A 55,930-nucleotide genomic window follows, 5' to 3' on the forward strand; every position below is an offset into this window, starting at 1 on the left:
CCCCCGGCACCGTGCCAACGGTGCCGGGGGCGCTTCGGCGTAGGCCCCGTCCGACGACCCGGCCAGGGCAAAGGCAGGAGCCCCGTCGACTCCGCTCGCACGGAGAAGACAGGGCTCCTTGGGTACTGCATATCCAACCGCGATTGGTTGGCCCAGGCGACTAGGCCGGGGTGACGTTCTCCGCCTGCGGGCCCTTCGGACCCTGGGTGACGTCGAAGTTCACCAGCTGGTTCTCCTCAAGGGAGCGGAAACCAGCGGCGTTGATCGCGGAGTAGTGGACGAAGACATCCGGGCCGCCGCCGTCCTGGGCGATGAAGCCGAAGCCCTTTTCAGCGTTGAACCACTTGACGGTTCCGGTAGCCATGAGCCCTCCTATGGGCCAAAGGGTCGCCCTGCTCCAGAACCTGCTAAGAAGTCTGAAAACTACAAAAGCCTGCGGGTCACATTCTCCGCAGGCCTCGTACTGCAAGGGAAACCAAACTGCAACTTGCGACGAGCCTAGCACGCACCCTGCGGCCGAGACCAGAGGGAAAGATCACGTCACTCGGACGTTTGAGACCCGCCAGACGGCTGACGCCGACACGGGGGCTAGTCTCGCGATGTGGACGTCTATCGCAGCCGGCCCCGTGTCGGCCACATTCAGTTCCTGAACTGCCTGCCCCTCTACTGGGGGCTGGCCAGAACCGGCACTCTGCTGGACCTGGAGCTGACCAAGGACACCCCCGAGAACCTCAGCGCCAGCCTCGTCCGGGGCAGCCTCGACATCGGGCCGATCACCCTCGTGGAGTTCCTCCGCAACGCCGACGAGCTCGTCGCCTTCCCCGACCTCGCGGTCGGCTGCGACGGCCCCGTCATGTCCTGCGTGATCGTCTCGCAGGTCCCCCTGGACCAGCTGGACGGCGCCCGCGTCGCCCTCGGCTCGACCTCGCGCACGTCCGTACGCCTCGCCCAGCTGCTCCTGGCCGAGCAGTACGGAGTGCGGCCCGACTACTACACCTGCCCGCCCGACCTGGGGCTGATGATGCAGGAGGCGGACGCGGCGGTGCTGATCGGCGACGCCGCCCTGCGGGCCTCCCTGCACGACGCGCCCCGGCTCGGGCTGGCCGTCCACGATCTCGGGCTGATGTGGAAGGAGTGGACCGGACTGCCGTTCGTCTTCGCCGTCTGGGCCGCCCGCAAGGACTACCTGGAGCGCGAGCCGCTCGTCGTGAGCAAGGTCCACGAGGCCTTCCTCGCCTCCCGCGACGTGTCCTTGGAGGAAGTCACCAAGGTCGCCGAGCAGGCGGCCCGCTGGGAGGCCTTCGACGCGGAACTGCTGGAGCGGTACTTCACGACCCTCGACTTCCGCTTCGGCCCCGATCAGCTCGCCGGCGTACGTGAATTCGCGCGGCGGACGGGACCGACAACGGGGTATGCGCCGGACGTGGCCGTGGAGCTTCTCGCAGCCGCCCGCCCGGGGTATTGAAGCGTCTTATGGCATGCGCCTTTCGGTCCGGTAGAAAGGCTCATGCGGTGTTTACCGGGAATGCGTCCTCCTTTCACGTCCGGGTTCCCGGCCGGACCGCGTTCCCGCCCGTCCGCGAGGCGCCGGCCGGGTAATGCGGGCGTGCGGGCGGCCCCGGCCGAGAGCACGATGGAGGAGGAGGCGGGACGCCTCCGGCGACCGCGAGCGAGCTCACCCAGGGGGCCATCGGAGCTCCGTCATGACCACTCGCCGAGTCGGCCGGGACGTCAGCGTCCTGGGCGACGCCCTAGAAGTGCCCGGCGTCGGCTTCCTCCCGGTCAACGCGTTCGTCCTGCACGCGCGGGAGCCCGTCGTCGTCGACACCGGCCTGGGCCTGCCCGACCGGGACTTCCTCACGACGCTGGCCGAGGCCGTCGACCCCGCGGACGTGCGGTGGATCTGGCTGACCCACCCCGACCGCGACCACACCGGCGGGATCTTCGCCCTGCTGGAGGCCGCCCCGCAGGCGCGCGTGGTGACCACCTTCCTGGGCGTGGGCGTGATGTCCACGGAGCACCCGCTGCCGATGGACCGCGTCTTCCTGCTCAACCCCGGCCAGAGCCTGGACGTCGGGGACCGCTCGCTGACCGCCTTCCGGCCCCCGCTCTTCGACAACCCCGCGACCGTGGGCTTCTACGACGACCGCTCGCGGGCCTGTTTCAGTTCCGACTGCTTCGGCTCGCCCCTGCCGGACGCGGACCTCGCGGCGGGCGGGGACGCCGGCGCCGTCGGCCCCGAAGAGCTGCGCGCCGGACAGCTGTTCTGGGCGTCCGTGGACAGCCCCTGGGCGTGCCTCGCCGACCGGGAGAAGTTCCTCGCCACCGTCCGGCCGGTCAAGGAGATGGATCCCGAGTACGTCTTCTCCACGCACCTGCCGCCGGCTTCCGGGCTCGGACTCGTCGCCCGGATGATCGACACGGTGGGCCTCGCACCGGGACTCGACCCCTTCGTGGGCCCGGACCAACAGGCCCTCGAACAGATGCTCGCCGGCTTCGAACCCTCGACACCCGCCCCGGCGGCAGCGGCCTGACCCGGCGGCCCGACCCGGCGGGCGAGGGGCTGGCGGACCCGTGCCCGGCCGGGCCGGGACGGCTCAGCCCATGGGCGGCTGTTCCCGGCACATCACGCAGGTACTAGCCTCATTTGATCAGCGAGAACCGAGTGGGTGGGCGGCGCAGCACGCGCTGACGGTGAGGGGACGGGGCATGCGAGTCCGGGTGACGGTCGTACAGGGGGGAATACCCCCGCAGGACGTCGTGGTCGACGCCGACGAGTCGGCGACGGCCCACGACGTGGCGCAGACGCTGGCTTCGGCCTTCGGCGGCGGGCCCGGTCCGGGCGGCACGGCGCGCGAGGTGGTGGTGCAGCTGCACGGCGGTCACGCACGGCAGGCGCCGGCCGGGCCGACCCTGTGGGCCGACGGGCGGCGCTGCGAGCCCGCGGCCCCGGCCGCGGGGATCCTGCGCGACGGCATGCGGGTCTCCGTCGACGACGCGATCGGGCCGCTGCTGCGCCGGGGCGAACCCGCCGGCCGCTACGAACTGCGGATCGCCGCAGGCCCGGGCGCCGGACGCGTGGTCCGCCTCGGCGTCGGCACGGCCACCATCGGTTCCGCCCCCACCTGCACGGTGCCGGTGGCGGACGGTGCGCTCGCCCCCGTCGCCGCGCGCGTGACGATCGACGTCAAGGGCAGCGCCACCCTCCAGGCCCAGGAGGGCGCGGGGGTGCTGCTGGACGGCGAGGAGGCCGAGGGGGTCCGGGCCTGGCCGCCGGGGGTCTTCGTACGGGCCGGGGACTCGCTGTTCGTGCTGGACGCGGTCGGCGAGCCGGACGCGCACCTGTCCGCGACGGGCGAGGGCGGGCTCGCCTACAACCGTCCGCCCCGGCTGTCGCCGCTGCGGCCGCGGCCCCGGGTGGTCGTGCCCGTCCTGCCGTCCAAGTCGGAGAAGGCCCGCTTCCAGATGATCGCGGCCTTCACCCCGATGATCTTCGGCCTGGTCATGTTCGCCGTCACCAAGCAGATCTACATGCTCCTCTTCTGCGCGATGACCCCGGTGATGATGCTCGGCCAGTGGATCAGCGAGAACCGTGAGGGCAAGAAGAAGAACAAGACCTCGGTCAAGCAGTACAAGAAGGACGTCGCCGCCTACGAGGCCGAGCTGGCCCGCCTCGGCAAGCAGGACCAGGCCCACCGGCGGGCCGACAGCCCCGACCCCGCCGAGGTCCTGCTGTTCGCGACCGGACCGCGCCGCCGCCTCTGGGAGCGCAGGATCACCGACGTGGACGCCCTCCAGCTGCGGATCGGAGTCGGAGCCCTCCCCGCCGACGTCGACCTGGCCATGGCCCGCGGTGGGTACGCCGAGGACAAGCCGGAGCCCCCCCTGCTGGCCGACGTACCGGTCACCCTGCCGTTCGCCGAGCTCCGCGTCGTCGGAGTCGCCGGCGACCGCGCCCGCGCCCTGGCCACCGTGCGCTGGCTCGCCGTACAGGCCGCCGTGCTGCACAGCCCCCGCGACCTCTCGCTCGTCGTGCTGTCCTCCGTACGCGAGACCGGCGCCGACTGGGCCTGGGCCCACTGGCTCCCGCACACCTCGCCCCAGCTCGGGCAGGACTGCGTCGCCCTGGTCGGATCCGACTCCGAGGCCATCACCCGCCGCGTGAACGAGCTCCTGAACGAGCTGGGCCGGCGCAAGGCCGCCCGCGAGGACCACAGCTCGATGAGCGGCGGCATGGTCCCCGATCCCTTCGTCCTGCTCGTGCTCGACGGGGCGCGGCTCCTGCGCCGGGTCCCCGGAGTGCCGCAACTGCTCCAGGAGGGGCCCGGGTACGGGATCTTCGCGCTCTGCCTGGACGAGGACGAGCGGGTCCTCCCCGAGGAGTGCTCGGCGGTCGTCGCGTGGACCTACGAGTCACCGACCCGGGTGCGGCTGCGCGGCAGCGGGCTGGAGTCCGTCGGCGAAGTGCTGGCCGACCAGGTCGGACCCGAGTGGTGCGAGCTGCTCGCCCGCTCCCTCGCGCCGGTGCGCGACGTGAGCCGCGACGACGCGGGCGGCGCCCTGCCGACGGCGGCCCGGCTGCTGAACCTCCTCGGCATGCCCGACCCGACGGGCACCGACATCGAGAAGATCTGGCGGGCCGGAGGCTCGACGACCTCGGCGCCCATCGGCATCGCGGCCGACGGAACGTTCACCCTGGACATCCGGCGGGACGGACCGCACGCCCTCATCGCCGGTACGACCGGCGCGGGCAAGTCCGAGCTGCTCCAGACGATCATCGCCTCGCTGGCCGTGGCCAACCGGCCGGACGCCCTCAACTTCGTCCTCATCGACTACAAGGGCGGCAGCGCCTTCATGGACTGCGCCCGCCTCCCGCACACCGTCGGCATGGTCAGCGACCTCGACGCCCACCTGACCGAGCGGGCCCTGGCCTCGCTCGCCGCCGAACTCCACCACCGCGAGACGATCCTGTTCAACGCGGGCACGAAGGACATCGAGGACTACAACGACACCAGGAAGCTGCGCCCCGAGCTGGAGCCGATGCCCCGGCTGGTGCTGGTCATCGACGAGTTCGCCTCGCTGGTCGCCGAGCTCCCCGACTTCATCGCCGGACTCGTCGACATCGCGCGCCGCGGCCGTTCACTGGGCGTGCACCTGATCCTCGCGACGCAGCGCCCCGCCGGTGTGGTCAGCGCGGACATCCGGGCCAACACCAACCTCCGCATCGCGCTGCGCGTGACCGACGGCACCGAGTCGCAGGACGTCATCGACGCCCCCGACTCCGGCGCCATCGCCAAGTCGACCCCCGGACGTGCCTTCGTCCGCTCCGGGGCCCAGTCCCTCGTGGGCGTGCAGTCCGCACGGATCGGTGGCCGGCGCCCGGCCACCGGGAACAGCGGCCCGAAGGCCAACCTGGTCCCGCTCACCTGGCAGTCGTACAGCCGTCCGCTGCCCCGGGCGGCCGACGCGAGCGACGACGGCACGATGGTCACCGACCTCGCCGTGCTCGTCGACGCCGTCCGGGCGGGCTCGCAGTCGATGGGCTTCCCGGCTCCGCGCAGCCCGTGGCTGGATCCGCTGCCCGAACACGTCACGCTCGAGGACCTGCCGCAGGCGCCCGCCCGGCCCGCGCACGGGGACGTCCCGTCCATCGGGTTCGCGCTCACCGACCTCCCGGCGCAGCAGGCCCGAGCGGCGTTCGGACTCGACTTCGTGGGCGGCGAGCACACGATGCTGGCCGGCGGCGCGCGTTCGGGCCGCTCCACGGCCCTGCGCACGCTGGCCGGGGCGCTGGCACGCGCCACCGACCCGGGCGACGTCCACGTGTACGGCATCGACTGCGGGTCGAACGCCCTGCTGCCCCTCGTACGGCTGCCGCACGTCGGCGCCGTGGTCAACCGCGACGAGCCGGACCGGGTACGGCGGCTCATCGACCGCCTGCTGACGGAGATCAGCAGGCGCCAGCAGCTGCTCGCCATGGAAGGGGCGTCGAGCGCGGCCGAGCAGCGGGCGGCGGCCGCCCCCGAGGACCGCCTGCCGTGGATGGTCCTGCTGCTCGACAGCTGGGAGGGCTTCGTCTCGTCCTTCGAGGCCTACAACTACGGCCAGCTGATCGAGATGGTCCAGCGGATCTTCCGCGAGGGCTCGGCGGTGGGCCTCAAGGTGGTCATGACCGCCGACCGCAGCGGCCTCAGCGGCATGGTGGCCTCGGCCTTCCAGGACCGGCTGATCCTGCGCTTCGCCGACCCCAACGACTACGCCGTGGCCGGCATCCACCCCCGCGAGGTCCCGAAGAACATGGGCCCGGGGCGCGCGCTGCGCATCACCGACACCGGCATCGACGAGACGCAGATCGCCCTGCTCGACCCGGACCCCTCGGGCCAGGCCCAGGTACGGATGCTGCGGGAGATCACGGAGGCGGTGCAGACCCGGTACGGCCGGGTCCCGACGCACCGCCGCCCGATGCGGGTCGACGCCCTGCCCGCGCGGATCACGGCCCGTCAAGCGCTCGACCTGGACCCGGAGTTCACCGCGCCGTCGCCGCTGTGGGCGCTGCTCGCGGTGGGCGGGGACGAACTGGCCCCCCTCGGCGTCGACCTGGAGGAGTCCGGCCCGGGCTTCGTGATCGCCGGCCCCCCGAAGTCCGGCCGCTCCATGGCCCTGTTGTGCGCGGCGGAGTCGCTCCTGGCGGCGGGCACCCCGCTGGTCCTCATCACCCCGCGGCGCTCGCCGCTGCGGGAGCTCGAAGGCCGCCCCGGTGTCCTCGGCCTCCTGAACGCGGAGCACCGCGAGGACGACCTGGCCGAACTGACGGAGAAGGCGGAGGGACGCCCGTACGTGGTGGTCGCCGACGACGCCGAACTGCTCTACGACACCCGCCTGGACGAGGCCCTGGAAGCCCTGCTGCGCAAGGGGGCGGACGGCGGCCTCGGCCTCCTGACGGCCGGTACGACCGACGCCCTGTCGTCGCAGTACCGGGGTTTCGTGACGGCGGCGCGCAAGTCGCGCAACGGCCTGCTGCTGACACCGCAGAGCACGCAGGACGGCGAACTGTTCGGCATCCGCCTCCCGTCGAACACGGGCGGCGGCTCGGCGGGCAGCGGCCTACTCGCCTCCGGAGGCTCGTTCATGCCGGTCCAGGGCGTGATGCGGGACTGAGCGGGAGCCATTGAACGGCGGCGGGGCGTCCACCTCTTACAGGTGGGCGCCCCGCCGCCGCATGTGGTCCGTGGAGTTCGTTGCGGGAGAGGCTTGTTCGCATCTGGATGGCAAGCCGTAAGTGGATATGCTGATCTGACGGTACGACAGTTCTCTGCCGGCCACGGCGCGCTCCTCATGGACGCGCCGCGTACGCACGGCTCGGGAACCACGAAGTGCACACCCAGGACGCGGAAGACCTTCAGAACCCGAAGAAGTGAGCCGAAAGATGCCCTCGTACGACAGCTCCCGCGCCCGCTTCCGGCTGGCTGACCGCCACATCGGGGTCTTCGCCCACCTGCTGGACGGCGAGACCCCGCCCGACGAGCTGTGGGACTCGCTCGTGGAGCTCCAGCGGATCGGGCTGATCGGGGAGGAGGGTGAACTCGCTCCGCTCCTGAGGGACTTCCTGGGCGCGCTGGCGGCGCCGGCGCTCGTGATCCAGGTCGAAGTCACCGGCGAGCACGGCGCGGTCAACCACGGCATCATCGTGGGTGGCGACGCGGTCATCTCCCACGACGGCTGGCCCGGGGAGGAGGAGTCCGAGTACGTCCCCATCGAGCCGGCCACCCTGGTGTGGGACCTCGCCCGCAAGATCAACTTGCACCGCGGGGAGCCGGACCAGAAGGCGCCGGAGACCGCCCGCGTCGAGACCACCATGGCCACCCTGGACGCGGTGTTCGTGGCGATCGCGGAGGCGGCGGGCGACGAGGCCGCCGCGCGCGAGCTGACCCGCCAGGCGGCGGTGGCGGCAGACGCGAACCTGACCGGCGACGCCCTGGAGCAGTTCCTGGAACTGGTCCTCGCGCTGAACGCCACCTGGCGGGTCACGACCGCCTGGGACGGCACGTACGAAAACGAGCGCACGGCCATGGTCCGCGCCCTGGCGACCTGGGACTGCGGCCCGCTGGGCTACTGGGTCCGGGAGCAGCCAGAAGAGCCGATCATGCCGGGCCAGGTGACGCCGGCGAGCCCGCTCGTGGTGGCGTGGACCACCCCGGGCGACATCTGGGACAAGCTCACGGACCTGCTGCCGGACCGCGAGGACATGGTCGACGGGGCCGCCGGAATCTGACCGACGGCCGCGGGGAGCGGACGGTACGCAAGCGGACGGTACGCAACCGGGGGGAACCGCACATGAGGAACGTCAACCCGGACCAGCTCGACCAGCTGGCCAGACTGCTCGACGGGCGCGGGGGCGCCCAGGACAACATCGACGAAGCCTTCACGAGAGCTTCCAGCCTGGGCGTGAGCAGCAAGGTGGCGGCTCTGCGCCCGATGCGCACGTGGGCCTCCGAGAACGCCCCGGACCTGCGCAGGCGCGCGGTCATCGGACGCCTGGAGGACGGTGATCCCGAGGCGGGCGCGAAGTGGGCGGGCTTCGACGCGAAGGACGTGGCGAAGGCCGGGCTCATCTATGCCGCGCCGGACGTACTGCTGCTGGTGAACGCCATGGCGAGCAGTGACGGACCGGAGTCGGCGGTGTTCCGGCGCCAGTCGAACGAATCGCTGGCCGACTGGGTGGACCGGCTTCGGGCGCACGCCTTCGCCTCGATCCCCGCGCTCGCGCCGTACGAGAAGCAGATCGAGCAGTTCCTCGGAATCTACGGTGACGTGACGGGGGTCCTGGGGACCGGAGGCGTCGCCACCTTCCACGCCGGCAACGTCACCAGGGTGCTAGTGGGGAACTCCGTCGCCCAGGGCGGCTGGGCCAACAGCCTCAAATTATGGGCGAGCAGGCAGCTGCGGATCCTGGGCTCCCGGCCGTGGGCTCCGAACAAGTTCGGCGCTTGGGGGCGGAACCTGCGGGACTGGAGCCCGCCGATCCGTTCGCTCGCCGCGCCCGGCAGCTGGCTGCCGGGAAGCCTCAGCGCACTGGCCGCGGGCAACCCCCTCTACCAGAACGCCACCCAGGTCCCCGGTGTCGGCGGCTACGTCGCCGGCCACATCGGCACGGGCTTCAACTGGCTCCGCAACAGCGGCGTCATGAACAGCCCGATCCTGGGCACCACCCTCACCGCGAACAGGACGATCAACTTCCTCGTCGGCTCCGACCGGCTGGCCGCGATGTACGGCGGCCTCACGCACTCGGGCCAGGTCGTGGCCCGGTCCGGCAACGCCAGCCTGATCAAGGTGACGCGCAACATGGCTGCCGACATGAAGCTCTTCGGCAACGGCCGCCTCTCTTCGCTCGGCTCGGGGCTCAGGGTGGCGGGGAGGACGGCCGGATTCCTGCGCGGCGCGGGGATCGCGGGCAGTGCGTTCTCCACGGTCTACAGCGCGGCGAACGTCATCGCCCAGGGCGACCCGCGCAAGCACTTCGGGAGCCGGGAGTCGGGCGCCAAGTACGTCGCGGACATCGCCGAGGGCGGATTCAACGCCTCGATGACCGCGGCGATGGTCGCGCCGAACCCGTGGACACTGGGGGCGGTCGGCGTCACCGGGATCATCTACGGCGGTGCGAAGGTCGTGGAGCACTGGGACGACATCAAGAAGGGCGGGGGCAAGGCCAAGGACTGGGTGAAGGACAAGGGGAAGAGCGCGGTCAAGAAGCTCAACCCGCTCAAGTGGTGAGGACGCGTGGCCAGGACGGGACGAATGACGGCGAGTGGCGGCGGTATGAACGGCTTCGAATTCGAACTGGAACCGGTGGAGGAGGAGCACCTCTCGGCATACCGCGGGGTGACGGGCCGGTTCGGCCACGTCGAGGTGTACAGGGAGTTCCCCGGACCCGGACAGGCGCCCACCCGCGAGGCGCACCTGAGGGGAGACAGGTTCCCGGAGACGCTCTTCAGCGGAGGGACCAAGTCGACGCCCTCACTGGACGGCGGCTGGCTCAAGGTCGACGGCACCGTGGCCGGCCTGGAACTGGTAGTCAAAGGCCTGCGGAAGAAGTCCCGCCGGCTGGAGATCTCGTACCGCGACCGGCAGTACACGTACGTCACCGGCGGCGACTGCGTACTCGCCCGTGAGGGTGCCACCGTCTCGCTCCGCAACGGGCGCGTCGTGCGCGGGGTCGGCGGAACCAGGCTCGGCACGGCGGTCGGAGACGTGGACCCCACGGACCTCGCGGTCGCGATCGTGCTGGAGCTCGTCGACACGTCGGCGCTGTCCACCATCAGCGCGCTCCTCGCCATTCCGGAGAGCATCTTCACCACCCCGCGCCGGGACGAGGGCCCGATCGCGTGACACGTTTCGGGGTTTCGGCGCGGAGCGGATCGAGCGCCCCGGCCAGCCGCCCCCTCCCTGCGAGGAGGCCCGGGTGAACGCCTCGTCCCGTACCCCGCCCCGGCCGTCGATCAGCTTGGCCGGCTGATCCAGGTCGCCTTTCCGGCTTTGGACCGGCGGCTGGGCTTCGCCCTGGCGGTGCTGCGCGACGGGAACCGCAAGCCGGCGGAGGGGGCGGTCCCGGGCGCCCCGGCCACGTAGCACCGGGCGGGCGGGTTGCCGTCCGCCCACCCGCCCGGTGGCGCGGCCTCAGTAGGCGACGCCGGTGGCCCTGGCCAGGGCCGTCAGGAAGGACGTGCGGTCGTGGGTGGCGATCGTGAGGCCCTTGCCCTCGCGGGTGGTGAGCACCACGGTGTCCATCCCCATCGGGACGGCCCAGCCGCCCCCGACGAGCCGCGGGGTGTTCCACTCCGTTTCCCGCAGGCCGGGAATGCCGTCGATGTTCGCTGCCGACGAGGCGTAGCGGATGGCCATCCCGGGCACCGCCTGCTGGAGGGCCACCTGGACCGACCCCGGGTGGATGGCGGCGAGGGGGAACCGCTCGCGGCCCACGCGCAGGGTGCCCTGCGCGGGGTCGATGCGGATGCGGTTGTAGATGCGCTTCGAGATCGGCACGGCGAGGCAGGGCAGCAGGAACAGCAGGAAGAGGGCCGATACGGCGAGCCACGGACCCGTGTCCTCGGGGACCGAGTCCACGCCCATGGCCGCTACGCCGGCCAGGTAGAGGCCGACGCATATCGCGGACCAGGTCTTCGGGAGCTTCTCGACGTACATGCGGTCTCTCTCGGTCTCTCTCGGTCGATCTCGGGGCGGTCGGCGGGCGACTACCGGTTGACGGCCTGGATCTCCTGGACCGTGACGTCCTGGGACGTGCCGAAGGTTCCGCTGGGGAGGTCGTGTGGATTCGGGTCGCCGGTGCTGGTCCACGTCACCTTCCAGGTCACCGTCGCCCGCAGCTTGTGCGGGCCGGAGCCGGTGGTGGCGCGGAGGTAGGTGACACCGCAGGGCGGCGTCTGGTTCGCCTTGTCGGGGCTGAAGGGGGCTCCGATGCTGCCGTCCGGGCCGAAGGTGCAGACGCCGCCCGCCGGGTGGAGCTGCGCGTCGGCCGTGCCGGGGTCGATCTTGAGCGACACCGGAGTGGCGGTGGTGGTCGCCGACAGGCCGGAGTTCGGGATGCTCGCCGTCACGGAGACGGGCCTGAACGTCGACTTGTCGAGCCAGGCCCATGTGGGCAGGTTCACCGTGGACTTGTCGGCCGGCTTCATGGTGATCGTGGTGTCGGGCAGCCGCAGTTCGTCGTAGGCGTACTCGGCGAGGACCTCGGGGCTGACGGCGAGCGGCTCGCTCGGGGTGGCGCCGTTGTCGACCCAGAACGGCAGCTTGTCGCAGGCGGTGGCGCCGGGGTCGTCCTTGCGCTTGGGGTTCACCACGGACGCCCAGAACATGCCCTTGCCCTGCTTGTCCAGGTTGTAGTCCTTGTAGGGCGTTCCGTCCTTGTAGTACCCGTTGAGCATCTTCGCGAAGACGTCGCCGAAGATGGGCACGCCGTCGACGGCCTTGACCGTGGACTCGATCTCCTGGGGGGAGAACGCCGGCTCGTACCAGCACGGCGGGGGAGTCCAGTTGCTGTCCTCGGAGCTCAGCGTCCCGGTCTTGGCGGAGCCCGGGTTGCCGGGGACACTGACCTGGATCTTCGTCTCGGCGGTGATGTTCTGGCCGTTCGGGCCCTTCACCCCGCCTTTGCTGCCGCCACCCCGGTCCGCGTGGGCCGCGGGGACCGCTTGGGCCGTGGCGAGCGCGGCCAGGAGGACTATTGTCGCGGCTCGACCGCGCATCACGGCTGGCATGCTTGGAATCCTCGCTCCGAGATGGTCTTGGCCGTCTGCCAGACACCCTTGTCGTTCTGCTCGAGACGCTCGTTGTAGAAGACGTAGGAGTTCTTGGTGGCGGGTGTGACGTCGACCTTGCCCGTCTTCACGTCCTTCGTGAACCCCTTGCTCTCGTCGGCGCAGTAGGTGACTGCGGCGGCGCCGTCCTTGAGGAACGTGACCTTGCGGGCGAAATGCCGGACCGTGCCCGTTACGGTCTTGCCGTCCTTGATGAAGTCGTTGATCCACGTGCTGGTGTCCACCAGGGCGGTGTCCTTCGTGTAGAAGGCCACGGCCGCGGACTTGGGGTCCTTGCGCGCGATCGCGTCGTCGACCGCCCGTATGTGCTCGGCGTTGTCGCGGAGCACCGCGTCCGTCTTCGGGTCGCCGGTGTTCTCACCCTCGAAGACGAGAACGTCGTCCGCGGGCAAGGTGATCTTCGGGCGGTCGGCGTCGGCCGTTGCCGAGGAGCTGGGCGAGGCGGAAGGCGCGGCCGTGGCGCCGTCCACACCGGGAATCGACGGGTTCGCCGTCGGCTTGGCGTCTGCGCCACAGGCCGTCACCGCCAAGGAGAGTGTGGCGGCAAGTAGGGCGAGGCCGACCCGGGTTCGCGCGTGCATAGTCAACTTCCCTCACGTCTGTTGCGACTCGGTCATTCGCTGATCAGATGATGGCATCGTAGCCATGTGCGATGACAGTCGTAACGACCGGGAGGATGTTCGCGAAGCGCAACTCCCGGACCTGCGACGCGCGCTGCCGCCGGGCAATCGCCTCATCAGGCGACGGCGCGGACGCAGCGGCGCAGGTGGGGTGCACCCCCGCCCCTCGATATGCTGGCCCCGTTGTCGAGACAGCGGGGGAGGCTGCCATGGGTAACCCGGACATTCAAGAACTCAACCAGCGCGCTGGCGCTCTGAGGTCGCTCGCCGACCACATCGAGAAGATGATGGACGCGCCGCAGAAGTTCAGCATGGGCGAGATGAAGACCTGGGAGGGGCCGAACGCCACGGACGTGCGCGGGAAGCTCGGTACCTGGAAGACCACGTGCGGCACGGTTGCGAAGTCGCTGCGCGAAGAGGCCCAGCAGAGTGCGGACGCGGCCAAGGAGTTGCAGAAGCCCAAGACCTGACACTCGGGCCGGTTCACGACGACGGGGCGTCCACCTGGTTCAGGTGGACGCCCCGCTGTCGTGTGAGACTTCCGATCCGCAGGACGGATCAGGTGGCGCGCTCGATGTTGTCCGCGCTGGTGGACGCCGACTTGCTGGCGTCGTTGAGGGTGTCGACCCACTTGGTGAAGGTTCCGCGAGCGGTCTCCCACTCCTGGCGGAACTGGTCCGACTTCGGACCCTTCCAGTAGCCGGTGCTGCCGGAGGTCGACGTGTTGAGGTTGTTGATCAGCGTCTGCAGATCCCCGGCCTTGTTGTGAAACAGCTTGGCCAGATCCCTGAGCTGCTTGATATCTGCGCCACGATCCATGGCGGCCCTCCCCGTGTAACTGTGAACGACGGACGTTCCGTTCGCATCAACGGACGCTATCGCAACCCTAAGCGAAATGGATCCCTCTTCCGAACGCGCATCCGTGACTATGCTGAGCCCGTAGGGACCAGAGGGGCGGCCCCGCACCGCCTGGACCGGGTGTCGGTGACCGACGGAACCAGGGTGGTGACGAACAGTTGCGTACCGGAACCATTCGGAAGATCTCGTGCGCCGTCCTCGTGGCGGCGGCGGTCTCCAGTTGCTCGATGCTGCCCGGTTCCGGGTCGGGATCGCCGGAGAAGGGCGACGACGGGCGTACGTATCAGGACGCCCTGGACGCCATGCTCCCCGGTGTCCGGGACGCGATGAAGCCGGCGATGCCGGACATCGAGCCCGCGGAAGGCCTGCGCGACAACGCCGACTGCGGCGGTCCGGACCTGACCGACGGCAAGGACGCCAGCAAGGTGAAGTCCACGTTCGACGTCGACCTGACCGGAGTGGCCTCGGACGGCCGCACGCCGCAGGAGCTGGCGAGCGGCGTCGTGAGCCGTCTCACACGTCAGGGCGGGTGGACGGCGGGTGAGCGGCCGGACACCGCCCCGGTCGGCAAGCCCGACGGAGTGATCAAATACGTGGACAAGCCGGGCGCCGGCACCGTCATGGTCATCGCCTACCCGTTCAAGACGACTTCGGGTGCGGTCATTCCGAAACTCTCCGCCGTCATCGTGACGGACTGTCTTCGGAACCCGAAGTACATGAAGGAGTAAGGGGTGGCGCCGGACGCGCGTCCGAGTGGCTCAGTTGGGCTGGTTCCCGGACGTCTTGTCCTTCCGGTTGCCGGCCTCTTTGTCCAGTTCGTCGGCCATCGTTCCCAGGCGCGTCTTCCGTAGGGCGAGTTCCCCGCGAACGTGTGTCGCGGTAGGGCCCTGCCACTGCTCGTCCGCTTTGGCGTTGCGGTCCGCCGCGATCTCGATGGGCTCGTTGAGCAGGGCCCTGAGGTCGTCGGCCAACTTCCGCAAATCGGCTGCTTCGTTCGCCCCCATGCCAAATCGCCCCGTATCCCTGCTCAGTTGATCGCTACGCTGGTCATTCAACAGTCCGCAGTATTACGATACGCCGCCATGGCCATGGTTTTTGCGGATCCGGAGATGCTCGACCGACTGGCGAAATCGCTGGACAGCAAGGCCGGTGCGATTCCCCAGCTGAAGAGCAGGGCATCCGCACTAGAGGCAGGCGGACACGTGGCCGGTCTGCCCGCGATCGCCTCCTGGCTGGGCGACACGGCCAAGGACCTGCGGCGCCGCGCGGGCATCATGCGCTCCCCCTCCGAATCGCCCTTCGAGACGCTCGCGGCATTCGGACTGCCCCCGGGCGTTCCCGGTGAACCGGACGCGGGGAAGAAGCTCCAGGCCGACCTGAAGGCACTCCTCGCAGAGCAGAAGAACGGCACTCCGCAGCAGCGTGCCCAGGCGGTCAAGGACTACTTCGCCACGCTCTCTCCCGCACAGCAGGCGGCGCTCGCGACCGCGGATCCGTTGCTCGTCGGAAACCTGGACGGCGTCCCGGTCAATGTCCGCTTCGCGGCGAACCGGCTGACGATCCAGTCGGAGTACACCAAGGAAGCCGCATACCTGGCGACGCTCAAGCCCACCGACGCCGCGTACAAGCGCACCAAGGAGCGCGTGGACACGCTGCGGAGCTTCATGAACCCGCGGATCAAGACCGTTCTCGATCCGAACACGGGCGAGAAGATGAAGGTCGAGGTGCCCCGGCAGTTCCTCGTCTTCGATCCCCACTTCGGTTCGACCGCGGACGCCAAGGCGTCGCCCTTCCCGGACGGCCGGATCGCCGAAGTGGTGGGAGACCTGGAGAACGCGGACAATGTCGCGTTCCGGGTTCCGGGCATCACCAACCGGCTCGACAACTTCAACGGCTTCTCCAGCGGCGGATACCAGCTCGTCACCGATGAGAACGGAGTCGAGCAGCCGGGATCGGCCGTCGTCAGCTGGCTCGGCTACGACACCCCGGAGCTCGGCGACTCCGTGGACCCCGCCAAGGCCTTCGAGGGCGGGGCTTCCCTGAACGCGTTCCGCCAGGGCATATCCGTCAACCTGAAGCCGAACGCCGGGCTGGACATCTTCGCCCACAGCTACGGGACGCTGGTCACGAGCAAGGCGCTGCAGGCGGGCCTGACCAACGTCGACAACGTCACCTTCATGGGCAGTCCGGGCCTCGGCCCCAACATCAACTCCGTCGCCGACTTCAAGATGCCGAACACCAAGTTCTTCGCCATGCGGGCGCCCGGGGACTGGGTCTCGTACACGCAGGGGCACGGCAACGACCCGGCGGACTTCAAGGACATCACCCGTCTCGGCACCGACGGCGCGAGCGGCCACTCGCAGTACTACGACCCGAAGACCGGGTCCCTGGCCAACATGCAGCGGATCTTCTTCGGCGGCGACGCCAAGCCCATGACGTTCACGCACACCTCCCTCGACGACGAGCAGATCGGCGCGGCCGAGGCGCGCGAGATGGTCGGCTTCCTCCACGGGAAGATCCCGCCGGACGTCGTGGTGAAGATGGGCGGCGACCTCGACGCGGCCGTGCAGGCCCACTTCGCGGGGCGGATGGGGGTCAAGGAGCTCCTGCTGGAGGTCCACTCCGTGCTGGGCAAGCACAACATGTGGGACCGGGTCCCGCCGGACGAGCTGTTCGGGAAGATCAACGACCTCGCCGGCAACGTCGCGTACAAGGAGACGTACAAGGCGGCGAAGGACAAGGGAGCGCCGGACTTCGTCGCCGCCGCGGCGGGCAAGGCGGCGGAGATCGCCTCCGAGAAGCTGCTCCACGTGACCACGTGGCCGGTGGTCAAGCTCCTGGAGGTCGACCGGATCGCGAACGACGTGAACCAGTTCGGCGACATCATCGACAAGGGCGCCCACGAGGTCGGCGGGCACGTCAAGGAGCTGGGCACGGAGCTCGGCAAGGACGGCGCCCAGATCTACAACGACACCAAGGACCTGACCGGAGGGCTTTTCAAGGACGGCGGGAACGTGGTCCTGGAGCTCGGCGACACCTTCGTGCGGCCCTGGAACGCGGGCGAGAACGCCGGGGACATCTGGAAGATCGCGGACGGCGCGAAGGACAAGATCTACGACAAGGTCCCCGACATCGCCGGGGGTCTGAACGACGCGAAGAACACGATCGTGGACAAGGGCGGCGACATCGCCCGGTCCGCGGCCGAGACCGGTGGCAAGGCCGTCGACAAGGGCAAGGACATCGTGAAGGGCGTGGGCAAGTTCATCGGTCTATAGGCTCTTGACCGGGGTACGCGCAGGGAATCCAGACGGACCGGAGGGAGCAGGGATGGGACAGGACAGCGGACAGGCGGCGTCCGGGCGAGCGGCCTCCGGGCAGGCCAAGAGGGACCGCAAGCGGCTGGTGAAGGAGGCCGGGGCGGTTTTCGGCGCCGTCCTCGGGGACGCCACGCTGGTGGAGGTGCCCTCGCCCGTGGGGCCGGAGGCCGTGTCGGTCACCGCCTTCGACGAGTCCGAGACCCGCACGGCGGCGGAGCTGACGGCCGCGCTGGCCGAGGCGCTGGGCGAGGCCGGCTGGACGATCCAGGACACCGAGAGCACCGCTCCCGCGGCCGCCGGCCCCGCGCTGTACGCCGTACTGCCCGGCCTCGGCAGCGGCTCCTTCGCCGTGCAGCCCCCCGCGATCTCCTTCGCCGGCCTGCTGGAGGGCGACGCGTGAGCGGCACTCGGGACGAGGACGGCCGGGAGACCGGGCAGGAGAACGGGCCGGAGAACGGGCCGGAGACCGGGCCGGAGACCGGGCCGGAGACCGGGCAGGAGAACGGGCCGGAGACCGGGCCGGAGAACGGGCCGGAGACCGGGCAGGAGAACGGGCCGGAGACCGGGCCGGAGGCGGCCCTGTCCGCCGAGATCCGTGCGGCGATCAGGGCGGCCGCGCCGCGCGCCGTGTACCCGGACGACGAGTTCGAGGCCGGCTCCGCCCGCGTCGCGGGGTGGGACCCGCAGGAGACGGCGTCCAACGGCGCGCTGCTGCGGGCGAGTACGCAGTACCTGGCGGAACACGGCTGGCGGGTGGCCCCCGAGGCGACCGACAGCGACGACCGCTCCGCCCGGATCTCGAAGGACGGCGTGGGGAAGGGCCGGCTGTACGCCTCCAGCCGCGGGCTGACCTTCACGGGGAGCGTCGCCCCGCCGCGCTGACGCGAAGCGGACACCCCTCGTCCGCACGACTCAACCTCGGGGATATGCTGGGCAGTTTGTAGGACTGCACGGATGTTCGCACGGGGGAGTAGCTGATGAGGAAGGCCAATCCGGAGGACCTCGAGCAGCTCGCGAAGCTGCTGGACGGTAGGGGCGGATCGAAGGACCAGATAGCCGAGGCGTTCACGCGCGCCTCGTCGCTCGGCGTCACGGCGAAGCTCGGCCCTCTGAGGCCGGTCCAGACCTGGACAGCGGAAACCGCGCCGGACCTGCGCAAGCGGGCCGGCATCCTGAAGGCCGAGAACGGGGATCCGACGGGAGGATTCCTGTGGGCCGGCTTCTCGGCCGAAGACGCGGCGCTCCTGGCGCTGAACCCGCAGCTGGCGATCCTGGCGGGCGCGGCCTCCCTGGCCGACGACGGCAGTTTCGACTGGGTGAAGCGTCAGAAGAACGAGACGTACAGCGACTGGCAGAACCGCATGAAGAGCGATGCCGTCGCCAAGATCACCGGTGACAAGAAGATGGGCGAGGTCGTCGCCGATTACTACGACCTCGTCGAGTTCGTGCAATCGGCGCCCGGCGCCCTGTTCAAGGGGGGCAAGGGGGCGTGGGACCTCATCAAGCTGTGGAGAAAGGGCACTCCGCTCAAGGCGCCCGGGACCACGCTGGCCCAGCTCCTGAGAGGCAACGGATCGTCGCTGCTGCCGAGCGCGGTACGTCTCCAAGGCGCACGCCTCGGTGGGCTCATCCCCGCCCCACTGCTGAACGCCTTCGCGGGCAACGAGCGTCTCGCCCAGGTGTTCGGCGGCCGCCTGCACGCCTACGAGGCGAGTCTCATCAGGGTCGGGCTGAACGCGGGAAGCTCGGCGAACGGCGGGCTCATGTCCCGCTTTGCCGCAGGTGCCGGGGCATCCTTGCGTACGGCCGGGTTCTGGCGCGGGGCCGGAGTGGCGGGCAGTGTCGTCGCTACCGGTGTCGGGGCCTATGAGCTGTACCAGCAGGGCAACCCGGTCGAGGCGTTCAAGAGGGACAAGGCCGGATACGTGGCGGACGTGTCGGGCGTGGCCTTCAACGCATCCCTGACGGCGGCGATGATCGCGCCGAACCCGATCACGATCGGCGCCGTCGCGGTGACCGGCATCGTCTACGGCGTGGCCTCCATCGTCGACAACTGGGACACGGTGAAACAGTGGCCGGGCAAGGTGGCGGACGCGGCGGGCAAGGCGGGAGAGGCAATCTCGAAGGGTGCGGGCAAGCTGGCGGATGGAGCCAAGAAATTGGTGAGCAAATACAATCCGTTCGACTGAGGGGTGCCGGATGACGACGATCCATTTTGAGCTTTCCTACACCGGTGCTACCGAGGGGCTCGTCTACAAGACGTCCACACACGGGTGGTCCGGTTCCGTGCCCGGATTCGGTGCGGTCGAGTTGAAGTTCCCGCTGGAGTGTGTCGACCGCAACATCAACCTGCTTCTCGGTGCGGCCTGGGGGGAGAGCTTTCCTTCCGTCACCTTCATCGGCATCGGCTTCCGCGACTACCTGCGCATGGCCGAGATGCAGTTGAACGTGAACGAGTGGCCGGCGGTGTTCAAGCGGCGGCGCCTGGCCGTGACGAGGCGGGGACGCGCACTGCGCATCAACGTCTACGGGCGGGATTACCGCTACCAGGTGCTCGAGGGCAAGCGCCGGCACGCGCTCGTGCGGGACGGCGCCAGCGTCACCACGACCCGTTCGGAGTGGAGACACCCCCGGACCATCTCGGGCGTGGCGGAGGGGAACATCGACAACGTCGATGTCGCTCTGGCGATCGCTCTGCAGAGTATGTACACGCGCAATCTCACCTTCGGCGGCGCTTTGTACTCCCTCCCCGGCCGCATGCTGAGCCGCGCTGACCTGCCGGACTTCTGAGTTCGCGAAACAATTGATTCCAAAGGAATGTGACATGCCTTCGATTGACGCAGCCCGACGTCGACTGCGCCTCGCCGATTCCCACATCAGCGTGCTCGGCCTCCTCGTGGAAGAGGACGCGGTGCCCGACGAACTCGACGGGGCGCTGACGGAGCTCCGGGCAGCCGGAATCGTCGGAGACGGCGGATCCATCACCGGTGACCTCTACCCGCTCGTCTCCACGCTGATGGAGCCGCGCGTCATCGTCCGCACGGAGATAACCGGCCCCCAGGGCGTCCTGGAGAGCGGCGCGGTGATCGGCAACGACTTCGTCTTCGTGCACGAGGGCTGGCCGGGCGAGACCGAGTCCGAGTACCTCCCCGTGGAGGCGCCCCTGCTCGTACCGGCGCTCGCCCGGGGCGTCGACCTGCACGACGACATCCTGGAGGGCGCCGACCTCACCGAGGTGATCACCTCGACCACCGGTGAGCTCGACGCGCTGATGGTGCGCATGGAGTCCGGCCAGGACGACGCGGACGCCGAGACGGTCGCACGCGAGACCGGCGCCCCGGAGCGGCTCGTCGAGGTGCTCGCGCAGCTCAACTGCATGTGGCGGATGACCGTGGTGTGGAAGAACGCCCACGCCGAGAACCCCGAGCCGACCTTCACGGGTCTGGCGGTCTGGGACTGCGGGCTGGAGGGCTACTGGGTCCGGGAGCTGCCCGTGGAGCCCGTGCGCGAGGGTGACGTCACCCTGGAGAGCCCGCTGCGGGTCCGCCGCACCAACGCCAAGGAGCTGTGGCAGGCGATCGCCGACCTCCTGCCGGACGGCTCGGAGCTCGGCTGAGCGGCTGTGCTCATGCGACTGCCGCCGCCCGCCGGATGTCCCCGGCGGGCGGCGGCAGTCGTGTCGTCAGCGGTTGACGGCCTGGATCTCCTGGACCGTCACGTTCTGGGGTTCGCCCGCCATGGCGCCCGATTCGAGGGGGCCACTCTGGCCGTTGCTGCCGGTCCAAGCGGCCGTCCAGGTCACGGTGGCCTGGAGCGGGTACGTGCCGGTCCCGGAGGAACGCAGGTAGGTGATCCCGCACGGCGGGGTCTGGTTCTCGGAGCCAGGGGTGAACGGGGCGCCGGCCCCTCCGGCGGGGTCGAACGCGCACTCACCGGAAGCGGGGTGCAGCGTGGCGTCCTGCGTCCCGGGCTTCAGGCGGACCGACTGCGGCGTGGCGGTGGCGGTCGCCGAGATCGTCGTGCCGCCCGCATTGAGCGTGGCGGTGACGCTCTTCGGCTCGAAGACGCTTTTGTCCAGCCAGGCCCAGGTGCCGAGGTTGACCTTGGTGTTGTCGGCCGGTGCCAGGCTGACCTTGGTCGTCGGCAGGTCGATCGCGCCGTAGGCGACCTGCGCGAGCATCTCGGGCGTGATGGCCTGACGGAAGGGCGGCGGGGTGCCGTTCGGCACCCACTCGGGCAGATCGCTGCAACTCATGGCCCCGAGTTCGGTCGCGCGGTCGGGGTTGACGACGGCGACCCAGAAGGCGCCCTCGCTCGCCTTGTCGAGGTTGTAGTTCTTGTACTTGCCGTCCTTGTAGATCTCTCGGAACTGTCCGGCCGCGGTCTTGGCGTAGCTGTGCTGGCCGGGGTAGTTGACCGTTGAGGTGTAGAACCCCTCGACGTAGGTCTGGAACTCGGCGGCCGTGCGCGGTTCGTACCAGCAGGCCGGCGGCGTCCAGTTGTTCGCCGCGGTGAAGCTCTTGGACGTCGCGCCGGGCGGCTTCTTGTCCCCGGTCGTCTGGACGGTCGACGTGAGCTTGCCGTCGCTCAGGCCGCCGCCGGTCTGTGTGCCCTGGTCACCTCCGGGTCGCTCCGTGCCGGCCATCGCCGTACTCGGCACGAGGGCCACCGCCGCGGCCGCCATCCCCGCCATTACCCACCGTCCGGTAGTGGTCACGGTGCGCATGTCTTGTCCCCCCTCTTGGAATCGAGCTTCGTGGTCTGCCAGATCCCCTTGTCGTTCTTGTCCAGCCGGGTGCTGTACGCGACATAGGGGTTGCTCGATGAACTCATGTCCACCTTGCCCGTCTTGCGGTCCTTGTTGAATGCCTTGGTGTCGTCCGAGCAGTAGCTGACGGCAACGGACTTCTCGCCGAGGATCTCGATCTTCGGGGCGAAGAAGCGCATCGTCCCGGTGACGGTGAGGCCGTCCTTCTTGTAGTCGGCGATCCACTTGGACGCGCCGATCAGTGCGTCCCGCTGGTAGTAGAACGGGATGGCGGGCGAATCCGCTTCGTCGTTCGCGATGGCCGCGTCCGTCGCGTTGATGCGGTGGGTGATGTCGGTCAGCACCGCGTCCTTCACGGGATCCCCCGTGGTCCAGCCCTCGAACTCGTTCTTGAAGTCCGCCGGGAGCGTGATCTTCGGGCGTCCGGCCACGTCCGGCGGGCTCGCGCTCGCGGACGCCGGTGCCGACGCCGGCGCGCTCTGGTCCGAGCCGGCGATCTTGTCGTCGGCCTTGCCACCACCTCCGCCGCATGCGGTCAGGAGCAGGGCAGTTGCCGCGGCGGCGACTGCAACGGGCAAAGTGCGGCGGTTCACTGGGCGGCTCCTGGTGGGGCGAGGGTCATCTGAAGCGTTCAGACGCTACCCGCGCGGAGAATGGTTTCGCCAGGGCGAAGGTGACTGGATCCCGGTGGATCGGCTGCCGCGCCGCCGGGCGAGGAGGATTGCGGCGAATGTGACGGCTGCTCCGCATGCGCACACCGCTGCGGCGATGAACGGCCAGTGCGGCCAGGCTGGATCCTGGTAGCCCGGGTCGTACGGGGTCTTCGCGCAGTCGGTGGTGGCGTCGCACACGAAGTGCTTGCCCGCGGTGAGCAACAGGCCCGCGGCCACGCCGGTGCCCGTGAGGGCGAGGGCGGCGAACAGCAGGGCGGCCGGTGCGGCGTACCAGGCTCCGTGGAGGCGGGCGCGCGGCCGGGGTGCGGCGGGCGGTGGGGTGTGCATGACGGGTTCCCTCCGGCTCGCGGCCTGTTCAGGAGTCATCCTGCCCATACGGAGCGGGTGCCGTCTGAGTACGCGTACTCATCTTTGGCTCCTCGAGCCCCGCGGGGACGGACTCGCCTTGAGGTGCTTATGTGCTACTGCTACCGTGCGATCAGATTGCTTTTTCTATGGTTCGGTCAAGTCTCCAACGGGCCTGCTTCTGTTGGAGAATGACCGATTTTGTCTGTGGTGTGCGCGGGGGAGCGGTGGAGTGAAGGTCCAGGAACGTTCGGGTGGGGCGAGCCACAGGGGTTCCGGGTCAGCCCAGGGCGTGGGTGAGCGGCTGCCCTCCACGGGGCGGGAACGCAAGCCGGCGCTGGCCGCGTTGGCGGTTCTGCTCATCCTCGTCGGGGCCCTCGGGGCCACCGTGCTGGTGCTGCGGGCCGGTGAGCGGATCGAGGTCGTCCGGATCTCGGCGGACGTGGCGGCGGGGAAGTCCGTGACGGACGACACCATGTCGCCCGTGCTGGTGGCGGACGACCCGGCCGTGCACTACGTCCGGTGGGAGCAGCGGGAGGCGCTGAAGGCGCTCCAGGCCAAGAACTCGCTGGTCAAGGGCACCATCGCGATCGGCGAGATGTTCTCGGAGGGCAAGGGCCTGCCGGACGGGAAGGCTTTTGTCGGCCTGTCCCTCAAGGACGGCCAGTACCCCGCCGGGCTCAAGGCCGGCGACCACGTCGCCGCGTACCGCGTGAGCGCCGACGCCGCCAAGCCCGCGGGCAACGCCGCTGCCGAGGCCAACACGCTGCTCGTACGCGACGCCAAGGTCAACGACGTCTTCGTCAGCGACGGCAAGACCATCGGCAACGGCAACCTGCCCGTCACCGTCATGGTCAGCGCCAATGAGATCGCGCCACTGACCCAGGCGGCCGCGGCCGGCCAGGTCTCCTTGGTGCTGATCCCGTCGGCCTCCGGCTGATTCACGGGCGCACAGGAAAGCAGAAGACATGGCGCTCATCGCACTCGCCGCCGACAAGGGGTCACCCGGTGTGACCACCGCGGCGGTCGCGCTCGCGGCCGTCTGGCCGCGGCGCACGCTGCTCGCGGAGGCGGACCCCGCCGGCGGCGACCTCGTATACCGCGGCGCGGCCTCCCACGGGGGGCCGCTCAACCCCAACTCCGGCATGCTGTCGATCGCCGCGACCGCGCGTCGCGGCCTCGCCCCGGACCAGCTCTGGGACCACGCGCAGACGATGTCCGGGGGCCTCGACGTCCTCGTCGGCATCGGTTCGTCCGAGCAGTCCGCGGGCCTCGCCGGCCAGTGGCCGCTGCTCGGCCGGGCGTTCGCCTCGCTCGCCGAGTCCCCCCACGCGCCCGCCGACGTCATCGCCGACTGCGGTCGGATCGGCGGCGACGGCCCCGCGCTGGAGCTCTTCGCCCATGCCAGCCTGGTGCTGCTGGTCGGCCGTACGCAGCCCGAGAGCATCGCCCGGGTACGGGACAGGGCCCTCGCGCTGTCCGCCCGGCTGCACGGTTCCCAGCGCGGCGCCGGACAGCTGGGCACCCCGCTGATCGGCGTACTGCTGGTGTCCGACCCCAAGGACTCCGCCAGGGTGGTGGGCCAGGTCAACGACATGCTGGTCGCCTCGCACTCGGGCATCCGCGTGGTCGGCTCCCTCGCGTACGACCCGCAGGGAGCGGAGCAGTTGGCCGGGCGCAAGCGGGGCCGACTGGACAAATCACTGCTCATCCGCTCCGCCCGGCAGGTCTCCTTCGATCTGAACCAGCAGTACGGCGCCGTGTGGGCCGCTCCCACGGGCCCGTCCGGCCCGGCACCGGGCGCGGCCCGATGAGCGCGGTGGACCACCAGCTCGTCAAGCGCTTCCGGCAGGAGGCCGGCGACCGGATCGCCGAACAGCGGCGTGTGGACCAGCTGTCGGGCCTCATGCAGATGTCCGGGGAGGACGAGCGGCAGTACGCCCGCGCCGTCATCGCCCAGATCCTCGAGGACTACGCCCGCGGCGAGATCAACGCGGGCCGTACCCCCCTCGACGCGGAGACCGAGGAGCAGTTCGCGGCCGCCGTGCACGCCGCGCTCTTCGGGGTCGGCCGGCTCCAGCCGCTGCTCGACGACCCCGAAGTCGAGAACATCGACATCAACGGCTGCGACCAGGTGTTCGTCGGGTACGCGAACGGCAGCGAGGTCCGGGCCGACCCGGTGGCCGAGACCGACGAGGAACTCGTCGAGCTCATCCAGGTCCTCGGCGCCTACTCCGGCCTGTCCTCCCGCCCCTTCGACTCCGCCAACCCGCAGCTCGACCTGCGCCTGCCCGACGGCTCCCGCCTGTCGGCGGTCATGGACGTGACACGACGGCCGTCGCTGTCGATCCGCCGGTCCCGCATGGGCAAGGTCTTCATGTCGGACCTGGTGGGCAACGGAACCCTCACCCCGGAGCTCGGCCACTTCCTGTCCTGCGCGGTCCGCGCCCGCAAGAACATCATGATCGCCGGAGCGACCAACGCCGGCAAGACCACCCTGCTGCGCGCGCTCGCCAACGAGATCCCGCCGACCGAACGCCTGATCACGGTGGAGCGGGCCCTGGAGCTGGGCCTCGACACGTTCGCGGAGCTGCATCCCAACGTCGTCGCCTTCGAGGAGCGGCTGCCCAACTCCGAGGGCCAGGGCGCCATCATGATGTCCGAGCTCGTGCGCCGTTCGCTGCGCATGAACCCCTCGCGGGTCATCGTCGGCGAGGTGCTCGGCGACGAGATCGTCACCATGCTCAACGCGATGTCCCAGGGCAACGACGGCTCCCTCTCCACGATCCACGCCAACAGCTCCAGCGAGGTCTTCAGCCGTATCTCCACCTACGCGCTGCAAGCCGCCGAACGGCTGCCCATCGAGGCCAGCCAGATGCTGGTCGCCGGAGCCATCAACTTCGTGGTCTTCGTCGAGCGCCGCAACGCCTTCCAGAGCGGCGGCCGGCTCCGCCGCGTCGTCACCTCCGTGCGCGAGGTGAACGGCGTCGACGGCCGCGTGCTCTCCAGCGAGGTCTTCGCGGAGACCACCGACGGCCGCGTCGTCCCGCACGCCCCGATCTCCTGCATCGAGGAGCTCGTTCCCTACGGCTACCGACCCAGCGGATCCTGGGGGTGAGGCGGACATGAACGGCATCACCTCCATGGGCGGCATCTTCTCGCTGCCCGTCCTGTACGCGCTGGTGTGCGGCCTCGTGGTCGGCGGCGGGCTCGCCCTGCTCACGGCCGCGATCCGGGGACTGCCCGTCAAACCGGAGCACGAGCGGGCCAATTCGCGCGAGCGCCTCGCCGAGCTGGCACGCTTCGCCGGCCGTCGCGGCTCCATCGCGATCGGCATCGGCCTCGTCATCCTGCTGCTGACCCGGTGGGCCGTGGCCGGTATCGCCACCGGCGTGCTCGTCTTCTTCTGGGAGCGCCTCTTCGGCGGCGCCGCGGAGGAACGGGCCGCGATGCGCCGCGTCGAGGCCCTCGCGGCCTGGACCGAGTCTCTGCGCGACACCATCGCGGGCGCGGTCGGCCTGGAGCAGGCCATCCCCGCCTCCGCCCGCGCCGCGGCTCCGGCCCTGCGGCCCCACCTGGAGACGCTGGTCGACAGGCTGCGGGCCCGCATGCCGCTGCCGGACGCGCTGCAGCACCTCGCCGACGAGATCAACGACGCGTCCGCCGACATCATCGTCGCCGCGCTGATCCTCAACGCCCGGCTGCGCGGGCCCGGTCTGCGCCAGGTACTGGGCGCGCTGGCCAAGTCCGCGCGCGAGGAGGTCGACATGCGCCAGCGCGTGATGGCCCAGCGCTCCAGCACCCGGCGCAGCGTGCAGATCGTCGTCGGTGTCAGCGTGGCCTTCGTCCTCGGCCTGTCGATCTTCAATCCGGACTTCGTGTCCCCGTACAACTCGCCCCTCGGCCAGGTCGTCCTGGCCTGCGTGTGCGGCCTCTTCGCCCTGGGCTTCTGGTGGCTGCGCAAGCTGTCCACCATCGAGACGCCCGAGCGCTTCCTGGTCCGCGACGCCCAGCCGGTGCGCTTCGCGCAGCCCCCGTCCGAACGTGAGGAGGTCGGTCCGAGGTGAACCTCACCCTTCCGATCGTGATCGGGGCGATCCTCGGTCTCGGCGTCTACGCGCTCGTCCGGGCCCTGGTGCCCTCCAAGAGCGGTGCGGTGGCGACCGTGGCCCGGATCGACGCGATGCGGGCGCGCGGCGCCCTGTACGAGTCGCCCGGCCGCGGGGTCCCCCAGGAGGCGGACTCCGGCCGGTTCGGCAGCTTCCGCGCCGGCATCGGCGTCCGGGTCGCCGACCTCTACCGGGAGCAGGGCTGGGAGCAGCGCTCCCTGCGGGCCGACCTGAACGTCCTGGAGCGCAGCTGGGAGAACTTCCTGGCGACGAAGATGCTGCTCGGTGTGATGGGCCTGATCTTCGGCCCGTTCCTCTTCGCGATCGTCTGGCAACTCGGTCTCGGCAGCGGACCGGTCGTCCCCATGTGGATGGCACTGGTCTTCGCAGCGGTCTTCTTCTTCCTCCCCGACCTGGAGGTGCGGCGGGACGCGGCGAACAAGCGCCGTGACCTGCGACGCGTCATCGGCGCCTACCTCGACCTGGTCGCGATGAACCTCGCGGGCGGCCGCGGCCTGCCCGAGGCGCTCATGGCCGCTGCCGAGATCAGCGACAGCTGGGCGCTGCGACGCATCCAGAACACCCTCGCGGACGCCCGGATCACCGGCACCAGCCAGTGGCAGGCGCTCGGCATGCTCGGCCAGGAGCTGGGCGTGGAGGAACTGAAGGACCTGGCGAGCGCCCTCGGCCTCGTCGCGGAGGACGGCGCGAAGGTCCGCGAATCCCTGGCCTCCCGTGCCGAAACGATGCGGCACCGGGAAATGGCCGAGATCGAGGGCAGCGCCGGCGAGAAGTCGCAGTCGATGCTCGTGGCACAACTCCTGCTCTGTGCGGGCTTCCTGGTCTTCCTGATCTATCCGGCGGCGATGCGCGTGTTCCAGGGCGCTCTCTGACCTCTTGTCCTACTTCCGTTTCGCCAATCTTCTGAGAGGACAACCACCATGAACGGGTTCCGTTCCAGTCACCCCGCTGTCGACTTCCTGGTCACCTTCTTGCAGGGCCGGGTACAGCGCGCCCGCTCGGGGGAGCTGGACCGCGGCGCGTCGGCCGTCGAGTGGGTGATCATCTCCGCGGTCGTCGTGGCCATCGTGGGGGTCGTCGCAGCGATCCTCAACACCGCGCTCAACACGGGCGCCACGAAGGTCGGCACCTGCATCACGGGCGCCACCAACTCCAAGACCTGCTAGGAGCAGTTCTTTCCGTGACCGACGCCGTGAACCGCTGCGCCGCCCGACTGCGCGGCGCCGTACGCGCCAGGGTGGAGGCCGCCTCCGCCCGGGGCGACTCCGGCATGTCCGCGATCGAGTTCGTCTTCCTCACACCGCTGCTGTTCTTCATGATCTTCGCGGCGGTCCAGTTCGCCATGTACTCCTTCGCGGACCAGGTGGCGCAGGCAGCGGCCCAGGCGGGTGCCCGCGAGGGCCGGGCCACGGCGAACGCCAGCCCGGGCGGCTGGCAGGGCAAGGCGCGTGACACGGTGGACAGCTACATCCAGCAGCTCGGTCCACAGTTGGTGCTCAGGCCGGTCGTGGTGACCGACCAGCCGACGCCGAACACGGTGCGCGTCGAGATCACGGCCAAGGCCCCGAGTATCGTGCCCGGGCTGGAGCTGACCATCCACGCGCAGTCGAGCGGGCCGGTCGAGCGTTTCGTGCAGGACGGGGGGTGACGGTCCGTTGACCATGCGGACAGAGCAGGGGGCACGGGAGCGCGTGGCCGACGATCGGGGGATCTCCACCATCGAGGTGGTCATCATCGCCCCCGTCTTCTTCCTCTTCATCCTGGTCCTCGTCGCCTTCGGCCAGCTGGCGAACGGGCGGGGCGCGGTCGACGGCGCCGCGCGCGACGCGGCCCGGGCCGGCTCCATCCAGCGGAACCAGGACACCGCGATGGCCGAGGCCCGCCGGGCGGCGGAGGCCGATCTGAGCGATGTCTGCTCGGGCCCGGTGACGGTGACGAAGACCAGCCCGGGGTTCGAACCCGGCGGGTTCTTCAGGGTGGAGGTCGCCTGCGAGATCCGCGGCCTCGCCATGCTCGGCATCGACGTCCCGACCCGGGTCAGCGGCAAGGCCACCTCGCCGCTCGACCCCTACCGGAGGGCGGCATGAGCAACCTCCTCGACGGGCTCCGGTCCCGTCTCACGGCGCGCGGGGCGGACCTGGACGACCGCGGTTCCGGCGCGGGCGCCCTGATCATCTTCAGCATCCTCTTCCTGGCCCTGGCCGCCTTCGTCGTCGACGGCGGCATGGCGATCTCCCAGCGGGAGCGGGCGGCGGACGTCGCCGAGCAGGCCGCGCGGTACGCGGCGCAGGACATCGACCGCGCCGCCCTCTACGCCGGCACGGGCGGCGCCCCGATCAGGTTCCAGAATTGCGACGCCAGAGTGCGCGAATTCGCCGTGCAGGCGGAGATGTCGATCCCTGACCGGATGGCGTCCGGCTGCGTTGCGGCCAACGCCCAACAGGTCCAAGTCGAGATCCAGCTCACCTACCAACCCGTGCTCGGCCTCTACCACCGCGGGCCGGTCAAGGTGCGCGGCAGGGCGATCGCCGAGTCCCTGACCGGATAGTCCGGCTCCACCCCTCCGTCCCACCGCTCTCTCCACAGGAAGCCGCCATGGCACGCAGCACCCCCCGTACGAGCGCCGCACCGAGACCGCGGCGGACCTTCGGCGACTTCGTCAAGGCGTTCCTCGCGTTCCTCGCGCTGGCCGTGCTCGTGCTCGGCGTCCCGGTGGCGCTCGCGTCCCAGGTCGGCTGGCCGCTGCCGGACGAGGTGCCCTCGCTGGACATGCTCCGGCAGCAGATCACGGTCGAGACCTTCATCCACGTGCTGACCGTGGTCGTGTGGCTGGCATGGGCCCAGTTCACCGCGTGCGTCCTCGTCGAGGTCAAGGCCGCCGTCTCCGGCTTCGGGATGCCGACGCGCGTGCCCGCCGCCGGGGCGAGCCAGGCCCTGGCCCGGCAACTCGTCGCTGCCCTGCTGCTGGTGACCGCCGGAGCGGCGAGCTTCGCCCCCGGTCTCTCGCAGCTGGGCCAGTCGATCGAGGACCAGCACCGGCCGGGTGTGGCGGCCTCCGCCCAGCAGACCCCCGGACAGCAGGCGCAGCAGGCGGCCCAGGACCGGGCCGCGGAACAGGCGGAGTCCGACCGGCAGGCGGCCGAGCAGGCCAGGGAGGCCGGGACGAAGTTCTACCGGATCCAGCCGCCCGAAGGCCGTCACCACGACTCGCTGTGGGAGATCTCCGAGCGGCACCTGGGCGACGGCCGGCGCTACTCGGAGATCTACGAGCTCAACAAGGACCGCGTCCAGCCCGACGGCGAGAAGCTCTCGAAGGCCAGCCTGATCCGGCCCGGCTGGATCATGGAGATGCCCGCGGACGCGTACGGCGGTGACCTCGTGGCGATGCCGGACGAGGCGCCGAAGGTGTCCGAGAAGGTGCGCGAGCAGATGGTGGAGTACGCCAAGAGCGGCGACCACGCGCAGGCCGCGGGCAACACGGCCCAGGGTGGCGCCGCAGCCTCCACGGGCGCCGTGGACACCGACACCACGCAGTTCGTCCTCCCCCGGGACTGGGCCACCCAGGACCGGTCCGCGGCCGGCCACGCCGACGCCGCGAAGGATTCCACCACCGGAGCCGGCGACCAGGCGCGCGCGACGGACGCCGACGACTCCTCCTTCGGCCTTCCCGAGGCCCTCCTCGCGTCCCCGCTGCTGGCCGCGGGACTGCTGGCCGCCCTCGGCCGCCGTCGCCGCACCGCCCTGTGGCAGTCCGCGACGGGCACCCTGACGGGCCGCGGCGCCACGCCCCCGCCCGTCCCCACGGGTGAAGCGGCCAACGTGCAGGACGCGCTGTTCGTCGGCGCCGACCCCGACGCCGTACGCCGCCTCGATGCCTCCCTGCGCGGCCTGTCCGAGGCACTCACCGCCGCCTCGCGCCCGCTGCCGACCGTGTACGCGGCCTGGCTCGCCGGCGACGAGATCCACCTCCAGCTCGGCGACGGGGAGGGTGCCCCGCCCGCGCCGTGGCAGCACGGCCAGGACCAGACGGTCTGGCGCGTGGACCCGGCCGCCGCCGGGGCCGCCCCCACCGGCGACAGCGCGGCCCCCTACCCCGGACTCGTCAGCATCGGAACCCTGGGCGGGAACCGCCTGCTGCTGAACCTGGAAGCCGTACCGGGCGTGGTCGCCCTGACCGGCGCCCCGCACGACCGGTCGGCGGTCATGTCCTCGATCGCCGCGGAACTCGCGACCAACGGCTGGTCCGACCGCCTGACGATCACCCTCGTCGGCTTCGGGGAGGAGCTCACCGCACTCGCACCCTCCCGCCTGCGCCACCTGCCCGGGATCGACGACCTGCTGCCGGTCATGGAGGCCGAGACCCGGGAGCGGGCCGGCGCGCTGGGCGCGGCGGGCCACGACTCCGTCCTCACCGGGCGCACCGGCCGCGTGCAGGACAACCGCTGGGCGCCGCACTTCGTGCTGATCGCCGCCGAGCCGACCGAGGCCCAGGCCTCCGCGCTCGCCGCACTCGGCTCCGGCGCGGCCCGCCTCGGCATCGGATACCTCCTCGGTACGCCGACGCAGAACCTCCCCGGTGCGGTCTGGGAGCTGGAGGCCACCTCCGACGGCCGGCTGCTCGCCCCGGTGCTGGGCCTCGAACTCCAGGCCCAGACGCTGCCCCGGGCCCAGTACGAAGCCGTCGTACAGCTCTTCCGGGACGCCGACGGCGAGACCGGCCACGACCCGGACCCGGGCGCCCCGCCCTTCCTCGTCGACGTCACCGAGCAGGGCCGCCCCGCGGTCTACGCCCGGATCATCGGCCCGGTCGAGCTCATCGGCCTCGGCACCCCGGATCCCGACCGCGCCGCGATGATGACCGAGGCGCTCGCCATGTGCCTGCTGCACCGCGAGGGGGTCAACCCGAGGGTGCTCGCCGCCGCGCTGTGGCCGCGGGGCGTGACCGACGACGTCCGTGACGCGCTCATCGAGCGGCTGGGGGAGTGGCTCGGCAACGATCCGGACGGCACCCCGAGGCTGCGCGCGGGCGTGGCCGGCCGGCTCACCCTCGCCCCGTCCGTCGTCTCCGACCTCGACGTGCTGCGGTCGCTGCACTACGAGGCGACGCAGGGCCGCGGAGCCCGCAGCGCGAGCACCCGCGAGCGGCTGCTCACCGACGCGCTGGGCCTCGTACGGGGAGACCTGCTCCCGGACCGGCCCGCGGGGCGGTACAGGTGGCTCTCCCACGAGATCATCGACGCGCAGCTGCCCCTGCTCGTCACCGAGGTCGCCCTGACCCTTTCCGAGCACCAGCTCGGAAAGGACCGGCCCGAGCAGGCCATCGGCGCGCTCTCCACCGCCATGTCGCTGTCGCCCGCCGACGAGCGGCTGTGGAACGAGATGCTCCGGGCCACCCACGCCACCGGCGACACGGGCCGCCTCACGGCGCTCGCCGCCTCGTTGGCCCAGCGCGCCGGCGAAGTCGGCGGCGGCCGCGGCCTGCCCCCGCGCACGGCGGCCCTCCTCGACGAGCTCCTGCCGACCTGGCGCGGCGACAGCGCGACGGCGGGCTGACGTTGGACGTCACGGAGGCCGTGGTCACGGCCGGCGCCGCGGTGTGGGGCGCCGGCTCGGGTCTCCTCGTACCGCGCGGCGCCTACCGGCTGGCCGTCCCCCCGGACACCCCCTGGCACGACGCCTGCCCGGCCGGGCACCCGCTGGCCGGCCCGGTCCGCGGCTGGCTCGGCCGCGCGGTGTGCCCGGACTGCGCGGCCGCCGCCCCCGCGGGCCGGCGGCCCGGCGGCTTCGCGGCCGCCGGACCGGCCGTCCTCGCCACCGTGGTGGTCTGCCTGGCCCTCGGCGCCGGGGTAGGGGCGCGGCCCGAGCTGGTGGTGTGGCTGCTGCTGGCTCCGCTCACCGTCCTGCTCTGCCTCGTCGACCGGGCCGTGCACCGGCTGCCCGACGTACTGACCCTGCCGCTCGCAGGGATCACCGCCGCGGCCCTCGGCGCGGCTTCCCTGTCCGGTGGCGCCGGCGGATCCTGGACCCGGGCGCTGCTCGGCGGGCTCGTCCTCGGCGGCTGCTACTTCCTCCTCTTCCTCGTCAATCCGCGCGGCATGGGCTTCGGCGACGTGAAACTCGCCCTCACCGTGGGGCAGGTACTCGGCTGGTACGGGTGGCCCGTGCTGTTCGCGGGCACCTTCACCGCGTTCCTCGCGGGCGCGGTGCACGGCCTCACCCTGATCGCCCTGCGCCGCGCGGACCGGACGAGCCCGATCCCCTTCGGCCCGTTCATGGCCGGCGGGGCCCTCGCGGGAGTGCTGTACGCGGCTCTCGGCCTCGGCGCCTGACCGGGACTCCGAGCCCGGCCGCCCAACCCCCGGCCCCGTTCCGGCCGCTCGGTCCGGGCCGCCGCCGGGGCCGGGGCCGCGTCGGGGCCGGGGCTCTGGGAAAGCGGTACGGCCGCTGGCGTAGGCTGGATCGGTCCGGACCCTTGACACAGCCGAACGACACAGCCGAAAGGTGACGCACCGGTGACCGACCAGGCCGCTCTCCAGTCTGTCCTCGACCGAGCCGCCGCTGGGGGCCGGATCACCAAGGAAGAGGCACTCGACCTCTACCGCCACGCACCGCTGCACGCGCTCGGCCAGGCCGCCGACGCCGCGCGCCGCCTGCGCTACGCGGGTACCGAGCACATCGCGACGTACATCATCGAGCGCAACATCAACTACACCAACGTGTGTGTGACGGCGTGCAAGTTCTGCGCCTTCTACGCGGCCCCCAAGGACGCGAAGAAGGGCTGGTCCCGCGATCTCGAGGACATCCTGCGCCGCTGCGCGGAGACCGTCGAGCTGGGCGGCACGCAGATCATGTTCCAGGGCGGCCACCACCCGGACTACGGCGTCGAGTACTACGAGCAGCACTTCTCCGCCATCAAGCAGGCCTACCCGCAGCTGGTCATCCACTCCCTCGGCGCGTCCGAGGTCGAGCACATGGCCCGCATCTCCGGCGTCTCCGCGGAGGAGGCCATCAGCCGGATCCACGCGGCCGGCCTCGACTCCTTCGCTGGCGCCGGCGCCGAACTGCTGCCGGAGCGGCCGCGCAAGGCGATCGCCCCGCTGAAGGAGTCCGGAGAGCGCTGGCTGGAGATCATGGAGCTCGCCCACAAGCTGGGCGTCGAGTCGACCTCCACCATGCTGATGGGCACCGGCGAGACCAACGCCGAGCGCATCGAGCACATCGCGATGATCCGGGACACCCAGGACCGTACGGGCGGCTTCCGCGCCTTCATCCCGTACACCTACCAGCCCGAGAACAACCACCTCAAGGGCCGTACCCAGGCGACCGTCTTCGAGTACCTGCGCATGATCGCCATCGCGCGCCTGTTCCTCGACAACATCGCCCACATCCAGGGCTCCTGGCTCACCGTCGGCAAGGAAGCGGGCCAGCTCTCCCTGCACTACGGCGCCGACGACCTCGGCTCGATCATGCTGGAGGAGAACGTCGTCTCCTCGGCCGGTGCCAAGCACCGCTCCAACCGCATGGAGATCATCGACCTGATCCGCAAGGCGGGCCGCACCCCCGCCCAGCGCGCGACGACGTACGAGCACCTCCTCGTGCACGACGACCCGGCGAACGACCCGGTCGACGACCGCGTCGTCTCGCACATCTCCTCCACCGCCATCGAGGGCGGCACCGCCCACCCCGAGCTGAAGCTCATCTCCTCGAACTGACGCGCCCGTGCTGACGATCCACACCGCAGAACTCCTCGTCACCGGCCTCACCGGCCCGGGATCCGCGCCGCTCCCCGGCGGCGCGGCCCTGGTCGAGGGCGACCGGATCGCCCGCGTGGGCCCGTACCAGGAGCTCGCCGCCGCCTACCCGCACGCGCGGGCCCGCAGCTGGCCCGGGGTACTGACTCCGGGACTGCTGGTGCGCGGCGGCGACGAGCTGCTGGAGCGCACCTACTACCCGGACGACCCGTACGAGGTCACCGAGCTCGGGGCCGAGCCGATCACCGGCGCCGGGGCACTGGCCGACCTCAAGATGACCGAGGCACGCTGGGGCAACAGCGCCCGGCGCGGCACGCAGAAACTCCTCGCGCGCGGCGTGGTCGCGCTGACCGGGCGCATCACCGTCCCGTCCGTGCGGACCGCCGTGACCCGCTCCGGACTCACCGTCCTACCGCCCGCCCCGTACGAGGGCCCGGCCGGCCTGAACCCCTTCGCCGGGCGGGACTCGGCCGAGGAGGCCTTCCACGGGGTCCTGGAGGCCGGGGCCCCGGCCCGCTTCGCCGCCTTCGCGGTGGCCGGCCCGGCGGAACTGTTCGAGCAGGGCCCGACCAGCTGCGTGGCCACGGTCGTCGGCGGACGGCTGCTGCACCGCCGCCGCTGAGCGGACGGCGGGCGCGGCCTGCGAGAATGGCCGGGTACCCGCGGAGCACGTGCGACGCACCGGCGGCGCGGGCGTACACCGCACCCGCACCGCACCGCAGAGACCCGAGGGGCCTACGCCAGTGACCACCGCTTCCCTGGACAAGCAGCCGCACGAAGTCGCCTCCATGTTCGACGGCGTGGCGGCGAACTACGACCTCACCAACGACGTCCTCTCCCTCGGGCAGGCCCGCCTGTGGCGCAAGGAGGTCGCCAAGGCGGTCGGTGCGCGCCCCGGCCACCTGGTCCTGGACCTGGCCGCCGGAACGGCCACGTCCTCGCTGCCCTTCGCCGCGACCGGCGCGTACGTCGTCCCCTGCGACTTCTCCCTCGGCATGCTCCGCGAGGGCAAGAAGCGCAACCCCTGGCTCCCGCTGACCGCCGGCGACGCGACGAAGCTCCCGTTCAAGGACGGCGTCTTCGACTCCGTCACCATCTCCTTCGGCCTGCGCAACGTCCAGGACACCGACGCCGCCCTGCGCGAGCTGTACCGGGTCTCGAAGCCCGGCGGACAGGTCGTGATCTGCGAGTTCTCGCAGCCCACCTGGGCACCCTTCCGGACCGTGTACACCGAGTACCTGATGCGCGCGATGCCGCCGGTGGCCCGGGCGGTCTCCTCCAACCCCGACGCGTACGTGTACCTCGCCGACTCCATCCGCGCCTGGCCCGACCAGCCGGCGCTGGCCGCGCTGCTGCAGAAGGCCGGCTGGTCCAAGGTCGCCTGGCGCAACCTGAGCGGTGGCATCGTGGCCCTGCACCGCGGTACCAAGGGGTAGGTCCCGGTGGACTACCAGGCGCTGCTGGAACAGGTGGCGAAGGACGTCGCCCCGCTGGTGGGCAGCGGGACGCCCGCCGAGTACATCCCGGCGCTGGCGTCCGTCGACCCCCGCCAGTTCGGGATGGCAGTCGCCGACCTCGACGGCAACGTCTTCGGAGTCGGTGACTGGCGCACGCCCTTCTCCGCCCAGTCCATCACCAAGGTCTTCGCGCTGGCCCTCGCGCTCGCCGAGGGCGGCGACAGCCTGTGGGAGCGGGTGGGCCGGGAACCCTCCGGCAACCCCTTCAACTCCCTGGTGCAGCTGGAGTACGAGAACGGCATCCCGCGCAACCCGTTCATCAACGCGGGCGCGCTCGTCGTCACCGACCGGCTCCAGACGCTGACGGGCGACGCGAGCAGCGAACTGCTGCGCTTCCTGCGGGAGGAGAGCCAGAACCCGGACCTCGGCTTCGACGCGGCGGTCGCCGCCTCCGAATCCGAGCACGGTGACCGCAACGCCGCGCTCGCCCACTTCATGGCGAGCTACGGCAACGTGGACAACCCCGTGCCGGCCCTGTTGGAGCACTACTTCTGGCAGTGCTCGATCGAGATGTCCTGCGCGGACCTCGCGCGCGCCGGCCGCTTCCTGGCCCGGCACGGCCTGCGCGCGGACGGCACCCGGCTGTTGACGCGCAGCGAGGCGAAGCAGATCAACGCGGTCATGCTGACCTGCGGGACCTACGACGCGGCGGGGGAGTTCGCCTACCGCGTCGGCCTGCCGGGCAAGAGCGGGGTGGGCGGCGGAATCGTGGCGGTGGTCCCCGGGGCGTGCACGCTGGCCGCCTGGAGCCCCGGCCTGGACCCCCAGGGCAACTCGGTGGCCGCCGTCGCGGCCCTGGACCGCTTCACCACGCTGACGGGCCTGTCCGTTTTTTGACACGACCCCCGCACGGTTCGGCGCAGCGGCCGCCTACTCGCCGCGCAGGGAAAGCGCGTAGCGCCGGCCGTACCGAGTGCCGTTGGGCAGCAGGAACCGCTCCTCCAGGTCCATCCCCAGCCGCTCCGCCACCGCGATCGACCGGACGTTCGCATCGTCGATCATCGCCACCACCCGAGCCAGCCCGGTCCCCCGCACCCGCTCCAGCGTCGCCAGCGCAGCGGCGTACGCGTAACCCTGCCCCCACGCCGCCCGCCCCAGCCGCCAGCCGATCTCGATCTCCCCGACCGGCCCCCACTCCTTGGCCGCGGGCCACGGCTGGGCCCCCGTGAAGCCGAGCACCTCGCCCTCTGCGTCCAGCAGCGTCCACAGGCAGTAGCCGAGCTGCGCGTCGTGCATGCGCTGGCGCGCGGTGATCTCCTCGTACGCGGACAGCTCGGCCGGTCCGCCGAGGAACTCCATGACCTCGGCGTCGTCGAAGACGCCGTGCCAGGCGCGCGCGTCCTCGTCCGTGGGCACGCGGAGCTGGACGGTGGGCAGTGGCCGGGTCGGCGAGGTGGTCATCAGGGCAGCCCTTCGGATCGTGATCTCTCTCGCTGCATAGACTGCACGTGTCTTGTGCCGTTGGGCACCCCTTATCGAGCCTTCGGGAGACCCCGCTGTGACCGAGCCCCTCTCCGAACACTCCGCGGACGTGATCGTCGTCGGGGCCGGGCCCGCCGGCTCGACCACCGCCTACTACCTGGCGAAGGCCGGACTCGACGTCCTGCTCCTGGAGAAGACGGCGTTCCCGCGCGAGAAGGTCTGCGGCGACGGCCTGACCCCGCGCGCCACCAAGCAGCTCGTGTCGATGGGCATCGACGTTTCCGAAGAGGCGGGCTGGCTCCGCAACAAGGGCCTGCGGATCATCGGCGGCGGTCAGCGCCTCCAGCTGGACTGGCCGGAGCTGGCCTCCTTCCCCGACTACGGACTCGTGCGCAAGCGCGACGACTTCGACGAGACGCTGGCCCGTCAGGCACAGAAGGCGGGCGCCCGCCTCTACGAGCGCTGCAACGTCGGCGAGCCCGTCCGGGACCCCCGCACCGGCCACATCACGGGCGTGCAGGCCAAGCTGGGCGAGGAGAAGACCCCGGTCACCTTCAGCGCCCCGCTGGTCGTCGCGGCCGACGGCAACTCCTCGCGGCTCTCCCTCGCGATGGGCCTGCACCGCCGCGAGGACCGCCCGATGGGCGTGGCCGTGCGGACGTACTTCACCTCGCCCCGGCACGACGACGACTACCTGGAGTCGTGGCTGGAGCTGTGGGACCGGCGCGGCGCCGAGGACCGGCTGCTGCCCGGCTACGGCTGGATCTTCGGCATGGGCGACGGCACCTCCAACGTCGGCCTCGGCATCCTCAACTCCTCCTCCGCCTTCAAGGAGCTGGACTGGCGCGAGGTCCTCAAGGCCTGGTGCGCGTCCATGCCCGAGGACTGGGGCTACACCCCCGAGAACATGACGCAGCCGATCCGGGGCGCGGCCCTGCCGATGGCCTTCAACCGCCAGCCGCACTACACCAAGGGCCTGATGCTCGTCGGTGACGCGGGCGGGCTCGTCAACCCGTTCAACGGCGAGGGCATCGCCTACGCGATGGAGTCGGGACAGATCGCCGCCGACGTCATCGTCCAGGCGCACTCCCGCTCGACCCCCGCGCTGCGCGAACTGACCCTGCACAGCTACCCGAAGGTCCTCAAGGAGACCTACGGCGGCTACTACACGCTCGGCCGCGCGTTCGTGAAGCTCATCGGCAACCCGAAGGTCATGAAGATCGCCACGCAGCGCGGCCTGAGCCACCCGGTGCTGATGAAGTTCACCTTGAAGATGCTGGCCAACCTGACCGACCCCACGGGCGGCGACGCGATGGACCGCGTCATCAACGGCCTCTCGAAGGTGGCCCCGAAGGCCTGACGCGGGGGCGGGCCGTTCAGGCGGGTCGCGCCGGGGGGAGCTCCCCGGTGCGGCCCGTTCCGTCGTGGGGGGCTTCGGCCGCGGGTCCGTGCGGGGCTTCGTCCGCGCCGTGGACCGTCCGGACGCAGCGGGTCAGCAGCACCAGGCCCCAGACCAGCAGCGCCCCCGAGGCCGTCCAGTCGAGGCCCAGGACGATCGGGGAGTTCGGCTTGTGCCACGGGCGGGCGGTGGTCAGCAGCCATCCGCCCAGTGCCAGCAGCCCGAGACCCGCGGCGGCCCGGACGGGGGTGGGGTCGGCGGATACGGCGGGGGCGCCGGGCGGGCGGGCGCCGGAGCCGTGGCCGGGGGGTTCGTCGGACGGCCTGGTGATCACTGATCACCACCTCCTGGGTGACTCGGGCGTGCTCGCCCCGACTATCTTCGCAGGGCTCCCGGCGCTTCGGTACGGGACGCCCGCCAGGCGGGACGGACCTCGGCGCGCCGGCCCGTCCCGCGCTCCGGGGCGAGGGCCCGCGGGAGCGCCGGCGATGGTGCGCAGCCGGGCCCGCGGTGGCCAAGTTGGCTGTGAGACAACTATTTTGACGGTCCATCAGGCCTGAAACTGCTTGCTCATGGTCGGTGACGGACTGTTGAATTCCGGCCGGGCCGAATTCACGGGTCGAGGCCCGCCGCACCATCCGCATTCACCCCCAGGGCAAGGAATACGCGATGAAGAAGGCGCTTCTCCAGCTGGCGGCCGGCGCCGCCGCCACCCTCACCGTCGGCGCGGTCCTCCTGGGTGCGGCCGGACCCTCGGCCGCTTCGGCGAGGGACGGAAATTTGGAGGACCAGGAATTCGGGCTCTTCTACTACGCGGGCCGCACCGGTTGCGTCTTCGACCTGGTCACCAACGACCTCAACTTCGCCGACGACACCTTCCGCGGCTCCTGCGCCGGCAGCGGAGCGGTCGTGAACGACAACACCGAGTCCTACCGCAACCGCGACGTCTACGCCTGGAAGGTCGCCACGGACAGGGACCTGAGCGGCAGCGTCGGGGAGATCCCCTCGAACTACGAGGGCAACGCCTCCACCACCTTCAAGAACCGGATCAGCTCGGCCAAGTACACCCTCCACCCCTGATCCCGGCCGCCGACGAAGGAGTTCCGCCCGATGCGCAACGCCGCCCGAGTCCGCACCGCCGCCCTCACCGCCCTGCCGGCGGCCGCGCTCCTGGCCGGCTGCGTGAGCAGCGCGGGCGCGGCGGGCGCCGAGCCGAAGCTCGGCCCGGTCGAGATCAATCCGCCGACGGCCGCGCTGGCACTGCCCCTGGACGCGTACACGGACACCGAGGCCGAGTCGGTCCGCATGGGGCAGGTGCAGCAGCGCCTCCTCTCCCGGTGCATGGCCCGCTACGGGTTCGCGTACGAGGGGGTGAAGTCGTTTGAGCCCGGCGGCGGCCGCGGACCCGAGGACCGCCACCGCACCCTCTTCGGAGCGGCCGACCTCGCCCACGCCGCCGCCTACGGGTACGAGCCGGCCGGGGGCGGGGGCCCCGCCGCCAAGCCGGCGGCCCCCGAGCTGAGCGACAGCGCGTACGCCGTCATGAACGGCGAACGGCGCGACGCACCGGGCGGGCGGGCGCCCGACGCGATGAACGAGGAGGAAGCCGCGTCCGTGGACAGCGGCCTGACGGCCGGCGGGCAGAAGGTGCCGGCCGGCGGTTGCGGGAGGGAGGCCTACCGCAAGCTGTACGCGCCGACGAAGGACAGCGTGGACCTGCTCTTCGCCTTCGGGCTTGCGGCGCAGGCGCACGACCGGTCCAAGAACGACTCGCGCGTGCTCGCCGTGCTGGAGAAGTGGTCGGCGTGCATGGGCAGATCGGGCTACAGCGGGATAAAGACCCCGTACGACGTGATCGAGGAGCTCGGCCTGCAGGGCGAACAGGGCGGCCCCAAGGCCGTCAACGCGGCCAAGGCCGATGTCGCCTGCAAGCAGGAGGTGAACCTCGTGGGCGTCTGGGCGGCGGTCGAGAAGGCCTACCAGGAGCGGCTCGTCGAGGAGCACGCCCAGACCCTGGCCCTGTACAAGGCGCAGCGCGAGTCCCGCTTCAGACTGGCGGCCGCGGTCGCCTGAGGGGCCGGCAGGCCGCCCGGGCGCCGCTCGGCGGCCCCGTGAGGCACCGCCGCGGCGAAAGGCCGGTACTCGACCCCGTGCGGGGGAGTACCGGCCTCGCGCGTGTCACCGGGAGCGGCCCGGGACGCGTGGAACACATCCGGTGGGAACCGGAGGAACCCGGGCGAACCGGTGGACCGGGGACGCCGGGGGACGGATCCGAGGACGGATCAGAGGACGCGGACGGCGCCGGTCGGCTTGTCGTAGCTCAGCGAGCGCTCGACGATGCCCGTGCCGGAGTTCTGCGCGCCGACGAACTTGCCGCCGCCCACGTAGACGGCGACGTGGTACGCGCTGCCCTTGGAGCCCCAGTACAGGATGTCGCCCGGCTGGAGGGCGCTCAGGGACACCGAGGTGCCCGCCGAGGACTGGGCCTGCGACATGCGCGGCAGGGAGACGCCGGCGGCGCGGTAGGCGGCCTGGACGAGCCCCGAGCAGTCGAACGAGGACGGGCCGGTGCCACCCATGACGTAGGCCTTGCCGACCTGCGCGCGGGCGAAGTTCACGACGGCGGCGGCGGAACCGGTCGCCGGGGCGGCGACGGTGCCCGTGCCCTGCGAGGAGGAGCCCCCGCCGGAGGACGACTTGGCCTGGAGCGAGGTACGGGCGGAGCTGCGGCTGGCGCGCTCGGCCTCGGCCTTGCGGTCCGCCTCCTCCTTCGCCTTCTGCTCGGCGTCGGCCTTCTGCTGCGCGTCGGCCTTGGCCTGCTTCGCCTCGGCGGCGGCGCCGGTGCGGGCGCTCTCCTCGAGGGCGTTGAGCTCGCCCTCGACGGCGGCGGCGCGGGTGTTCTCGGCGGCCTTGGTGACCGCGGAGGAGACCTCGGCGCTCAGGTCCAGGTCGAGGACCGGCATTTCGAGAGTGGTCTCGTGCGCGGGCTCGGCGGAGGGGGTGGCGCTCGCCGTGCCGGCCATGGCCAGGGTGCTGAGGACGCCACCGGCAACTCCGGCGCGGACCGCGAGCTTCGAGGCGCTGCGGCGGGGCTTCCGGTGGCTGGGTATGTGAGCGGTGAGGGACATGGGTACAACCGCTATCAGGGCGTCAGGGTTCCCTTCAAGAAACGTGGTCTGCGCCACAGTTGTGCGCGAAGGGTGCGAACCGGGCGCGTCGGACTTCCTATTGACGCCGTAACGGGCCAATCGGACACCCCGTCACAAGCCTGTGATCATGGGTTTTCTGAAATAAGTCCGAATTGATCCACGGCCTACCATCCACGCGTGCAGATGGCCAAGCCCTCTTTCGCCGCCGTGAATGTGGAGTGGCGCAGGTCACAGGAGTGTCACGCGATGCGGACACTGTGGCCCGGCTGTGACCCGACCGTGAACCGGCCGTGAACCGGCCACCGCGCCGGAGCGCGCTCGGCGCCGGTCCGCGCCCCGTCCGCCGCCCGGTCCGCGCCCGGTCCGCGCCCCGTCCGTCGCCCCGCCCGAGCCGGTCCGCGCCCCGTCCGTCGCCGTCCGCGTCCGGTCGCGCCCGGGTCGCCGACTCCCGCGCCCCGACTTAGTGAACGCGTGCACGCGTCCACTCCCGTATGCGGCAGATCCCCCGACCGGGCGACGCCGATCCCTTTATCACCACGCGCACCGCGTTCGCCAATTTGCGTGCAAGGGCCATGATTGGTAGTGCGGCAGGCCTTCCACCTGCGACTACAGAGGTGGATGTCACCTTTGGTGATCATGTGGATGCTTCGCGTATGAAGATCACCACTCATCGGACTTCATGATCGTTCGTCAGGTGGTGGAGATCACAAACTCGTTGTTGCAACCCGTGTCGCAGATCACAGACGAGCAGGCATAAGATGCGCACCAGTCCGGCTTGTGAACTGCCTCACATGCAAGTGCTCGATCAGCTCGATCACAGTGCGATCTTCGCGAGGCGGGGCGCTTGGCGCCGGCACAGCGGTCCAACGGTCAAGGACGACTGGAAGGAGCGAGGAGCGTGAATGCGTACGCGCCCATCCTCGTGCTCGGCGCCCTCGGCGCAGGGTTTGCGATCTTCTCCGTGGTCATGGCCACGCTGATCGGCCCAAAACGGTACAACCGGGCAAAACTTGAGGCGTACGAGTGCGGCATCGAGCCCACTCCCGTGCCGGCAGGCGGCGGCCGTTTCCCCATCAAGTACTACCTGACGGCGATGCTCTTCATCGTCTTCGACATCGAGGTTGTCTTCCTCTACCCCTGGGCGGTCACCTTCGACTCGCTGGGGATCTTCGGGCTCGTCGAGATGCTCCTCTTCGTGCTCACCGTCTTCGTCGCCTACGCCTACGTGTGGCGCCGCGGCGGCCTGGAATGGGACTGAGGGGCTGAATTTCCATGGGACTGGAAGAGAAGCTGCCGAGCGGCTTTCTGCTGACCACCGTCGAACAGGCCGCGGGATGGGTGCGCAAGTCATCCGTCTTCCCCGCGACCTTCGGCCTGGCCTGCTGCGCCATCGAGATGATGACCACCGGAGCGGGCCGGTACGACCTGGCCCGCTTCGGCATGGAGGTCTTCCGCGGCTCCCCGCGGCAGGCCGACCTGATGATCGTGGCGGGCCGGGTCAGCCAGAAGATGGCGCCGGTACTGCGGCAGGTGTACGACCAGATGCCCGCTCCCAAGTGGGTCATCTCTATGGGTGTCTGCGCCTCTTCGGGCGGAATGTTCAACAACTACGCGATCGTCCAGGGCGTCGACCACATCGTCCCGGTGGACATCTACCTGCCCGGCTGCCCGCCCCGCCCCGAGATGCTGCTGGACGCGATCCTCAAGCTCCACCAGAAGATCCAGGGATCCAAGCTCGGCGTGAACCGGGAAGAGGCGGCCCGCGAGGCGGAGGAGGCGGCCCTCAAGGCGCTCCCCACCATTGAGATGAAGGGGCTCCTGCGGTGAGCGACGACCCGGCCGTGGAGAACGGCCCCCACGCCAGCGATGGCGAGAACGTCCCGGCGCCCCGCGGCGCCGGCGGCCCCGAGGTGATCGGCGTCCGCAAGGGCATGTTCGGCGCCGCGGGCGGCGGCGACACCAGCGGCTACGGCGGCCTCGTGCGCACCGTGGCCATGCCCGGCGCGAGCGCCCGCCCCTACGGCTCGTACTTCGACGAGGTCGTCGACGAGCTGGAGGGTGCCCTGGAGGAGCAGGACCTGCTCCCGGAGAACGCGATCGAGAAGGTCGTCGTCGACCGGGACGAGCTGACCCTCCACATCGCCCGCGAGCACCTGCTGCTCGTGGCGAGGACCCTGCGTGACGACCCGGCCCTGCGCTTCGAGCTCTGCACCGGCGTCAGCGGCGTGCACTTCCCGAACGACAAGGGCCGCGAGCTGCACGCCGTCTACCACCTGCGCTCGCTCACCCACGGCCGGATCGTGCGGCTGGAGGTGTCCGCCCCGGACGCCGACCCGCACGTGCCCTCGGTCGTCGCGGTCTACCCGACCAACGACTGGCACGAGCGCGAGACGTACGACTTCTTCGGCCTGGTCTTCGACGGGCACCCGGCCCTCACCCGGATCATGATGCCGGACGACTGGCAGGGCTTCCCGCAGCGCAAGGACTACCCGCTCGGCGGGATCCCCATCGAGTACAAGGGCGCCCAGATCCCGGCTCCTGACCAGCGGAGGTCGTACAGCTGATGTCCACTTCGAACCATGCCCGCCCGTCGCCCGGCCACCGCCCCTCATCGAGCCCCTCCGGGACGCCCCTTTCGACGGCACGCGAGACCACCGAGGGCACCGTCTACACCGTCACCGGCGGCGACTGGGACGAGGTCGTCCGGTCCGCGGCCCGCGCGGACGACGAGCGCATCGTGGTCAACATGGGTCCGCAGCACCCGTCGACCCACGGAGTGCTCCGCCTGATCCTGGAGATCGACGGCGAGACGGTCACCGAGGCCCGCTGCGGCATCGGCTACCTCCACACCGGAATCGAGAAGAACCTCGAATTCCGGAACTGGACGCAGGGCACCACCTTCGTCACGCGAATGGACTACCTGACGCCGTTCTTCAACGAGACGGCGTACTGCCTGGGCGTCGAGAAGCTGCTCGGGATCACCGATCAGATCCCGGACCGCGCCACCGTCATCCGCGTCCTGCTGATGGAGCTCAACCGGCTCTCCTCCCACCTGGTGTGCATCGCCACCGGCGGCATGGAGCTCGGCGCGACCACGATCATGATCTACGGGTTCCGCGACCGCGAGCTGATCCTCGACGTCTTCGAGCTCATCACCGGACTGCGCATGAACCATGCGTTCGTCCGCCCCGGCGGCCTCGCGCAGGACCTGCCCCCGGGCGCGGTCGACCAGCTCCGCGAGTTCGTCAAGACCATGAAGAAGAACCTGCCGGAGTACGACAAGCTCGCCACCGGCAACCCCATCTTCAAGGCCCGCATGCAGGACGTCGGCTACCTCGACCTCACCGGCTGCATGGCGCTCGGCGCCACCGGCCCGGTCCTGCGCTCCGCCGGCCTGCCGCACGACCTGCGCAAGAGCGAGCCGTACTGCGGCTACGAGAACTACGAGTTCGACGTGCCGACCACCGAGTCCTGCGACTCCTACGGGCGCTTCCTGATCCGCCTGGAGGAGATGCGCCAGTCCCTGCGCATCGTCGAGCAGTGCCTGGACCGCCTGGAGCCGGGCCCGGTCATGGTCGCCGACAAGAAGATCGCCTGGCCCGCGCAGCTCGCGATGGGCCCGGACGGCCTCGGCAACTCGCTCGACCACATCAGGAACATCATGGGCACCTCCATGGAGGCCCTCATCCACCACTTCAAGCTGGTGACCGAGGGCTTCCGCGTGCCGGCCGGGCAGGCCTACGCGGCTGTCGAGTCACCCAAGGGCGAACTCGGCGTCCACGTCGTCTCCGACGGCGGCACCCGCCCCTACCGGGTCCACTTCCGCGACCCGTCCTTCACCAACCTGCAGGCCATGGCGGCGATGTGCGAAGGCGGCCAGGTCGCCGACGTCATCGTCGCCGTCGCCTCCATCGACCCCGTGATGGGAGGCGTCGACCGATGACTTCCGATGTCAGCCTGGGCATGCCCCAGCTGCCCGCCCCCGACTACCCGGCCGAGGTGCGCGAGCGGCTGGCGGCCGACGCCGCCGAGGTCGTCGCCCGCTACCCCGACAGCCGCTCCGCGCTGCTGCCGCTGCTCCACCTCATCCAGTCGGAGGAGGGCTACGTCTCGCGCACCGGCATCCGGTTCTGCGCCGAGGTGCTGGGCCTGACGACCGCCGAGGTCACGGCGGTGGCGACCTTCTACACGATGTACCGGCGCAAGCCCTCCGGCGACTACCAGGTCGGGGTCTGCACCAACACCCTCTGCGCGGTCATGGGCGGCGACGCCATCTTCGACGAGCTCAAGGAACACCTCGGCGTCGGCAACAACGAGACCACCCCCGACGGCAAGGTCACCCTCGAGCACATCGAGTGCAACGCGGCCTGCGACTACGCCCCGGTGGTGATGGTCAACTGGGAGTTCTTCGACAACCAGACCCCCGAGTCCGCCAGGGCCATGGTCGACGACCTGCTCGCCGGCCGCCCGGTCGAACCGACCCGGGGCGCGCCGCTGTGCACCTACAAGGAGACCGCCCGGATCCTGGCCGGCTTCCCGGACGAGCGCGCGGGCGCCGTCGAGGCGAGCGGCGGTGCGGGACCCGCCTCGCTGATCGGCCTGCGCATCGCGCGCGGCGAGTCCCCGCAGCTCGGCAAGGTCGTGCGCCCGCGTGCCGAGCCCACGACCGAGGAGGGGGAGTGATGACGGTGACCGCTGAGATGCACGAGAACGGCACCAGCCCGGAGAAGCTGCTGGCACCCGTGCTGTCGGCGTTCTGGGACGAGCCGCGGTCGTGGACGCTGGAGACCTACCGGCGCCACGAGGGCTACGAGGGCCTGCGCAAGGCGCTCGCCATGACTCCGGACGACCTCATCGCCTACGTGAAGGACTCGGGCCTGCGCGGACGCGGCGGCGCCGGCTTCCCCACCGGGATGAAGTGGCAGTTCATCCCGCAGGGCGACGGAAAGCCCCACTACCTCGTCGTGAACGCGGACGAGTCCGAGCCGGGAACCTGCAAGGACATCCCCCTCCTCTTCGCGAACCCGCACTCCCTCATCGAGGGAATGATCATCGCCTGCTACGCGATCCGGTCGGAGCACGCCTTCATCTACCTGCGCGGCGAGGTCGTGCCCGTACTGCGGCGCCTGCACGAGGCGGTGCGCGAAGCGTACGAGGCCGGCTACCTCGGCAAGGACGTCATGGGGAGCGGACTCGACCTCGACATCACCGTGCACGCGGGGGCGGGCGCGTACATCTGCGGCGAGGAAACGGCCCTCCTGGACTCCCTCGAAGGCCGGCGCGGCCAGCCCCGGCTGCGTCCCCCCTTCCCCGCCGTCGAGGGGCTCTACGCCTGCCCCACCGTCGTGAACAACGTGGAGTCCATCGCCTCGGTTCCCGCGATCCTGAACAAGGGCAAGGACTGGTTCAAGGCGATGGGGACCGAGAAGTCCCCCGGCTTCACGCTGTACTCGCTCTCCGGCCACGTCGTCGGCCCCGGCCAGTACGAGGCCCCGCTCGGCATCACCCTGCGCCAGCTGCTCGACATGAGCGGCGGCATGCGGCCCGGGCACCGGCTGAAGTTCTGGACCCCGGGCGGCTCCTCCACGCCCATGTTCACGGACGAGCACCTCGACGTCCCGCTGGACTACGAGGGCGTGGGCGCGGCCGGATCCATGCTGGGCACCAAGGCACTGCAGTGCTTCGACGAGACGACCTGCGTGGTGCGGGCGGTGACCCGCTGGACCGAGTTCTACGCCCACGAGTCCTGCGGCAAGTGCACGCCGTGCCGCGAAGGCACCTACTGGCTGGTGCAGCTCCTGCGCGACATCGAGGCCGGCAAGGGCGTCATGTCCGACCTCGACAAGCTCAACGACATCGCCGACAACATCAACGGCAAGTCGTTCTGCGCGCTCGGCGACGGCGCCGCCAGCCCCATCTTCTCCTCGCTCAAGTACTTCCGCGAGGAGTACGAGCAGCACATCACGGGCAAGGGCTGCCCCTTCGACCCCAAGAAGTCGACCCTCTGGGCTGACGGTCCCAAGAAGAACTCCGAGGTGAACGCATGACCGTCACCACAAACGCCCCCGCCGGCGGCGGCGAGGCAGCGGTGCCGCCCGAGAACACGGTCTCCCTGACCATCGACGGCATCGAACTGTCCGTGCCCAAGGGCACCCTGGTCATCCGGGCCGCCGAACAGATCGGCATCGAGATCCCCCGGTTCTGCGACCACCCCCTCCTCGACCCGGTCGGCGCCTGCCGCCAGTGCATCGTCGAGGTCGAGGGCCAGCGCAAGCCGATGGCCTCCTGCACCATCACCTGCACCGACGGCATGGTCGTCAAGACGCAGCTGACCTCGCCCGTCGCCGAGAAGTCCCAGCGCGGCGTGATGGAGCTGCTGCTCATCAACCACCCGCTCGACTGCCCGGTCTGCGACAAGGGCGGCGAGTGCCCCCTGCAGAACCAGGCCATGTCGCACGGGCAGGCCGACTCCCGCTTCGAGGGCAGGAAGCGCACCTACGAGAAGCCGGTCCCGATCTCCACCCAGGTGCTGCTGGACCGCGAGCGGTGCGTGCTGTGCGCGCGCTGCACCCGCTTCTCCACCCAGGTGGCGGGCGACCCGATGATCGAGCTCCTGGAGCGCGGAGCGCTCCAGCAGGTCGGCATCGGCGAGGGCGACCCCTTCGAGTCGTACTTCTCGGGCAACACCATCCAGATCTGCCCGGTCGGCGCCCTCACCTCGGCGGCCTACCGCTTCCGCTCCCGCCCCTTCGACCTCGTCTCCTCCCCGAGCGTGTGCGAGCACTGCGCGGGCGGCTGCGCGACCCGGACCGACCACCGCCGCGGCAAGGTGCTGCGCCGCATGGCCGCCGATGACCCCGAGGTCAACGAGGAGTGGATCTGCGACAAGGGCCGCTTCGGGTTCCGCTACGCGCAGCGCCCCGACCGGCTGACCACCCCGCTGGTGCGCGGCACCGACGGGGTCCTCGCCCCGGCGAGCTGGCCCGAGGCGCTGGAGGCCGCGGCGAACGGGCTGGCCGGCGCGCGCGGCCGGGCGGGAGTGCTGACCGGCGGCCGCCTCACCGTCGAGGACGCCTACGCCTACTCCAAGTTCGCCCGGGTGGTGCTCGACACCAACGACATCGACTTCCGGGCCCGGGTGCACAGCGCCGAGGAGGCCGAGTTCCTGGCGTCCTCGGTGGCCGGCACCGGCAAGGACCTCGACGGTGGGGCCAGGGGGGTCACCAACAGTTCCCTTGAAGCGGCCCCGGCCGTCCTCCTCGTCGGCATCGAGGCCGAGGAGGAGGCCCCCGGCGTCTTCCTGCGTCTGCGCAAGGCCCACCGCAAGCACAAGCAGCGGACCTTCGCCCTCGCCCCCTTCGCCACGCGCGGCCTGGAGAAGGCGGGCGGCACCCTGCTGGCCGCCGCCCCCGGTACGGAGCCCGAGTGGCTCGACGCGCTGGCCTCGCGGACCGGCCTGGAGGAGGGCGGCGCGGAAGCCGCCGAGGCGCTGCGCCTGCCCGGCGCGGTCATCGTCGTCGGAGAGCGCCTCGCGGGGGTCCCCGGCGCGCTGACCGCCGCCGTACGGGCCGCCGCCGCGACCGGCGCCCGGCTGGTGTGGATCCCGCGCCGGGCCGGCGAGCGGGCCGCCGTCGAGGCGGGCGCGCTGCCGTCCCTGCTGCCGGGCGCCCGCCCCGCCACCGACCCGCGCGCCCGCGACGAGGTCGCCGCCGCGTGGGGCCTGGACGAGCTGCCGCACCGCTACGGCCGCGACACCGGCCAGATCCTCGACGCCGCCGCCGGACGCGAACTGTCCGCCCTGCTCGTCGCGGGCGTCGAACTCGCCGACCTGCCCGACCCGGCCCGCGCCCGTATCGCGCTCCAGGAGGCCTTCGTGGTCTCCCTGGAACTGCGGCCCAGCGAGGTCACCGACCACGCGGACGTGGTCCTGCCCGTCGCGGCCGTCGCCGAGAAGCCGGGGGCGTTCATCAACTGGGAGGGCAGGGTCAGGCCGTTCGAGGCCGCGCTCAAGCCCGAGCAGATGACCCGCCGGCTCGCCCCCGCCGACTCCCGCGTGCTGCACATGCTGGCCGACGCGGCCGACCGGCCGATCGCCCTGCCCGACGTACACGCCGTACGCCGGGAGCTCGACCGGCTCGGCCAGTGGGCCGGGGAGCGCGCCGCCGAACAGTCCGCGGACACCGCGCCGCTGCCCCGGCCCGGAGCGGGCGAGGCGGTCCTCGCGGGCCACCGGCTCCTCCTCGACCAGGGCCGCCTCCAGGACGGCGACGACGCCCTTGCCGGTACCCGGCACGAGGCCGCCGCCCGCCTGTCGGCCGCCACGGCCGCCGAGACGGGCGTCAAGAACGGCGACGTGCTCGCGGTGACCGGCCCGGCCGGCTCCGTGGAACTGCCGCTGCGCATCACCGAGATGCCCGACCGGGTGGTCTGGCTCCCGATGAACTCCACCGGCTCCGGAGTCCTCGCCGACACCGGCGCCCGACCGGGGGCCCTGGTCCGCATCGGCCCGGCCACCCCCGCCGACACCAGCGACGCCACTGCGGAGGTGGGCGCGTGAACACCGTTCAGATCGCTGCCGAAGACCTCTCCCTGTTCGGCGAGGACGTCTGGTGGCTCGTCGTCGTCAAGGCGGTGTTCTGCTTCGCCTTCCTGATGGTGACCGTGCTCTTCTCCATCGTGTGGGAGCGCAAGGTCGTCGCCTGGATGCAGCTGCGCATCGGCCCCAACCGGCACGGCCCCTGGGGCATGCTCCAGTCGCTCGCCGACGGCGTGAAGCTCATGCTGAAGGAAGACCTCATCGTCAAGCGGGCGGACAAGGTCGTCTACGTCCTCGCCCCGATCATCGCGGCGGTCCCGGCCTTCATGGCCATCGCGGTGATCCCCTTCGGCCCCCCCGGCGACGAGGTCTCCATCTTCGGCCAGCGCACCACGATGCAGCTGACCGACCTGCCGATCGCGATGCTCTACGTCCTCGCCGTGGCCTCGGTCGGCATCTACGGCATCGTCCTGGCGGGCTGGTCCTCGGGCTCGACGTACCCGCTCCTCGGCGGCCTTCGCTCCTGCGCCCAGATGATCTCCTACGAGATCGCGATGGGCGCGGCCTTCGCCTCGGTCTTCCTCTACTCCGGGTCCATGTCGACCTCGGCGATCGTCGAAGCCCAGGCGGACCGCTGGTACATCATCCTGCTGCCGGTCTCCTTCATCATCTACGTCATCACGATGGTCGGCGAGACGAACCGCGCCCCCTTCGACATGCCGGAGTCCGAGGGCGACCTCGTCGGCGGCTTCAACACCGAGTACTCCTCCATCAAGTTCGCGCTGTTCATGCTGGCCGAGTACGTCAACATGGTCACCGTCTCGGCGGTCTCGGTCACCCTGTTCCTGGGCGGCTGGCGGGCCCCGGCGCCGATCTCCACGTACTGGGAGGGCGCCAACCACGGCTGGTGGCCGATGCTCTGGTTCGTCCTCAAGGTCCAGCTGCTGCTGTTCTTCTTCATCTGGCTGCGCGGCACGCTCCCGCGCGTGCGCTACGACCAGCTGATGAAGCTCGGCTGGAAGGTGCTGATCCCGGTCTCCGTGGTGTGGCTGATGCTGGTCGCCACCGTCCGGGCGCTGCGCAACGAGAACTACGACTTCACCCAGATCGTGCTCTACGTCGGCGGCGGGGTCATCGCGGTCCTGCTGCTGTCCTTCGTCGCGGACCTCTTCCGCGACAAGAAGGAGAAGGCGGCCCTCGCGGACGCCGAACAGGCTGCGGCCGGGGCGCCCTTCGACCCGCTTGCGGGCGGGTTCCCCGTACCGCCCAAGCCCGGCCAGCACCTGGCACCCGTACCGCGCAGGCGGCCCCGCAGTGAGCGGGAGCTCATTGTCAGTGGCGCGGCGAATACTGACAGTGACCGAGAGGAGGGTGCTGAGAATGTCTGACAAGTCTGACGCCGACCAGGGCGAGCAGTGGCAGAACCCGGTGGCCGGCTTCGGCGTGACCTTCAAGGCCATGTTCAAGAAGCGCCTCACCGAGCAGTACCCGGAGCAGCCGAAGACCACCGCTCCGCGCTTCCACGGGAGGCACCAGCTCAACCGGCACCCCGACGGTCTGGAGAAGTGCATCGGGTGCGAGCTGTGCGCCTGGGCCTGTCCCGCCGACGCGATCTACGTCGAGGGCGCGGACAACACCGAGGAGGAGCGCTACTCCCCGGGTGAGCGCTACGGCCGGGTCTACCAGATCAACTACACCCGCTGCATCCTGTGCGGGCTGTGCGTCGAGGCGTGCCCGACCAGGGCCCTGACCATGACGAACGAGTTCGAACTGGCCGACTCGAGCCGCGAATCGCTCATCTACACCAAGGAGCAGCTACTCGCCGGGCTGACCGAGGGGATGGTCGAGGCTCCGCACTCGATCTTCCCCGGCACCGACGACACCGACTACTACCGCGGGCTGGTGACCGGGGCGGCTCCCGGCACGGTCCGCCAGGTCGCCGTGTCGAAGGGCGAGGGCGCCGGTTCCGCCGAAGCCGGGGCAGCGGGAGCTTCCGCCCGCGGCGAGGGGGTGGGGGCGTGAGCGCCATCGCCGCGGCCGCCTCGGCCACCTCCACCGGTGAGGCAGTGCAGTTCTGGGTCCTCGCCACGGTCGCCGTCATCGGCGCGCTCGCCACGATCCTGATGAAGAAGGCCGTGCACAGCGCCCTGAGCCTGGCCGGGACGATGATCATCCTGGCGGTCTTCTACCTCGCCAACGGGGCGTACTTCCTCGGCGTCGTCCAGGTCATCGTCTACACCGGCGCGATCATGATGCTGTTCCTCTTCGTCGTCATGCTCGTCGGCGTCACCGCCGCGGACTCCCTGACCGAGACCATCAAGGGACAGCGCTGGCTGGCCGCCCTGTGCGCACTGGGCTTCGGCGTCCTGCTGATCGCCGGAATCGGCCACGCCCGGCTCTCCCACTTCAACGGACTGGGCCGGATCAACTCCGGCGGGCACGTCGAAGGCCTGGCCACGCTCATCTTCACCAAGTACGTGTTCGCCTTCGAGGTCACCGGCGCCCTGCTGATCACGGCGGCCGTCGGCGCGATGGTGCTCACCCACCGCGAGCGCACCGAGCGCGCCGCCACCCAGCGCGAGCTCGCCGAGCGCCGCGTACGCGAGGGCGTACAGCTCCCGCCGCTGCCCGCACCCGGCGTCTACGCCCGGCACAACGCCGTGGACGTCGCGGGCCTGCTGCCGGACGGCACCCCCTCGGAGCTCACCGTCAACCAGACGCTGCGCGCCCGCGGCCAGATCAGGGACGTGTCCAGCGAGGCGCTGGAAGACCTGAAGGCACTGGAGCAGCGGTCGTCCGAGCGGCTCGGCCGTGAGGAGGCCTCGAAGTGAACCCGGTCAACTACCTGTACCTGTCCGCGCTGCTGTTCACCATCGGGGCGACCGGAGTACTCATCCGGAAGAACGCGATCGTGCTGTTCATGTGCGTCGAGCTCATGCTCAACGCCTGCAACCTCGCCTTCGTGACCTTCTCCCGGATGCACGGCAACCTCGACGGCCAGATCATCGCGTTCTTCACGATGGTCGTCGCCGCCGCCGAGGTCGTGGTGGGCCTCGCGATCATCGTGTCGCTGTTCCGTACCCGCCACTCGGCCTCGGTCGACGACGCCAGCCTGATGAAGCTGTAAGGGGTCGCTGTGGAGAACATGATCGCGCTGCTGGTAGCAGCGCCCCTGCTCGGAGCGGCGGTGCTGCTCTGCGGCGGCCGCCGCCTCGACAAGGCCGGCCACTGGCTCGGCACCCTGCTCGCCGCCGTCTCCTTCGGGATCGGCGTGGCCCTCTTCGCCGACATGCTCGGCCGCGGGGCCGAGGACCGCACCATGAACCAGCGGCTGTTCAGCTGGATCTCGGTCGAAAGCTTCCAGGCCGACGTCGGCTTCCAGCTCGACCAGCTGTCGATGACCTTCGTCCTGCTCATCACAGGGGTGGGCACGCTCATCCACGTGTACTCGATCGGGTACATGGAGCACGACGAGCGCCGCCGCCGCTTCTTCGGATACCTCAACCTCTTCCTCGCCGCGATGCTGCTCCTGGTCATCGCCGACAACTACCTCCTGCTGTACGTCGGCTGGGAGGGCGTGGGCCTCGCCTCGTACCTCCTCATCGGCTTCTGGCAGCACAAGCCCAGCGCGGCCACCGCCGCGAAGAAGGCCTTCCTGGTCAACCGGGTCGGCGACATGGGCCTTTCGATCGCCATCATGCTGATGTTCACCACCTTCGGCACCTTCGCCTTCGGGCCCGTGCTGGGCTCGGTGTCCGAGGCGGGCGAGGGCAAACTGACCGCGATCGCCCTGATGCTGCTGCTCGCGGCCTGCGGCAAGTCGGCCCAGGTCCCGCTGCAGTCCTGGCTCGGCGACGCGATGGAGGGCCCGACCCCGGTCTCGGCCCTCATCCACGCGGCGACGATGGTGACCGCCGGCGTGTACCTGATCGTCCGCTCGGGCGCCATCTTCAACGGGGCTCCGGACGCGCAGACCGCGGTCGTCGTGGTCGGCGCGGTCACGCTCCTCTTCGGTGCGATCGTCGGTTGCGCGAAGGACGACATCAAGAAGGCCCTGGCGGGCTCCACGATGTCGCAGATCGGATACATGATCCTGGCCGCCGGCCTCGGGCCGATCGGCTACGTCTTCGCGATCATGCACCTGGTGACGCACGGCTTCTTCAAGGCGGGCCTCTTCCTCGGCGCCGGTTCCGTGATGCACGGGATGAACGACGAGGTGGACATGCGCAAGTACGGCGGCCTGCGCAGGTACATGCCGGTCACCTTCGTCACCTTCGGCCTCGGCTACCTCGCCATCATCGGCTTCCCGGGCCTGTCGGGCTTCTTCTCCAAGGACCGCATCATCGAGGCGGCCTTCGCGAAGGGCGGCACGGAAGGCTGGATCCTCGGCGCAGTGACCCTGCTGGGCGCCGCGATCACGGCGTTCTACATGACCCGCGTCATGCTCCTCACCTTCTTCGGCGAGAAGCGCTGGCAGCCCGCCCCGGACCCGGCCACGGCCCCCGGTGTCGAGCCCGGCGCCGACGCGCACCCCGGAGAGCTCCCCCACCCGCACGAATCCCCGAAGTCGATGACCATCCCGATGATCATCCTGGCGTTCGGGTCGGTCTTCGCCGGAGGGTACTTCGCGATCGGCGACCGGTTCGTGAAGTGGCTGGAGCCCGTCACCGGGTACGAGCACGGCCACCCGCCGGTCAGCGCCCTGACGGTGACCCTGGCCACCATGGTGGCCCTGGTCGTCGGCGTCGCCATGGCCTGGGCGATGTACGGCCGCAGGCCCGTCCCGGTCACCGCCCCGCGCGGCGCGCTCCTGACCCGGGCGGCCCGACGGGACCTGTACCAGGACGACTTCAACCACGTCGTCCTCGTGCGCGGCGGGGAGCACCTGACCCGCTCCCTCGTCTACGTCGACCACAGCCTGGTCGACGGAGTGGTCAACGGGACGGCCGCCGGAGTCGGCGGCCTCTCGGGCCGGCTGCGCAAGCTGCAGAACGGCTACGCCCGCAGCTACGCGGTCTCGATGTTCGGGGGCGCCGCGATCCTGATCGCCGCGACCCTGCTGATGAGGGCGGTGTGAGATGAGTTTCCCGCTTCTGACGGTGACGGCCGCGG

At 70.7% G+C, this 55,930-nt stretch carries 57 protein-coding genes (1 of these 57 cut by a window edge); 45 read left to right on the plus strand and 12 right to left on the minus strand.

Annotation, left to right across the window (positions count from 1 at the left end; all coding sequences use genetic code 11):
- Nucleotides 1-160 precede the first annotated feature (160 nt).
- On the minus strand, nt 161-364 hold the full coding sequence (locus tag ACFWBY_RS07685) for a cold-shock protein (protein WP_112451444.1): 204 nt from the start codon (nt 362-364) through the stop codon (nt 161-163).
- A gap of 237 nt (nt 365-601) precedes the next feature.
- Between ACFWBY_RS07685 and ACFWBY_RS07690 the strand changes: the two genes are divergently transcribed.
- The 6 genes from ACFWBY_RS07690 (at nt 602) to ACFWBY_RS07715 (ending at nt 10,386) form a co-directional block, all read left to right on the plus strand.
- On the plus strand, nt 602-1,465 hold the full coding sequence (locus tag ACFWBY_RS07690; RefSeq protein WP_385343724.1) for a menaquinone biosynthetic enzyme MqnA/MqnD family protein: 864 nt from the start codon (nt 602-604) through the stop codon (nt 1,463-1,465).
- 238 nt (nt 1,466-1,703) lie between these two features.
- Nucleotides 1,704-2,534: an MBL fold metallo-hydrolase gene (locus ACFWBY_RS07695; RefSeq protein ID WP_385343727.1), complete on the plus strand. Its 831-nt coding sequence runs from the start codon at nt 1,704-1,706 to the stop codon at nt 2,532-2,534.
- Between the two features lie 175 nt (nt 2,535-2,709).
- Nucleotides 2,710-7,158 (plus strand): FtsK/SpoIIIE domain-containing protein, encoded by a 4,449-nt coding sequence (locus ACFWBY_RS07700; protein ID WP_385343730.1) that lies wholly within the window; start codon nt 2,710-2,712, stop codon nt 7,156-7,158.
- Nucleotides 7,159-7,426: 268 nt separating this feature from the next.
- Nucleotides 7,427-8,272 (plus strand): hypothetical protein, encoded by an 846-nt coding sequence (locus ACFWBY_RS07705; protein ID WP_385343732.1) that lies wholly within the window; start codon nt 7,427-7,429, stop codon nt 8,270-8,272.
- A 62-nt stretch (nt 8,273-8,334) separates the two neighbouring features.
- Nucleotides 8,335-9,771, plus strand: a complete 1,437-nt coding sequence (locus tag ACFWBY_RS07710) for a PE-PGRS family protein (protein ID WP_385343734.1) — start codon at nt 8,335-8,337, stop codon at nt 9,769-9,771.
- Between the two features lie 45 nt (nt 9,772-9,816).
- Nucleotides 9,817-10,386: a hypothetical protein gene (locus tag ACFWBY_RS07715; protein ID WP_385343737.1), complete on the plus strand. Its 570-nt coding sequence runs from the start codon at nt 9,817-9,819 to the stop codon at nt 10,384-10,386.
- A gap of 288 nt (nt 10,387-10,674) precedes the next feature.
- On the opposite strand, the gene ACFWBY_RS07720 is transcribed toward ACFWBY_RS07715, so the two are convergent.
- The 3 genes from ACFWBY_RS07720 to ACFWBY_RS07730 are packed head-to-tail and all read right to left on the minus strand — an operon-like array spanning nt 10,675 to nt 12,913.
- On the minus strand, nt 10,675-11,199 hold the full coding sequence (locus ACFWBY_RS07720; protein ID WP_385343740.1) for a hypothetical protein: 525 nt from the start codon (nt 11,197-11,199) through the stop codon (nt 10,675-10,677).
- Between the two features lie 50 nt (nt 11,200-11,249).
- Nucleotides 11,250-12,272, minus strand: coding sequence for a hypothetical protein (locus tag ACFWBY_RS07725; protein ID WP_385343742.1), 1,023 nt, complete (start codon nt 12,270-12,272; stop codon nt 11,250-11,252).
- On the minus strand, nt 12,260-12,913 hold the full coding sequence (locus ACFWBY_RS07730) for a hypothetical protein (RefSeq protein ID WP_385343745.1): 654 nt from the start codon (nt 12,911-12,913) through the stop codon (nt 12,260-12,262). Before ACFWBY_RS07730 ends, ACFWBY_RS07725 begins: the two co-directional genes overlap by 13 nt.
- A gap of 248 nt (nt 12,914-13,161) precedes the next feature.
- Here ACFWBY_RS07730 and ACFWBY_RS07735 point away from each other — a divergent pair, with 248 nt between their 5' ends.
- Nucleotides 13,162-13,422 (plus strand): hypothetical protein, encoded by a 261-nt coding sequence (locus tag ACFWBY_RS07735; protein ID WP_385343748.1) that lies wholly within the window; start codon nt 13,162-13,164, stop codon nt 13,420-13,422.
- Between the two features lie 88 nt (nt 13,423-13,510).
- Here the strand turns inward: ACFWBY_RS07735 and ACFWBY_RS07740 are convergent, their stop codons facing one another.
- Nucleotides 13,511-13,771, minus strand: a complete 261-nt coding sequence (locus ACFWBY_RS07740; protein ID WP_385343751.1) for a WXG100 family type VII secretion target — start codon at nt 13,769-13,771, stop codon at nt 13,511-13,513.
- A gap of 197 nt (nt 13,772-13,968) precedes the next feature.
- Between ACFWBY_RS07740 and ACFWBY_RS07745 the strand changes: the two genes are divergently transcribed.
- Entirely contained in the window at nt 13,969-14,538 is a 570-nt protein-coding gene (locus tag ACFWBY_RS07745; RefSeq protein WP_385343754.1) for a hypothetical protein, read from the plus strand.
- Nucleotides 14,539-14,568: 30 nt separating this feature from the next.
- On the opposite strand, the gene ACFWBY_RS07750 is transcribed toward ACFWBY_RS07745, so the two are convergent.
- The gene (locus ACFWBY_RS07750; RefSeq protein ID WP_385343757.1) at nt 14,569-14,790 is read right to left on the minus strand and encodes a hypothetical protein; all 222 of its coding nucleotides are present in this window, start codon (nt 14,788-14,790) and stop codon (nt 14,569-14,571) included.
- A 102-nt stretch (nt 14,791-14,892) separates the two neighbouring features.
- On the opposite strand from ACFWBY_RS07750, the gene ACFWBY_RS07755 reads away from it, so the two are divergent.
- The 6 genes from ACFWBY_RS07755 to ACFWBY_RS07780 all read left to right on the plus strand — a co-directional run bounded on the left by ACFWBY_RS07755 (nt 14,893) and on the right by ACFWBY_RS07780 (nt 20,743).
- Nucleotides 14,893-17,085, plus strand: coding sequence for an alpha/beta hydrolase (locus ACFWBY_RS07755; RefSeq protein WP_385343760.1), 2,193 nt, complete (start codon nt 14,893-14,895; stop codon nt 17,083-17,085).
- A 52-nt stretch (nt 17,086-17,137) separates the two neighbouring features.
- Nucleotides 17,138-17,527 (plus strand): hypothetical protein, encoded by a 390-nt coding sequence (locus ACFWBY_RS07760; RefSeq protein WP_385343763.1) that lies wholly within the window; start codon nt 17,138-17,140, stop codon nt 17,525-17,527.
- Complete coding sequence (locus ACFWBY_RS07765) at nt 17,524-18,009, plus strand: hypothetical protein (RefSeq protein WP_385343765.1); 486 nt, start codon at nt 17,524-17,526, stop codon at nt 18,007-18,009. Before ACFWBY_RS07760 ends, ACFWBY_RS07765 begins: the two co-directional genes overlap by 4 nt.
- 95 nt (nt 18,010-18,104) lie before the next feature.
- Nucleotides 18,105-19,316: a mucin-2 gene (locus tag ACFWBY_RS07770; RefSeq protein WP_385343768.1), complete on the plus strand. Its 1,212-nt coding sequence runs from the start codon at nt 18,105-18,107 to the stop codon at nt 19,314-19,316.
- 10 nt (nt 19,317-19,326) lie between these two features.
- Nucleotides 19,327-19,917 carry a hypothetical protein gene (locus ACFWBY_RS07775; protein ID WP_385343771.1) on the plus strand — a complete coding sequence of 197 codons (591 nt, stop codon included), beginning with the start codon at nt 19,327-19,329 and terminating at the stop codon, nt 19,915-19,917.
- A gap of 34 nt (nt 19,918-19,951) precedes the next feature.
- Entirely contained in the window at nt 19,952-20,743 is a 792-nt protein-coding gene (locus tag ACFWBY_RS07780; protein ID WP_385343774.1) for a hypothetical protein, read from the plus strand.
- 66 nt (nt 20,744-20,809) lie between these two features.
- Here ACFWBY_RS07780 and ACFWBY_RS07785 read toward each other — a convergent pair whose 3' ends face one another.
- From ACFWBY_RS07785 to ACFWBY_RS07795, 3 genes are read right to left on the minus strand one after another with little or no spacing between them, the layout of a single operon-like run.
- Entirely contained in the window at nt 20,810-21,853 is a 1,044-nt protein-coding gene (locus ACFWBY_RS07785; protein ID WP_385341405.1) for a hypothetical protein, read from the minus strand.
- Entirely contained in the window at nt 21,841-22,488 is a 648-nt protein-coding gene (locus tag ACFWBY_RS07790; RefSeq protein WP_385341403.1) for a hypothetical protein, read from the minus strand. Before ACFWBY_RS07790 ends, ACFWBY_RS07785 begins: the two co-directional genes overlap by 13 nt.
- 45 nt (nt 22,489-22,533) lie before the next feature.
- Nucleotides 22,534-22,896, minus strand: a complete 363-nt coding sequence (locus ACFWBY_RS07795; RefSeq protein WP_385341401.1) for a hypothetical protein — start codon at nt 22,894-22,896, stop codon at nt 22,534-22,536.
- Between the two features lie 250 nt (nt 22,897-23,146).
- Here ACFWBY_RS07795 and ACFWBY_RS07800 point away from each other — a divergent pair, with 250 nt between their 5' ends.
- From ACFWBY_RS07800 to ACFWBY_RS07870, 15 genes are all read left to right on the plus strand, one after another.
- Nucleotides 23,147-23,854, plus strand: a complete 708-nt coding sequence (locus ACFWBY_RS07800; protein WP_385341399.1) for a hypothetical protein — start codon at nt 23,147-23,149, stop codon at nt 23,852-23,854.
- A 28-nt stretch (nt 23,855-23,882) separates the two neighbouring features.
- Nucleotides 23,883-24,728 carry a hypothetical protein gene (locus ACFWBY_RS07805; protein ID WP_385341397.1) on the plus strand — a complete coding sequence of 282 codons (846 nt, stop codon included), beginning with the start codon at nt 23,883-23,885 and terminating at the stop codon, nt 24,726-24,728.
- Complete coding sequence (locus ACFWBY_RS07810) at nt 24,725-26,032, plus strand: CpaF family protein (protein ID WP_385341395.1); 1,308 nt, start codon at nt 24,725-24,727, stop codon at nt 26,030-26,032. Before ACFWBY_RS07805 ends, ACFWBY_RS07810 begins: the two co-directional genes overlap by 4 nt.
- A 7-nt stretch (nt 26,033-26,039) precedes the next feature.
- Nucleotides 26,040-26,981, plus strand: coding sequence for a type II secretion system F family protein (locus tag ACFWBY_RS07815; protein WP_385341393.1), 942 nt, complete (start codon nt 26,040-26,042; stop codon nt 26,979-26,981).
- Nucleotides 26,978-27,916, plus strand: a complete 939-nt coding sequence (locus tag ACFWBY_RS07820; RefSeq protein ID WP_385341391.1) for a type II secretion system F family protein — start codon at nt 26,978-26,980, stop codon at nt 27,914-27,916. Before ACFWBY_RS07815 ends, ACFWBY_RS07820 begins: the two co-directional genes overlap by 4 nt.
- Nucleotides 27,917-27,964: 48 nt before the next feature.
- Nucleotides 27,965-28,210, plus strand: a complete 246-nt coding sequence (locus ACFWBY_RS07825; RefSeq protein WP_385341390.1) for a hypothetical protein — start codon at nt 27,965-27,967, stop codon at nt 28,208-28,210.
- Nucleotides 28,211-28,314: 104 nt separating this feature from the next.
- On the plus strand, nt 28,315-28,692 hold the full coding sequence (locus tag ACFWBY_RS07830; protein ID WP_385341409.1) for a TadE family protein: 378 nt from the start codon (nt 28,315-28,317) through the stop codon (nt 28,690-28,692).
- 13 nt (nt 28,693-28,705) lie between these two features.
- A complete protein-coding gene (locus ACFWBY_RS07835) occupies nt 28,706-29,131 on the plus strand; it encodes a TadE/TadG family type IV pilus assembly protein (protein WP_385341388.1) in 426 nt (141 codons plus the stop codon).
- A complete protein-coding gene (locus tag ACFWBY_RS07840; protein ID WP_385341386.1) occupies nt 29,128-29,592 on the plus strand; it encodes a pilus assembly protein TadG-related protein in 465 nt (154 codons plus the stop codon). Before ACFWBY_RS07835 ends, ACFWBY_RS07840 begins: the two co-directional genes overlap by 4 nt.
- A gap of 47 nt (nt 29,593-29,639) precedes the next feature.
- Nucleotides 29,640-32,597 carry a BTAD domain-containing putative transcriptional regulator gene (locus ACFWBY_RS07845; protein ID WP_385341384.1) on the plus strand — a complete coding sequence of 986 codons (2,958 nt, stop codon included), beginning with the start codon at nt 29,640-29,642 and terminating at the stop codon, nt 32,595-32,597.
- Nucleotides 32,598-32,599: 2 nt separating this feature from the next.
- Nucleotides 32,600-33,373, plus strand: a complete 774-nt coding sequence (locus ACFWBY_RS07850; RefSeq protein WP_385341381.1) for a prepilin peptidase — start codon at nt 32,600-32,602, stop codon at nt 33,371-33,373.
- 183 nt (nt 33,374-33,556) lie between these two features.
- Nucleotides 33,557-34,756, plus strand: a complete 1,200-nt coding sequence (mqnC, locus tag ACFWBY_RS07855; RefSeq protein WP_385341379.1) for a cyclic dehypoxanthinyl futalosine synthase — start codon at nt 33,557-33,559, stop codon at nt 34,754-34,756.
- A gap of 7 nt (nt 34,757-34,763) precedes the next feature.
- Entirely contained in the window at nt 34,764-35,417 is a 654-nt protein-coding gene (locus tag ACFWBY_RS07860) for a hypothetical protein (RefSeq protein WP_385341377.1), read from the plus strand.
- 121 nt (nt 35,418-35,538) lie between these two features.
- A complete protein-coding gene (locus ACFWBY_RS07865) occupies nt 35,539-36,231 on the plus strand; it encodes a demethylmenaquinone methyltransferase (RefSeq protein WP_385341375.1) in 693 nt (230 codons plus the stop codon).
- A gap of 6 nt (nt 36,232-36,237) precedes the next feature.
- Complete coding sequence (locus ACFWBY_RS07870; protein WP_385341373.1) at nt 36,238-37,149, plus strand: glutaminase; 912 nt, start codon at nt 36,238-36,240, stop codon at nt 37,147-37,149.
- Nucleotides 37,150-37,182: 33 nt separating this feature from the next.
- On the opposite strand, the gene ACFWBY_RS07875 is transcribed toward ACFWBY_RS07870, so the two are convergent.
- On the minus strand, nt 37,183-37,713 hold the full coding sequence (locus ACFWBY_RS07875; protein WP_385341371.1) for a GNAT family N-acetyltransferase: 531 nt from the start codon (nt 37,711-37,713) through the stop codon (nt 37,183-37,185).
- A 97-nt stretch (nt 37,714-37,810) separates the two neighbouring features.
- Between ACFWBY_RS07875 and ACFWBY_RS07880 the strand changes: the two genes are divergently transcribed.
- Nucleotides 37,811-39,094 (plus strand): geranylgeranyl reductase family protein, encoded by a 1,284-nt coding sequence (locus ACFWBY_RS07880; RefSeq protein ID WP_385341369.1) that lies wholly within the window; start codon nt 37,811-37,813, stop codon nt 39,092-39,094.
- A gap of 16 nt (nt 39,095-39,110) precedes the next feature.
- Here ACFWBY_RS07880 and ACFWBY_RS07885 read toward each other — a convergent pair whose 3' ends face one another.
- A complete protein-coding gene (locus ACFWBY_RS07885) occupies nt 39,111-39,467 on the minus strand; it encodes a hypothetical protein (RefSeq protein ID WP_385341367.1) in 357 nt (118 codons plus the stop codon).
- A 335-nt stretch (nt 39,468-39,802) separates the two neighbouring features.
- Here ACFWBY_RS07885 and ACFWBY_RS07890 point away from each other — a divergent pair, with 335 nt between their 5' ends.
- A complete protein-coding gene (locus tag ACFWBY_RS07890) occupies nt 39,803-40,213 on the plus strand; it encodes a hypothetical protein (RefSeq protein ID WP_385341365.1) in 411 nt (136 codons plus the stop codon).
- A 30-nt stretch (nt 40,214-40,243) separates the two neighbouring features.
- The gene (locus ACFWBY_RS07895; RefSeq protein WP_385341363.1) at nt 40,244-41,206 is read left to right on the plus strand and encodes a hypothetical protein; all 963 of its coding nucleotides are present in this window, start codon (nt 40,244-40,246) and stop codon (nt 41,204-41,206) included.
- Between the two features lie 209 nt (nt 41,207-41,415).
- On the opposite strand, the gene ACFWBY_RS07900 is transcribed toward ACFWBY_RS07895, so the two are convergent.
- Nucleotides 41,416-42,261, minus strand: coding sequence for a C40 family peptidase (locus tag ACFWBY_RS07900; protein ID WP_385341361.1), 846 nt, complete (start codon nt 42,259-42,261; stop codon nt 41,416-41,418).
- A gap of 919 nt (nt 42,262-43,180) precedes the next feature.
- Between ACFWBY_RS07900 and ACFWBY_RS07905 the strand changes: the two genes are divergently transcribed.
- The 13 genes in view from ACFWBY_RS07905 to ACFWBY_RS07965 are tightly spaced (at most 14 nt apart) and all read left to right on the plus strand, a layout consistent with a single transcriptional unit that may run on beyond the window.
- Complete coding sequence (locus tag ACFWBY_RS07905; protein WP_008738438.1) at nt 43,181-43,540, plus strand: NADH-quinone oxidoreductase subunit A; 360 nt, start codon at nt 43,181-43,183, stop codon at nt 43,538-43,540.
- A gap of 14 nt (nt 43,541-43,554) precedes the next feature.
- Nucleotides 43,555-44,109: an NADH-quinone oxidoreductase subunit B family protein gene (locus tag ACFWBY_RS07910; RefSeq protein ID WP_123079911.1), complete on the plus strand. Its 555-nt coding sequence runs from the start codon at nt 43,555-43,557 to the stop codon at nt 44,107-44,109.
- Nucleotides 44,106-44,846 carry an NADH-quinone oxidoreductase subunit C gene (locus tag ACFWBY_RS07915; protein ID WP_385341359.1) on the plus strand — a complete coding sequence of 247 codons (741 nt, stop codon included), beginning with the start codon at nt 44,106-44,108 and terminating at the stop codon, nt 44,844-44,846. The genes ACFWBY_RS07910 and ACFWBY_RS07915 overlap by 4 nt, the downstream gene beginning before the upstream one ends.
- Nucleotides 44,846-46,225 (plus strand): NADH-quinone oxidoreductase subunit D, encoded by a 1,380-nt coding sequence (locus ACFWBY_RS07920; protein ID WP_385341357.1) that lies wholly within the window; start codon nt 44,846-44,848, stop codon nt 46,223-46,225. Before ACFWBY_RS07915 ends, ACFWBY_RS07920 begins: the two co-directional genes overlap by 1 nt.
- Nucleotides 46,222-46,965, plus strand: coding sequence for an NADH-quinone oxidoreductase subunit NuoE (nuoE, locus tag ACFWBY_RS07925; RefSeq protein WP_385341355.1), 744 nt, complete (start codon nt 46,222-46,224; stop codon nt 46,963-46,965). The genes ACFWBY_RS07920 and nuoE overlap by 4 nt, the downstream gene beginning before the upstream one ends.
- Nucleotides 46,965-48,329 carry an NADH-quinone oxidoreductase subunit NuoF gene (nuoF, locus tag ACFWBY_RS07930; RefSeq protein ID WP_385341353.1) on the plus strand — a complete coding sequence of 455 codons (1,365 nt, stop codon included), beginning with the start codon at nt 46,965-46,967 and terminating at the stop codon, nt 48,327-48,329. The genes nuoE and nuoF overlap by 1 nt, the downstream gene beginning before the upstream one ends.
- Entirely contained in the window at nt 48,326-50,839 is a 2,514-nt protein-coding gene (locus tag ACFWBY_RS07935; RefSeq protein ID WP_385341351.1) for an NADH-quinone oxidoreductase subunit G, read from the plus strand. Before nuoF ends, ACFWBY_RS07935 begins: the two co-directional genes overlap by 4 nt.
- Nucleotides 50,836-52,206: an NADH-quinone oxidoreductase subunit NuoH gene (gene nuoH, locus ACFWBY_RS07940; RefSeq protein WP_385341349.1), complete on the plus strand. Its 1,371-nt coding sequence runs from the start codon at nt 50,836-50,838 to the stop codon at nt 52,204-52,206. The genes ACFWBY_RS07935 and nuoH overlap by 4 nt, the downstream gene beginning before the upstream one ends.
- Nucleotides 52,199-52,840, plus strand: a complete 642-nt coding sequence (nuoI, locus tag ACFWBY_RS07945; protein ID WP_385341347.1) for an NADH-quinone oxidoreductase subunit NuoI — start codon at nt 52,199-52,201, stop codon at nt 52,838-52,840. Before nuoH ends, nuoI begins: the two co-directional genes overlap by 8 nt.
- Nucleotides 52,837-53,649 carry an NADH-quinone oxidoreductase subunit J gene (locus ACFWBY_RS07950; RefSeq protein WP_385341346.1) on the plus strand — a complete coding sequence of 271 codons (813 nt, stop codon included), beginning with the start codon at nt 52,837-52,839 and terminating at the stop codon, nt 53,647-53,649. Before nuoI ends, ACFWBY_RS07950 begins: the two co-directional genes overlap by 4 nt.
- Nucleotides 53,646-53,945: an NADH-quinone oxidoreductase subunit NuoK gene (nuoK, locus tag ACFWBY_RS07955; RefSeq protein ID WP_385341344.1), complete on the plus strand. Its 300-nt coding sequence runs from the start codon at nt 53,646-53,648 to the stop codon at nt 53,943-53,945. Before ACFWBY_RS07950 ends, nuoK begins: the two co-directional genes overlap by 4 nt.
- A gap of 9 nt (nt 53,946-53,954) precedes the next feature.
- A complete protein-coding gene (gene nuoL / locus ACFWBY_RS07960) occupies nt 53,955-55,895 on the plus strand; it encodes an NADH-quinone oxidoreductase subunit L (RefSeq protein ID WP_385341342.1) in 1,941 nt (646 codons plus the stop codon).
- A 1-nt stretch (nt 55,896) separates the two neighbouring features.
- A protein-coding gene (locus ACFWBY_RS07965; protein ID WP_385341340.1) for an NADH-quinone oxidoreductase subunit M crosses the window boundary here: on the plus strand, nt 55,897-55,930 show its 5' portion. The gene runs 1,568 nt beyond the window's last position; only the first 34 of its 1,602 coding nucleotides appear in the window; its start codon is at nt 55,897-55,899; the stop codon falls past the right edge of the window.

The sequence above is a fragment of the Streptomyces sp. NPDC060049 genome (assembly GCF_042736715.1).
Classification (GTDB): domain Bacteria; phylum Actinomycetota; class Actinomycetes; order Streptomycetales; family Streptomycetaceae; genus Streptomyces.

Bases quoted from the DNA above. Each gene is read 5' to 3' on its own strand.
- ACFWBY_RS07795 (WP_385341401.1), bottom strand. From the start codon at position 22,896: ATGCACACCCCACCGCCCGCCGCACCCCGGCCGCGCGCCCGCCTCCAC.
- ACFWBY_RS07775 (WP_385343771.1), top strand. From the start codon at position 19,327: ATGACGACGATCCATTTTGAGCTTTCCTACACCGGTGCTACCGAGGGG.
- ACFWBY_RS07710 (WP_385343734.1), top strand. From the start codon at position 8,335: ATGAGGAACGTCAACCCGGACCAGCTCGACCAGCTGGCCAGACTGCTC.
- ACFWBY_RS07700 (WP_385343730.1), top strand. From the start codon at position 2,710: ATGCGAGTCCGGGTGACGGTCGTACAGGGGGGAATACCCCCGCAGGAC.
- ACFWBY_RS07840 (WP_385341386.1), top strand. From the start codon at position 29,128: ATGAGCAACCTCCTCGACGGGCTCCGGTCCCGTCTCACGGCGCGCGGG.
- ACFWBY_RS07785 (WP_385341405.1), bottom strand. From the start codon at position 21,853: ATGCGCACCGTGACCACTACCGGACGGTGGGTAATGGCGGGGATGGCG.
- ACFWBY_RS07900 (WP_385341361.1), bottom strand. From the start codon at position 42,261: ATGTCCCTCACCGCTCACATACCCAGCCACCGGAAGCCCCGCCGCAGC.
- ACFWBY_RS07890 (WP_385341365.1), top strand. From the start codon at position 39,803: ATGAAGAAGGCGCTTCTCCAGCTGGCGGCCGGCGCCGCCGCCACCCTC.
- nuoI (WP_385341347.1), top strand. From the start codon at position 52,199: ATGTCTGACAAGTCTGACGCCGACCAGGGCGAGCAGTGGCAGAACCCG.
- ACFWBY_RS07695 (WP_385343727.1), top strand. From the start codon at position 1,704: ATGACCACTCGCCGAGTCGGCCGGGACGTCAGCGTCCTGGGCGACGCC.
- ACFWBY_RS07825 (WP_385341390.1), top strand. From the start codon at position 27,965: ATGAACGGGTTCCGTTCCAGTCACCCCGCTGTCGACTTCCTGGTCACC.
- ACFWBY_RS07685 (WP_112451444.1), bottom strand. From the start codon at position 364: ATGGCTACCGGAACCGTCAAGTGGTTCAACGCTGAAAAGGGCTTCGGC.
- ACFWBY_RS07810 (WP_385341395.1), top strand. From the start codon at position 24,725: ATGAGCGCGGTGGACCACCAGCTCGTCAAGCGCTTCCGGCAGGAGGCC.
- ACFWBY_RS07875 (WP_385341371.1), bottom strand. From the start codon at position 37,713: ATGACCACCTCGCCGACCCGGCCACTGCCCACCGTCCAGCTCCGCGTG.
- ACFWBY_RS07720 (WP_385343740.1), bottom strand. From the start codon at position 11,199: ATGTACGTCGAGAAGCTCCCGAAGACCTGGTCCGCGATATGCGTCGGC.
- ACFWBY_RS07830 (WP_385341409.1), top strand. From the start codon at position 28,315: ATGTCCGCGATCGAGTTCGTCTTCCTCACACCGCTGCTGTTCTTCATG.
- ACFWBY_RS07730 (WP_385343745.1), bottom strand. From the start codon at position 12,913: ATGCACGCGCGAACCCGGGTCGGCCTCGCCCTACTTGCCGCCACACTC.
- ACFWBY_RS07835 (WP_385341388.1), top strand. From the start codon at position 28,706: ATGCGGACAGAGCAGGGGGCACGGGAGCGCGTGGCCGACGATCGGGGG.
- ACFWBY_RS07845 (WP_385341384.1), top strand. From the start codon at position 29,640: ATGGCACGCAGCACCCCCCGTACGAGCGCCGCACCGAGACCGCGGCGG.
- ACFWBY_RS07805 (WP_385341397.1), top strand. From the start codon at position 23,883: ATGGCGCTCATCGCACTCGCCGCCGACAAGGGGTCACCCGGTGTGACC.
- ACFWBY_RS07935 (WP_385341351.1), top strand. From the start codon at position 48,326: ATGACCGTCACCACAAACGCCCCCGCCGGCGGCGGCGAGGCAGCGGTG.
- ACFWBY_RS07780 (WP_385343774.1), top strand. From the start codon at position 19,952: ATGCCTTCGATTGACGCAGCCCGACGTCGACTGCGCCTCGCCGATTCC.
- nuoE (WP_385341355.1), top strand. From the start codon at position 46,222: ATGACTTCCGATGTCAGCCTGGGCATGCCCCAGCTGCCCGCCCCCGAC.
- ACFWBY_RS07740 (WP_385343751.1), bottom strand. From the start codon at position 13,771: ATGGATCGTGGCGCAGATATCAAGCAGCTCAGGGATCTGGCCAAGCTG.
- ACFWBY_RS07735 (WP_385343748.1), top strand. From the start codon at position 13,162: ATGGGTAACCCGGACATTCAAGAACTCAACCAGCGCGCTGGCGCTCTG.
- ACFWBY_RS07705 (WP_385343732.1), top strand. From the start codon at position 7,427: ATGCCCTCGTACGACAGCTCCCGCGCCCGCTTCCGGCTGGCTGACCGC.
- ACFWBY_RS07815 (WP_385341393.1), top strand. From the start codon at position 26,040: ATGAACGGCATCACCTCCATGGGCGGCATCTTCTCGCTGCCCGTCCTG.
- ACFWBY_RS07920 (WP_385341357.1), top strand. From the start codon at position 44,846: ATGTCCACTTCGAACCATGCCCGCCCGTCGCCCGGCCACCGCCCCTCA.
- ACFWBY_RS07755 (WP_385343760.1), top strand. From the start codon at position 14,893: ATGGCCATGGTTTTTGCGGATCCGGAGATGCTCGACCGACTGGCGAAA.
- ACFWBY_RS07895 (WP_385341363.1), top strand. From the start codon at position 40,244: ATGCGCAACGCCGCCCGAGTCCGCACCGCCGCCCTCACCGCCCTGCCG.
- ACFWBY_RS07760 (WP_385343763.1), top strand. From the start codon at position 17,138: ATGGGACAGGACAGCGGACAGGCGGCGTCCGGGCGAGCGGCCTCCGGG.
- ACFWBY_RS07715 (WP_385343737.1), top strand. From the start codon at position 9,817: ATGAACGGCTTCGAATTCGAACTGGAACCGGTGGAGGAGGAGCACCTC.
- ACFWBY_RS07910 (WP_123079911.1), top strand. From the start codon at position 43,555: ATGGGACTGGAAGAGAAGCTGCCGAGCGGCTTTCTGCTGACCACCGTC.
- ACFWBY_RS07770 (WP_385343768.1), top strand. From the start codon at position 18,105: ATGAGGAAGGCCAATCCGGAGGACCTCGAGCAGCTCGCGAAGCTGCTG.
- ACFWBY_RS07725 (WP_385343742.1), bottom strand. From the start codon at position 12,272: ATGCCAGCCGTGATGCGCGGTCGAGCCGCGACAATAGTCCTCCTGGCC.
- nuoF (WP_385341353.1), top strand. From the start codon at position 46,965: ATGACGGTGACCGCTGAGATGCACGAGAACGGCACCAGCCCGGAGAAG.